General features: G+C 42.7%; 59 protein-coding genes and 1 pseudogene (2 of these 60 cut by a window edge). 27 read left to right on the plus strand and 33 right to left on the minus strand.

All coding sequences use genetic code 11. The annotated features are described in order from the left end of the window. Positions 1–158, minus strand: the 5' end (the start) of a protein-coding gene (locus ACINWC323_RS06130) for an LOG family protein (RefSeq protein ID WP_032881612.1). It extends 427 nt beyond the left edge of the window; the window shows 158 of its 585 coding nt (coding positions 1–158); the start codon lies at positions 156–158; the stop codon falls past the left edge of the window. Positions 159–330: 172 nt separating this feature from the next. Between ACINWC323_RS06130 and ACINWC323_RS06125 the strand changes: the two genes are divergently transcribed. After that, positions 331–1,347: a CorA family divalent cation transporter gene (locus ACINWC323_RS06125; protein ID WP_005227453.1), complete on the plus strand. Its 1,017-nt coding sequence runs from the start codon at positions 331–333 to the stop codon at positions 1,345–1,347. 46 nt (positions 1,348–1,393) lie between these two features. Here ACINWC323_RS06125 and ACINWC323_RS06120 read toward each other — a convergent pair whose 3' ends face one another. The 8 genes from ACINWC323_RS06120 to dxs all read right to left on the minus strand — a co-directional run bounded on the left by ACINWC323_RS06120 (position 1,394) and on the right by dxs (position 10,598). Beyond that, on the minus strand, positions 1,394–1,681 hold the full coding sequence (locus ACINWC323_RS06120; RefSeq protein WP_009513942.1) for an STAS domain-containing protein: 288 nt from the start codon (positions 1,679–1,681) through the stop codon (positions 1,394–1,396). 11 nt (positions 1,682–1,692) lie between these two features. Further along, positions 1,693–2,325 carry an MlaC/ttg2D family ABC transporter substrate-binding protein gene (locus ACINWC323_RS06115; RefSeq protein WP_009513899.1) on the minus strand — a complete coding sequence of 211 codons (633 nt, stop codon included), beginning with the start codon at positions 2,323–2,325 and terminating at the stop codon, positions 1,693–1,695. Positions 2,326–2,344: 19 nt separating this feature from the next. Continuing rightward, positions 2,345–3,019, minus strand: coding sequence for an outer membrane lipid asymmetry maintenance protein MlaD (gene mlaD / locus ACINWC323_RS06110; protein WP_009514011.1), 675 nt, complete (start codon positions 3,017–3,019; stop codon positions 2,345–2,347). Beyond that, positions 3,019–3,798 carry a lipid asymmetry maintenance ABC transporter permease subunit MlaE gene (gene mlaE / locus ACINWC323_RS06105; protein WP_005227460.1) on the minus strand — a complete coding sequence of 260 codons (780 nt, stop codon included), beginning with the start codon at positions 3,796–3,798 and terminating at the stop codon, positions 3,019–3,021. The genes mlaD and mlaE overlap by 1 nt, the downstream gene beginning before the upstream one ends. Then, a complete protein-coding gene (locus ACINWC323_RS06100) occupies positions 3,795–4,613 on the minus strand; it encodes an ABC transporter ATP-binding protein (protein ID WP_009513978.1) in 819 nt (272 codons plus the stop codon). The genes mlaE and ACINWC323_RS06100 overlap by 4 nt, the downstream gene beginning before the upstream one ends. Before the next feature lie 418 nt (positions 4,614–5,031). Continuing rightward, positions 5,032–6,891: a DEAD/DEAH box helicase gene (locus ACINWC323_RS06095; RefSeq protein WP_009513858.1), complete on the minus strand. Its 1,860-nt coding sequence runs from the start codon at positions 6,889–6,891 to the stop codon at positions 5,032–5,034. Positions 6,892–7,738: 847 nt separating this feature from the next. Continuing rightward, positions 7,739–8,569, minus strand: coding sequence for an inositol monophosphatase family protein (locus tag ACINWC323_RS06085; RefSeq protein WP_009513876.1), 831 nt, complete (start codon positions 8,567–8,569; stop codon positions 7,739–7,741). Positions 8,570–8,702: 133 nt separating this feature from the next. Further along, a complete protein-coding gene (dxs, locus tag ACINWC323_RS06080) occupies positions 8,703–10,598 on the minus strand; it encodes a 1-deoxy-D-xylulose-5-phosphate synthase (protein WP_009513963.1) in 1,896 nt (631 codons plus the stop codon). Positions 10,599–10,902: 304 nt separating this feature from the next. On the opposite strand from dxs, the gene ribA reads away from it, so the two are divergent. From ribA to aroE, 6 genes are all read left to right on the plus strand, one after another. Next, complete coding sequence (ribA, locus tag ACINWC323_RS06075; RefSeq protein WP_009513805.1) at positions 10,903–11,505, plus strand: GTP cyclohydrolase II; 603 nt, start codon at positions 10,903–10,905, stop codon at positions 11,503–11,505. 41 nt (positions 11,506–11,546) lie between these two features. Further along, the gene (locus ACINWC323_RS06070) at positions 11,547–12,032 is read left to right on the plus strand and encodes a DUF4844 domain-containing protein (protein ID WP_009513986.1); all 486 of its coding nucleotides are present in this window, start codon (positions 11,547–11,549) and stop codon (positions 12,030–12,032) included. Between the two features lie 121 nt (positions 12,033–12,153). After that, on the plus strand, positions 12,154–13,095 hold the full coding sequence (gene hemF / locus ACINWC323_RS06065) for an oxygen-dependent coproporphyrinogen oxidase (protein ID WP_009513971.1): 942 nt from the start codon (positions 12,154–12,156) through the stop codon (positions 13,093–13,095). A 109-nt stretch (positions 13,096–13,204) separates the two neighbouring features. After that, entirely contained in the window at positions 13,205–13,477 is a 273-nt protein-coding gene (locus ACINWC323_RS06060) for a type II toxin-antitoxin system Phd/YefM family antitoxin (RefSeq protein ID WP_009513934.1), read from the plus strand. Beyond that, the gene (locus ACINWC323_RS06055; protein ID WP_009513990.1) at positions 13,471–13,902 is read left to right on the plus strand and encodes a type II toxin-antitoxin system VapC family toxin; all 432 of its coding nucleotides are present in this window, start codon (positions 13,471–13,473) and stop codon (positions 13,900–13,902) included. Before ACINWC323_RS06060 ends, ACINWC323_RS06055 begins: the two co-directional genes overlap by 7 nt. Positions 13,903–13,951: 49 nt before the next feature. Further along, positions 13,952–14,740 carry a shikimate dehydrogenase gene (aroE, locus tag ACINWC323_RS06050; protein WP_009513894.1) on the plus strand — a complete coding sequence of 263 codons (789 nt, stop codon included), beginning with the start codon at positions 13,952–13,954 and terminating at the stop codon, positions 14,738–14,740. 129 nt (positions 14,741–14,869) lie between these two features. On the opposite strand, the gene ACINWC323_RS06045 is transcribed toward aroE, so the two are convergent. Continuing rightward, positions 14,870–15,463, minus strand: a complete 594-nt coding sequence (locus ACINWC323_RS06045) for a hypothetical protein (RefSeq protein WP_009513884.1) — start codon at positions 15,461–15,463, stop codon at positions 14,870–14,872. Positions 15,464–15,609: 146 nt separating this feature from the next. After that, positions 15,610–17,937 carry a hypothetical protein gene (locus ACINWC323_RS06040; RefSeq protein WP_009513973.1) on the minus strand — a complete coding sequence of 776 codons (2,328 nt, stop codon included), beginning with the start codon at positions 17,935–17,937 and terminating at the stop codon, positions 15,610–15,612. Between the two features lie 239 nt (positions 17,938–18,176). Here ACINWC323_RS06040 and ACINWC323_RS06035 point away from each other — a divergent pair, with 239 nt between their 5' ends. Beyond that, the gene (locus ACINWC323_RS06035; RefSeq protein ID WP_009513870.1) at positions 18,177–20,000 is read left to right on the plus strand and encodes an acyl-CoA dehydrogenase C-terminal domain-containing protein; all 1,824 of its coding nucleotides are present in this window, start codon (positions 18,177–18,179) and stop codon (positions 19,998–20,000) included. Between the two features lie 57 nt (positions 20,001–20,057). Here ACINWC323_RS06035 and ACINWC323_RS06030 read toward each other — a convergent pair whose 3' ends face one another. After that, positions 20,058–20,729, minus strand: coding sequence for a hypothetical protein (locus tag ACINWC323_RS06030; RefSeq protein WP_032881613.1), 672 nt, complete (start codon positions 20,727–20,729; stop codon positions 20,058–20,060). Between the two features lie 341 nt (positions 20,730–21,070). Between ACINWC323_RS06030 and ACINWC323_RS06025 the strand changes: the two genes are divergently transcribed. Then, positions 21,071–21,340, plus strand: a complete 270-nt coding sequence (locus ACINWC323_RS06025; RefSeq protein WP_005227485.1) for a PspC domain-containing protein — start codon at positions 21,071–21,073, stop codon at positions 21,338–21,340. A 62-nt stretch (positions 21,341–21,402) separates the two neighbouring features. Here the strand turns inward: ACINWC323_RS06025 and ACINWC323_RS06020 are convergent, their stop codons facing one another. From ACINWC323_RS06020 to ACINWC323_RS06000, 5 genes are all read right to left on the minus strand, one after another. Further along, the gene (locus ACINWC323_RS06020) at positions 21,403–22,506 is read right to left on the minus strand and encodes an HPP family protein (protein ID WP_032880077.1); all 1,104 of its coding nucleotides are present in this window, start codon (positions 22,504–22,506) and stop codon (positions 21,403–21,405) included. A gap of 120 nt (positions 22,507–22,626) precedes the next feature. Then, the gene (locus tag ACINWC323_RS06015) at positions 22,627–23,043 is read right to left on the minus strand and encodes a lysozyme inhibitor LprI family protein (protein WP_009513909.1); all 417 of its coding nucleotides are present in this window, start codon (positions 23,041–23,043) and stop codon (positions 22,627–22,629) included. A gap of 131 nt (positions 23,044–23,174) precedes the next feature. After that, positions 23,175–23,966 carry a TIGR03915 family putative DNA repair protein gene (locus tag ACINWC323_RS06010; RefSeq protein WP_009513864.1) on the minus strand — a complete coding sequence of 264 codons (792 nt, stop codon included), beginning with the start codon at positions 23,964–23,966 and terminating at the stop codon, positions 23,175–23,177. Positions 23,967–23,968: 2 nt separating this feature from the next. Then, the gene (locus ACINWC323_RS06005; protein ID WP_005227493.1) at positions 23,969–25,231 is read right to left on the minus strand and encodes a putative DNA modification/repair radical SAM protein; all 1,263 of its coding nucleotides are present in this window, start codon (positions 25,229–25,231) and stop codon (positions 23,969–23,971) included. Positions 25,232–25,443: 212 nt separating this feature from the next. Then, a complete protein-coding gene (locus ACINWC323_RS06000; protein ID WP_009513840.1) occupies positions 25,444–26,238 on the minus strand; it encodes a tetratricopeptide repeat protein in 795 nt (264 codons plus the stop codon). Positions 26,239–26,391: 153 nt separating this feature from the next. Here ACINWC323_RS06000 and ACINWC323_RS05995 point away from each other — a divergent pair, with 153 nt between their 5' ends. The 3 genes from ACINWC323_RS05995 (at position 26,392) to glyS (ending at position 30,014) form a co-directional block, all read left to right on the plus strand. Next, the gene (locus tag ACINWC323_RS05995) at positions 26,392–26,865 is read left to right on the plus strand and encodes a hypothetical protein (protein ID WP_009513812.1); all 474 of its coding nucleotides are present in this window, start codon (positions 26,392–26,394) and stop codon (positions 26,863–26,865) included. A gap of 90 nt (positions 26,866–26,955) precedes the next feature. Beyond that, the gene (gene glyQ, locus ACINWC323_RS05990) at positions 26,956–27,945 is read left to right on the plus strand and encodes a glycine--tRNA ligase subunit alpha (protein ID WP_009513915.1); all 990 of its coding nucleotides are present in this window, start codon (positions 26,956–26,958) and stop codon (positions 27,943–27,945) included. Further along, positions 27,945–30,014, plus strand: coding sequence for a glycine--tRNA ligase subunit beta (gene glyS, locus ACINWC323_RS05985; RefSeq protein ID WP_009513878.1), 2,070 nt, complete (start codon positions 27,945–27,947; stop codon positions 30,012–30,014). Before glyQ ends, glyS begins: the two co-directional genes overlap by 1 nt. Positions 30,015–30,223: 209 nt before the next feature. On the opposite strand, the gene ACINWC323_RS05980 is transcribed toward glyS, so the two are convergent. Beyond that, the gene (locus ACINWC323_RS05980; protein WP_009513938.1) at positions 30,224–30,571 is read right to left on the minus strand and encodes a hypothetical protein; all 348 of its coding nucleotides are present in this window, start codon (positions 30,569–30,571) and stop codon (positions 30,224–30,226) included. Between the two features lie 199 nt (positions 30,572–30,770). Further along, positions 30,771–31,253, minus strand: coding sequence for a hypothetical protein (locus ACINWC323_RS0119255; protein WP_032881617.1), 483 nt, complete (start codon positions 31,251–31,253; stop codon positions 30,771–30,773). Between the two features lie 360 nt (positions 31,254–31,613). On the opposite strand from ACINWC323_RS0119255, the gene ACINWC323_RS05975 reads away from it, so the two are divergent. After that, positions 31,614–32,036: a hypothetical protein gene (locus tag ACINWC323_RS05975; RefSeq protein WP_009513818.1), complete on the plus strand. Its 423-nt coding sequence runs from the start codon at positions 31,614–31,616 to the stop codon at positions 32,034–32,036. Between the two features lie 43 nt (positions 32,037–32,079). Here ACINWC323_RS05975 and ACINWC323_RS05970 read toward each other — a convergent pair whose 3' ends face one another. After that, entirely contained in the window at positions 32,080–33,582 is a 1,503-nt protein-coding gene (locus ACINWC323_RS05970) for a flavin-containing monooxygenase (protein WP_009513984.1), read from the minus strand. Positions 33,583–33,822: 240 nt separating this feature from the next. Between ACINWC323_RS05970 and ACINWC323_RS05965 the strand changes: the two genes are divergently transcribed. After that, positions 33,823–34,227: a hypothetical protein gene (locus ACINWC323_RS05965; RefSeq protein WP_032881618.1), complete on the plus strand. Its 405-nt coding sequence runs from the start codon at positions 33,823–33,825 to the stop codon at positions 34,225–34,227. Between the two features lie 93 nt (positions 34,228–34,320). Here ACINWC323_RS05965 and ACINWC323_RS05960 read toward each other — a convergent pair whose 3' ends face one another. Next, positions 34,321–35,676, minus strand: coding sequence for a S8 family serine peptidase (locus ACINWC323_RS05960; RefSeq protein WP_009513795.1), 1,356 nt, complete (start codon positions 35,674–35,676; stop codon positions 34,321–34,323). Positions 35,677–35,749: 73 nt separating this feature from the next. Beyond that, the gene (locus ACINWC323_RS05955; RefSeq protein ID WP_009513801.1) at positions 35,750–36,061 is read right to left on the minus strand and encodes a hypothetical protein; all 312 of its coding nucleotides are present in this window, start codon (positions 36,059–36,061) and stop codon (positions 35,750–35,752) included. Between the two features lie 617 nt (positions 36,062–36,678). Between ACINWC323_RS05955 and ACINWC323_RS05950 the strand changes: the two genes are divergently transcribed. After that, positions 36,679–37,293 carry a hypothetical protein gene (locus tag ACINWC323_RS05950; protein WP_009513866.1) on the plus strand — a complete coding sequence of 205 codons (615 nt, stop codon included), beginning with the start codon at positions 36,679–36,681 and terminating at the stop codon, positions 37,291–37,293. 63 nt (positions 37,294–37,356) lie between these two features. On the opposite strand, the gene ACINWC323_RS05945 is transcribed toward ACINWC323_RS05950, so the two are convergent. After that, positions 37,357–38,631 carry a hypothetical protein gene (locus ACINWC323_RS05945; RefSeq protein WP_032881619.1) on the minus strand — a complete coding sequence of 425 codons (1,275 nt, stop codon included), beginning with the start codon at positions 38,629–38,631 and terminating at the stop codon, positions 37,357–37,359. A gap of 121 nt (positions 38,632–38,752) precedes the next feature. Between ACINWC323_RS05945 and ACINWC323_RS05940 the strand changes: the two genes are divergently transcribed. After that, positions 38,753–39,532 carry a class I SAM-dependent methyltransferase gene (locus ACINWC323_RS05940; protein ID WP_009513845.1) on the plus strand — a complete coding sequence of 260 codons (780 nt, stop codon included), beginning with the start codon at positions 38,753–38,755 and terminating at the stop codon, positions 39,530–39,532. A 19-nt stretch (positions 39,533–39,551) separates the two neighbouring features. Then, positions 39,552–40,112 (plus strand): hypothetical protein, encoded by a 561-nt coding sequence (locus ACINWC323_RS05935; protein WP_032881620.1) that lies wholly within the window; start codon positions 39,552–39,554, stop codon positions 40,110–40,112. Positions 40,113–40,173: 61 nt separating this feature from the next. On the opposite strand, the gene ACINWC323_RS05930 is transcribed toward ACINWC323_RS05935, so the two are convergent. After that, on the minus strand, positions 40,174–40,737 hold the full coding sequence (locus ACINWC323_RS05930) for a hypothetical protein (protein WP_009513834.1): 564 nt from the start codon (positions 40,735–40,737) through the stop codon (positions 40,174–40,176). A 167-nt stretch (positions 40,738–40,904) separates the two neighbouring features. Between ACINWC323_RS05930 and ACINWC323_RS05925 the strand changes: the two genes are divergently transcribed. Beyond that, a complete protein-coding gene (locus ACINWC323_RS05925; RefSeq protein ID WP_005282845.1) occupies positions 40,905–41,540 on the plus strand; it encodes a class I SAM-dependent methyltransferase in 636 nt (211 codons plus the stop codon). On the opposite strand, the gene ACINWC323_RS05920 is transcribed toward ACINWC323_RS05925, so the two are convergent. Continuing rightward, complete coding sequence (locus tag ACINWC323_RS05920; RefSeq protein WP_032881625.1) at positions 41,537–42,004, minus strand: Holliday junction resolvase-like protein; 468 nt, start codon at positions 42,002–42,004, stop codon at positions 41,537–41,539. The two genes, ACINWC323_RS05925 and ACINWC323_RS05920, sit on opposite strands and share 4 nt — an antisense overlap. Positions 42,005–42,134: 130 nt before the next feature. Here ACINWC323_RS05920 and ACINWC323_RS05915 point away from each other — a divergent pair, with 130 nt between their 5' ends. Beyond that, positions 42,135–42,779 (plus strand): ParA family protein, encoded by a 645-nt coding sequence (locus ACINWC323_RS05915; protein WP_009513809.1) that lies wholly within the window; start codon positions 42,135–42,137, stop codon positions 42,777–42,779. An 84-nt stretch (positions 42,780–42,863) separates the two neighbouring features. Here ACINWC323_RS05915 and ACINWC323_RS05910 read toward each other — a convergent pair whose 3' ends face one another. Further along, entirely contained in the window at positions 42,864–43,214 is a 351-nt protein-coding gene (locus tag ACINWC323_RS05910) for a hypothetical protein (protein WP_009513820.1), read from the minus strand. Between the two features lie 307 nt (positions 43,215–43,521). On the opposite strand from ACINWC323_RS05910, the gene ACINWC323_RS05905 reads away from it, so the two are divergent. After that, a complete protein-coding gene (locus ACINWC323_RS05905) occupies positions 43,522–44,616 on the plus strand; it encodes an AI-2E family transporter (RefSeq protein ID WP_009513911.1) in 1,095 nt (364 codons plus the stop codon). 107 nt (positions 44,617–44,723) lie between these two features. Continuing rightward, a complete protein-coding gene (gene sodC, locus ACINWC323_RS05900; protein ID WP_009513920.1) occupies positions 44,724–45,305 on the plus strand; it encodes a superoxide dismutase family protein in 582 nt (193 codons plus the stop codon). Between the two features lie 94 nt (positions 45,306–45,399). Here the strand turns inward: sodC and craA are convergent, their stop codons facing one another. Continuing rightward, complete coding sequence (gene craA / locus ACINWC323_RS05895) at positions 45,400–46,635, minus strand: chloramphenicol efflux MFS transporter CraA (protein ID WP_502322127.1); 1,236 nt, start codon at positions 46,633–46,635, stop codon at positions 45,400–45,402. A gap of 357 nt (positions 46,636–46,992) precedes the next feature. Next, positions 46,993–47,364 carry a hypothetical protein gene (locus ACINWC323_RS05890; protein WP_009513847.1) on the minus strand — a complete coding sequence of 124 codons (372 nt, stop codon included), beginning with the start codon at positions 47,362–47,364 and terminating at the stop codon, positions 46,993–46,995. Between the two features lie 180 nt (positions 47,365–47,544). On the opposite strand from ACINWC323_RS05890, the gene ACINWC323_RS05885 reads away from it, so the two are divergent. From ACINWC323_RS05885 to ACINWC323_RS05875, 3 genes are all read left to right on the plus strand, one after another. Further along, complete coding sequence (locus ACINWC323_RS05885) at positions 47,545–48,420, plus strand: DUF4349 domain-containing protein (protein WP_009513961.1); 876 nt, start codon at positions 47,545–47,547, stop codon at positions 48,418–48,420. A gap of 110 nt (positions 48,421–48,530) precedes the next feature. Beyond that, the gene (locus ACINWC323_RS05880; RefSeq protein ID WP_009513821.1) at positions 48,531–49,118 is read left to right on the plus strand and encodes an NAD(P)H-dependent oxidoreductase; all 588 of its coding nucleotides are present in this window, start codon (positions 48,531–48,533) and stop codon (positions 49,116–49,118) included. Between the two features lie 13 nt (positions 49,119–49,131). Beyond that, positions 49,132–49,446 (plus strand): putative quinol monooxygenase, encoded by a 315-nt coding sequence (locus ACINWC323_RS05875; protein ID WP_009513975.1) that lies wholly within the window; start codon positions 49,132–49,134, stop codon positions 49,444–49,446. 194 nt (positions 49,447–49,640) lie between these two features. Here ACINWC323_RS05875 and ACINWC323_RS05870 read toward each other — a convergent pair whose 3' ends face one another. From ACINWC323_RS05870 to ACINWC323_RS05860, 4 genes and pseudogenes are all read right to left on the minus strand, one after another. After that, a complete protein-coding gene (locus tag ACINWC323_RS05870) occupies positions 49,641–50,285 on the minus strand; it encodes a hypothetical protein (protein ID WP_009513902.1) in 645 nt (214 codons plus the stop codon). An 851-nt stretch (positions 50,286–51,136) separates the two neighbouring features. Further along, a pseudogene (locus ACINWC323_RS0119260) lies at positions 51,137–51,403 on the minus strand (PAAR domain-containing protein); the annotation flags it as partial. Positions 51,404–51,420: 17 nt separating this feature from the next. Then, positions 51,421–51,843, minus strand: a complete 423-nt coding sequence (locus tag ACINWC323_RS05865) for a PAAR domain-containing protein (RefSeq protein ID WP_009513851.1) — start codon at positions 51,841–51,843, stop codon at positions 51,421–51,423. Between the two features lie 247 nt (positions 51,844–52,090). Beyond that, the gene (locus ACINWC323_RS05860) at positions 52,091–53,500 is read right to left on the minus strand and encodes a D-2-hydroxyglutarate dehydrogenase (RefSeq protein ID WP_009514013.1); all 1,410 of its coding nucleotides are present in this window, start codon (positions 53,498–53,500) and stop codon (positions 52,091–52,093) included. A 347-nt stretch (positions 53,501–53,847) separates the two neighbouring features. On the opposite strand from ACINWC323_RS05860, the gene serA reads away from it, so the two are divergent. The 3 genes from serA (at position 53,848) to ACINWC323_RS05845 (ending at position 56,972) form a co-directional block, all read left to right on the plus strand. Continuing rightward, complete coding sequence (gene serA / locus ACINWC323_RS05855) at positions 53,848–55,080, plus strand: phosphoglycerate dehydrogenase (RefSeq protein WP_005227546.1); 1,233 nt, start codon at positions 53,848–53,850, stop codon at positions 55,078–55,080. 103 nt (positions 55,081–55,183) lie between these two features. Next, positions 55,184–56,065, plus strand: coding sequence for an EamA family transporter (locus ACINWC323_RS05850; protein ID WP_009513788.1), 882 nt, complete (start codon positions 55,184–55,186; stop codon positions 56,063–56,065). 46 nt (positions 56,066–56,111) lie between these two features. Further along, complete coding sequence (locus tag ACINWC323_RS05845; RefSeq protein ID WP_009514007.1) at positions 56,112–56,972, plus strand: EamA family transporter; 861 nt, start codon at positions 56,112–56,114, stop codon at positions 56,970–56,972. 106 nt (positions 56,973–57,078) lie between these two features. Here ACINWC323_RS05845 and madM read toward each other — a convergent pair whose 3' ends face one another. Next, a protein-coding gene (gene madM, locus ACINWC323_RS05840; protein WP_009513814.1) for a malonate transporter subunit MadM crosses the window boundary here: on the minus strand, positions 57,079–57,671 show its 3' portion. 169 nt of this gene lie beyond the right edge of the window; only the last 593 of its 762 coding nucleotides appear in the window; the start codon falls outside the window, past its right edge; the stop codon is at positions 57,079–57,081.

The following is a 57,671-nucleotide window of genomic DNA, read 5'->3' on the forward strand; positions in this document are numbered from 1 at the left end:
GCACTATCAGCCACCACCCCCATCAGACCCGAACGTCCACCGCCATAGACCAGCGTTTTGCCTTGCGCGGCAATCACCTGCCCGGTTAACTGGGCCATTTGCTTGAAAACAGGATCATTCCCGAGAGAGGAACCACAGAAAACACATATAGAATTCATACAATTAAAACCGTTTTATAGAACTGTCATGCTGATAAAGTAGGCTATGTAACAAGATTTTTTAAAAAATAACGTTTAGGCAAGTGTTTTTCGTTTCATCCTTGTCTAAAATACACCCTGCTTTTCGGAAAAACACCGGAAACTTTACCTCGACTGCGCAAGGAAAAAAGACATGCTTGAAGCCTTTTATGCCACTGAGCGCGGTAGTCTAGAAGATGCAACAATCAATGGCAGTTTCGACCTTCATCCTGAACTGGTCTGGATCGATCTCATCGCCCCATCCCAAGAAGAACAACAATGGATTCTGGATGCCTATGAGCGAAACCTACCTACCTTAAAGTCACTTGAAGATATTTCCTCATCAGCACGATTCTACCGTGATGATGACGGAATTTTGCATATCAGCACCTATTTTTTAACAAAGAATAAAAATTTTCAATCGGATCGTGAACAAGAAGATCTCGAGAATACACTGGCTGCTACCGTCCACACCGTTGCGTTTCTACTGGATAAAACACAACTGATCACGCTACGTGGCGAAAAACTGGTGGCCTTCCGGGCCTTTCGCGCCCGGGCAAGACGCAATGATTACAGCATCGATTATAAAGATCCGGTGTGGATTTTATTAGGCTTGCTGGAATCTAAACTGGATGAGCTTTCAGATATTCTGGAAGATACGCATAAGTATCTGGAAGAATATTCAGCCGAGGTGTTAAACGATCACCATCGTGAACAGATCCTTGATCTGGATGACATGATCACACGGCTCGCGCATCAGGAAGACATGTTAGGGAAAGCTCAGCTCTGTCTGACCGACCTGCGCCGAGTTCTGTCTTTCCTTTCCCGACCACGTGCCTTAGGCAGCCATATTTATGACCCCGATATCCGGGAAATGAGTGAGGATGTGCGCTCTTTACTGGAGCACAATACCTTCCTGTTTCAAAAACTAAAATTCTTACTGGATATTACCACCGGTTTTGCCAATACCGAGATGAATGAGACCTTCAAACGCTTCTCTATTCTTCCAAGCATGCTGGCACCTCCAATGCTGGTGGCCAGTATTTATGGCATGAACACCGAAGTATTACCGTTTTCACATGGCAGTACCAGTTTCTGGATTGTGATCACGCTGGTATTAACCTTCCTGATTGGTCCGACCATCTACTTCCGCTGGAAGAAATGGATCTAATAAAAAAAGCACCTGACGGTGCTTTTTTTATTGCAATAAGTGATCTTTAAATTAATTTCAGATCATCCTGCAAATGACAGGCCTGGATGATTTTCAGCATTTTTTCAGTCACATTCTTGAAATGCAGCCCTTTACTGTCTGGTGTCTGACGCAACCATTGCACCAGTACCGCCAACGATAAAGTATTGCCCTGCTCAAGCTGGCCCAGATCAACAACCAGAGGAAAACTCTTATGCTGCTGAATATGCTTTAAGCCAGCTTGATAGATCTGCTCTGCATTCGCAAAATTAATCATTTTTGAAACGACCAATTGCTGATCAATATACTGAATCACCCGTCACCTACTTATTTTTTGCTAACTGCAGCATCTGCATCTGGTTTAAAGGTCGCAATCGCTTTATTAATATTGCCACCGTTACGTTGCACCGTTGCAGCGAACTGGTTACGGAACTGCAAGCCCAAATCGATACCAGACACGTTGATGTTACGTACTTTCCACTGATCTCCCTTGTCGGTTAATTGGAACGACACTGGGATTTTCTCACCATTGTGCAAGAAGTCCAAAGTCACCACAGGGGTTTTGCTGTTGGTCGATTTAAACGGACGCATGGTGTAGCTTTCATTGGTATATTTTGCGAAAGCACCGCCATAGTTCTCGATAATCACTTCACGGAAGTTCTTCTCGAACTGTGCACGTTGTGCAGCATTGGTATATTGGTTATTCGCATAAGTACCTAACACAATACGGGTAAACGCTTGAGAATCTACATACGGGTCAAGGTTTTGACGAATAATGCTTTTCACCAGTGCTGGGTTATTCTGCAACTTGGCATGATCCGCTTTTAGACGCGTAATTAAGCCATCAGCCACACGTTTAACAAAGTCAGGCGGGGTTTCTGTTGGTGCTGCAAATGCCGCACTTGCAAGCATTGTCGATAATACGCTTGCGGTTAGCGTTTGTTTCAATAATGTATTCACTTCAATCTCCTAACCTGAATTACTCAACAAAAGAAGGTTCTGCTTCAGCAGCAGGCTGTGAAGCTGGGCTTTCTGTCGCTGTTGAGCTTGATGTGGCTTTACCAGCACCACCGGTAATAAATTTACTGATCAAATCTTCTAAATCCATGGTGCCCTGGGTATTTGAAACCACGTCACCCCGTTTGAGGTAGTTCACACCACCACCCGGAACAACTTTCAAATATTTCTCACCCAATAGACCATTGGTTGCTACCATTATATAAGCATCTTCATCGAGTGTGGTGATGGAGGTCATGTTACTGGTAAGTTGCTGTTCCATTTCTTTTTGTTTCGCAGCATTCGCTTGCTCATAGTCAGAACTATAGCGTAACTCTTCCAGCGCATTGTTCTGCACTTCTTTGAGCTGCTCCGGATTAAAGCTGGTCAGCTTACCATCCAGATCAAATTTAACGGTGGCCAGACGGGAAACCGGATCAAGCGTAATTGATTCAACACGACCAATGGTTACACCACTCATGGTCACTTTGGCACGTGGCTTCAAGCCATTCACATTGTCAAACTGTGCTGTCATGCTGTAGCTGTCGCGCAGATTAGTACCCACCAAGCCACTGACCTTCATCGCCAGAAAAAATAGAGCGACACCGAAGATAATGACAAAAATACCTACGGCCAGCTCACTAGTACGTGATTTCATTAAATCCCTCCGAACATGACCGCAGTCAACACGAAATCAAAACCTAATACACAAAGTGAAGAATATACGACCGTTCTGGTCATTGAAGTCGCGATACCTTCTGGAGTTGGTTCACAGGCATAGCCCTGATACACCGCCACCCATGTACAAATCAAAGCAAAGACAATGCTTTTAATAATGGTGCCATTAAAAATGTCATGCCAGAACTGGACGCTGCTTTGCATACCACTCCAGAACGAACCTTCATCCGCACCTAAAAAATCAACACCAACCAGCTTGCCGCCAATAATACCAATGCTTGCAAAAATGACCGTGAGCATGGGTAAACTGACAATACCGGCCCATAGACGAGGAGCTACGATCTGACGCAGTGGATCAACACCGATCATTTCCATGCTGGCAAGCTGTTCACTCTGTTTCATGGAACCAATTTCAGCGGTTAAGGCCGAGCCTGCACGCCCTGCAAACAATAAGGCAGCAACGACAGAAGCAAGTTCTCGCAGCAAGGTCAGTGAAATTGCAGTACCGAGCATTGCTTCACTGCCAAAAGTGACCAGAATGCTATACATCTGCAAACCCAGCACGGCACCAATGAACAAACCGGAAACCGCAATAATCAGCAGGGACATCACCCCGACACGATACATCTGGTAAACAAAGCGCCGAAAACCACCTTTTGATGGCATGGAAAATAAAACTTGCAGGAGCATCAATGCGGCAGCACCGATGCCTTTTATTCGCTCAATAACGAGTCTACCTAGCCAGGCAATCGCATTCATGGACGAACCTCGTTATCTAAATATGCTTGATGAGTAAATTGATATTCCACAGGCCCCTCAGCCGAACCTGTTAAAAACTGACGTACAAAAGGTGAAGCATGGTTTTTTAATTGTTCTGGTGAACCTTCACCCTGAATTTTACCTTCTGCAACCACATAAATATAATCCGCAATCGATAAGGTCTCAGCCACATCATGCGATACGATAATCGTAGTTAGATCTAAAGCATCGCGCAAGGAACGAATCAGACGGGTCAATACCCCCATCACAATCGGGTCTTGACCTGCAAATGGCTCATCATACATGATCAGCTCAGGATCCAGTGCAATCGCTCGCGCCAAGGCAACACGACGGTTCATACCACCGGAAAGCTCGGTTGGCATCAACTGTTCAGCACCACGCAATCCAACCGATTCCAGTTTTAATGCCACCAGTTCTGCAATCAGATGTTCTGGCAATTTGGTATGTGCGCGGATTGGAAATGCGACATTCTCATATACCGACATGTCGGTGAATAATGCACCACTCTGGAATAGCATGCCCATACGCGCACGTGCAGCGAACAACTCATGACGTGACATCGCTGCAATATTTTTACCGTCCAGTAGTACCTCGCCATGATCAGGACTTAACTGTCCACCAATCAGACGCAACAAAGTGGTTTTACCGGTACCGGACGGTCCCATAATGGCAGTAATCTGACCACGACGAATCTTAAGACTGATATCGTCATAAATGACGCGCTCTCCCCGATTAAAGCTTAAGTTTTTAACTTCAATTAAGGCTTCACGATCAAGAGGAGATGGATTATTCATAATGGCATTCTTTCCTGCACTTTTTATGCACGCATACTATACACTGAAACACTAAACGCTTGTTTCCATTTTGATAAACCATGTATCAAGAGTATTTAATTTATGTAGTTATTCTTGGGAACAATTTGGCTGGTGGTTGGATGAGAATTAACATTGAATGATTCCGTATTAATCATATCAAACAACGCATAAGCAAAAAACAAACCGTTACACAGCATTAAAATGACGAATAGGCATGGCAGCCCTTCACTACACATGAAAGACCAAGCTTGACTCAAAAGGCTTTTATTTTGCTTCACCTTATTCATTTCTTATATAAAGTTTGAATTAGTACACATTTTTATAATTTTACATGACTAAACCGAAATAAAAAAGCCAGTTTTTCAACTGGCTTCTTCATTCTATCGGTTTTTAACGATTAAAAATCGTTTTTGCGACGACGGTCGCCACCGAAAGTTTCTTCACGTGAACCGCGTACTGGACGCTCATCGCTACCAAACTTACGCTTTGGACGGTCATCACCACCGAAGCTGCGTTTTGGACGGTCTTCACCGAAGCTACGCTTTGGACGATCACCGAAACCGCCTTCACGCTGTGGACGATCGCCAAAATCACGTTTAGGACGGTCACCGAAGCTACCTTCACGACGTGGTTTGTAATCTACACGGTTACCACGGTTGTCATCATTCGAGTCAAAACGTGGTTTATCGTTGAAACCACCTTCACGACGTGGGCGATCAGAATTGAACTCGCGACGTGGACGGTCTTCACCACCAAAGCTACGTTTTGGACGATCATCAAAACCGCCTTCACGACGTGGACGATCTGAATTAAATTCGCGACGTGGACGGTCTTCAAAACCACCTTCACGGCGTGGACGATCTGAATTGAACTCGCGACGTGGACGATCTTCGCCACCAAAAGATGGACGCTCACCACGTGGCTTGTCATCGAAGCTACGACGTGGACGATCATCACCGCCTTCACGACGTTTGAAGTTACCTTCACCTTCAAAACGACGACCACCGCCAAAACCACCGCGACCACGACCGCCGCCATCACGACCACCGCGACCACGACCACCACCGTCACGACCTGAACGTGCAGGAGGTGGAGATGGTTCTAAACCTTCGATTTCAGATACATTTAAACGTGCATCTAAATAATCTTCCAAAGCACGGATTTTGCCACGCTCACGGTAAGTTGCCAAAGTCACGGCTTGACCGGTACGACCCGCACGACCTGTACGACCAATACGGTGTACATAGTCTTCATTTTTCATCGGTAAACCGAAGTTAATGACGTGTGAAATGGTTGGTACGTCTAAACCACGCGCCGCAACATCGGTTGCAACCAGGATTTTTGCACGACCTTCACGAATGCTACGTAAACGACGGTTACGAACGGTTTGTGGCATCGCACCATGGAGTGCAACAACAGAATGACCCGCTTCAGCCAGTTCTTCAGCAAGCATATCGGTATCTTCTTGCGTGCTTGCGAATACAACCGCTTGATCTACAGACTCATCAGATAACCAGTGAGTCAATAATTTTTTCTTGTGTTCAAAGCCATCAGTCCAATGTAATGTTTGAGTTACATCAGTGTTAGTGCTGTGACCAGTTTCAATAGCAATACGTTGCGGATCATTCATCATGCGTTCAGCAAGACGGATAATACGATCAGCAAAAGTTGCAGAGAACATTAATGTTTGATTACGGTTTGCAGCCAATTCACCAATTGCTTCTAAATCTTCAGAGAAGCCAAGATCAAGCATACGGTCTGCTTCATCAACAATTAATGATTCAACTTTATCAAGTTTGATTTGACGACGGTTTACAAGGTCAAGTAAACGACCTGGAGTCGCAACGACAACTTGTGCACCTTTAAGCTGCTGGATTTGCTTACCGAAAGGCATACCACCCATAATTGCAGCAATACGAACACCTTTCATGTGACGTACAAATGCAATCGCGTCTTGGCTAACCTGTTGAGCCAATTCACGCGTAGGAGAAATAACTAAAATCGTAGGCTGAGTGACTGCTTTCATGCGCTCTTTGAATGGCACAAAAGTATCCTCACCCGCTAAAGCGTTTAATGTAGGAAGTAAAAATGCTGCTGTTTTACCAGAACCGGTCTGGCTTGAAACTAATAAATCTTTACCTTCTAATGCAGCTGGAATCGCTTGTTCTTGCACAGGAGTTGGTGTCGTAAAACCTAAACCTTCTAGGGCTTGTTGTAAGGTTTCGTGCAAAGAAAATTCGGCAAAAGTTTTGCTCATAGAGAGTTTCACCCTTGTGGGTGCTCCATTTTAATAAATACAAAAAATAGACATCGGCAACAAGCGGCAAAGCGACTCAAGCTGAAAATATATGAAATTCAGCGGCGATCCGAATAACGACGATGTGGACTAAACGCACGCTTGATTACTGCCTCAACCTGAAGAATCGCTAAGCGATTTGGGCGCAAGATGTGGTCCTCTCTATGGACAGCGTGCGCTAATATGAATAGAACTGAATGTTCAGGTAATGAACTGGAATTTAAGTGCGTGGGCGGATTATAGCAGAAACTTTAAGAAAGTCACGTTTTTTTAGAAAATACTGGGCCTAGCGATCACAAATAAGCGATACACTTCTATTAAATGTACAATTATTCTGTGTGACAACAACAGATTACTTTAAATAAAACATGGAAAATAAACTACAAAATAATTTTATGCTGATCAGATTATTACTGGGTTTATGGTTATTCGGGTGTTTGAATATTATTTATCATGGACAGCAGCAAAATCCCTACCCCTTTATTCATGATACTGGATACGTCTTTGAGTATCCGGTTAAAGGAGTCATTTTAACCTGTGTTCTTTTTTCAATTTATTTTATTGCCCGTGGCCTATCAACCTTTCTAAAACTGGATACAACCTATCCCATCCTCACCTACACAGCCTGCAGTTGCATCGTGATTGGACAATTCCTGATTGCCCTTTTCGGATCAATGCATGCTCCACCGTATTGGGCTGCCTATTTAATCAATACCGTTATTTTACTTTTATCTCAACTATTTATTATTCCCGCCCTATTACACAAAAAAAAGAGTAGCTAGATGCTACTCTTTTTTTAATCTACAAATTATTTTGCAGCATCGCCCCAAGCCGGAACAACGTTTTGCATCAATGGCTTTAACATCCTCAATGAACATGCAAGCACCTGACCATTGTCAAATGATTCATTGCCACCGCGCGCATCAACAACAACACCGCCCGCTTCTTTCACGATTAATTCGCCCGCAGCGATATCCCACGGTTTTAAGCCAAGCTCAAAGAAACCATCGAAACGACCCGCAGCAACATAGGCCAAGTCTAAAGCAGCTGAACCACCACGACGGATTTGCGCGCCAGATTTAGTCACTGCCAATAATGACGCAAAATGTTGCTCTGCATAAGAAACGATTTCACCATTACGCTTGGCACGGTACGGATGACCGACTGCAAGGAAAGTATTTTCAAGGTTTTCTTTAACATTGACACGGATACGGCGCTGGTTCATCACTGCACCACGACCGCGGCTCGCAGAAAATAGCTCATCACGGACTGGATCATAGATCACACCGTGTTGAGTCACACCTTTATGTTGTACTGCGATAGAAATACAGAAATGCGGGAAACCGTTGATAAAGTTTTGTGTGCCGTCTAAAGGATCAATCACCCAGCACCAGTCTGCATCGTGACCTTTACCTTCTTGCATACCAAACTCTTCACCAAGGAAGCTGTGGTTTTTATAGCTTTTGCGAAGTGTATCAATTGTAAGTTGTTCCAAGTAACGATCAACACGTGTTACCGGACCATCAATGCCTTTTTCTTCAACTTGTAAATCGAGTTTATGACGATTTTGATGTGCCTTTAAAAGCTCTTGACCAACTGTTTGAGCCGCACGCGCAGCCATAACCACCATAGGTTCCATTGAACACCCACTACAAATTTGAAGATTTTGACAAAGAATAATGCATAAAAGCGCGTATATTCTAGCAAATATAAGCGCTTTTAGGGGAAAAATGTTGCGAAAAATTATTTTCGCGTTTACATCAACTTATAAGTTAGAACCAGGCTTGCTCAATTGAAGCTAAAATTCCCTGAGCATCCAAACCACAATCTTGCAACATTTGCTGATGCGTGGCTTGATGTAAGAATGTATCTGGCAAACCCAGATTCAGGATCGGTTTGACAATCTTGGCATGTGCCATGAATTCATTCACCGCACTGCCTGCGCCCGCCATTACGGCATGTTCCTCAACCGTTACAAATAGTTGAGTGGTCGCTGCTAGGTCACGAATCATTTGCTCGTCCAGTGGCTTCACAAAACGCATATTCACAACACGCACGCCAATCGCATGTTTCTGTGCAAACTGTTCTGCCGCTTCAACCGATGGTACAACGCGACTACCAAAGGCCAGAATACTGATGTGCTGCTCAGCATCAACATTAAATTCAGCCACGATTTCCGACTTACCAATTGGCAAAGCCGTCATCTGTTGTTGAATTTCAACACCGGTGCCTGCGCCACGCGGATAACGGACTGCTGTCGGCCCTTCATAAAGGTAAGCGGTATGTAGCATCTGACGACATTCATTCTCGTCTTTCGGCGCCATGATCACCATGTTAGGCACAGTACGCATATAGGCGTAATCGTAAGCACCCGCATGGGTTGGACCATCTTCACCGACCAAACCTGCACGATCGATTCCAAAAGTGACATCCAGATTCTGCAAGGCAACATCGTGAATCAACTGGTCGTAACCACGTTGCAAGAAGGTTGAATAAATCGCGACCACCGGTTTTAAGCCTTCACATGCCATACCCGCAGCTAAAGTCACTGCATGTTGTTCCGCAATCGCCACATCAAAGAAACGTTCAGGATATTGCTGTGCAAATTTCACCATACCCGAGCCTTCACACATTGCCGGTGTAATGGCAAGCAGGCGCTCATCTTGAGCGGCTTCATCACATAACCATTGCCCAAATACATCGGAGTATTTAGGGGGTGATTTTTTTACTGGTGCTGCAGCGGCTGGCGCGATTTTAGTAATGGCATGATAGGTAATCGGATCGGCTTCCGCAGGTGCAAAACCTTTCCCTTTTTTAGTATAAATATGAACAAGGCGTGGGCCTTTACGCTTTTTCAGCGCATGGAACACTTGCGCCAGTTGCTCCACATCATGCCCGTCAAATGGTCCGAAATAATCAAAACCAATTGCTTTAAATAAATTATCAGCGGCATCGGTCGCTGATTGATGTAACCGTGAATTATACGTCCACTTAGGATGCGGCTGAACATAGGCTTCACCCTGTTCATTCACATTGATCAACTGCCCTGTTTCCCAGATTGCAGCCAGATGTTTGGCAAAACCACCGGTACTACACGAGATCGACATATCGTTATCATTTAATACCACGATCAAGTCGGCATCATGCGCAACGGCATCATTCATGGCTTCAAATGCCATGCCCGCGGTCATTGCCCCATCACCGACGATTGCAACAACATCACATGGAGCTTTTTGATAACGGCGCGCCAACGCCATGCCCAGACCTGCTGAAATGGCAGTCGAAGAATGGCCTACACCAAAGGTGTCAAATTCAGATTCATCACGTGCAGGGAACGCAGCCAAACCATTTTTACTACGGATGGTCGCGATACGATCACGACGACCCGTCAGCACTTTATGTGGATAAGCCTGATGGCCGACATCCCAGACCAGACGATCATCTGGGGTATTAAAGCTATAGTGCAAGGCTACGGTCAGTTCGACCACACCTAGATTTGCACCAAAGTGTCCGCCACTCTGCCCAGCTGCATACAAAATATATTGACGTAACTCATCCGCCACTTGAACGAGTTGGCTTTGCTCGAGCTGACGTAATTGTTGTGGATGATCAATTCCATCTAACAATGGCGTAACAGGGCGTTGAGTTGGAATTTCGGTATACAACATAATGTGGCAAAGCCTTTTTAAGCCTGGCAAGTCCGAAGCTGGGTTAAATGGGGGCAATCATACAATTAAATATGATCTACCTTCAATCAGCCACACGTGCGAATGATGTAGTGCTGAACATTCTTCTACAATTTTTAAAGAATGACCCGTAGATTATCCTGAATTATGTCACTGTTTATCAACCATTATTGTGTGCTTTGTATGAAAAAGAAAAACTTATATAAAAAATCAGAAATTCCGGTTCGCGCAATCTTCACACATTAAGCTATACTCAGACAGTTTTTATGATCATAGTGAGTTCTCTGTGCCGATTGAATTTATTGCAACATCAAAGCTGCCGACTGCCTTTGGTGACTTCAATATTTCCGTGTTTCAAGATCCGGAAACGGGTGAGGAACATGTGGCGCTTTCTAAAGGGCTAGAAACTGCTCCAGATAAGCCTGTGCTTGTGCGTATCCATTCTGAATGCCTAACGGGTGATGCTTTCGCTTCGCTTAAATGCGATTGCGGCCCGCAGTTACAAGCCACCCAACGCCTGATAAATGAGGCGGGCCAAGGTGTCATTTTATATTTGCGTCAGGAAGGACGTGGTATTGGCTTGACCAATAAAATCCGCGCCTATGCCTTACAGGATCAAGGTCATGATACGGTTGATGCGAACCTGTTATTAAACCTGCCGGCCGATGCGCGTCGTTATGATATGTGCAGTATCATGCTGGATCACCTTCAAGTCAAAGAAGTGAAACTGGTGACCAATAACCCCCTCAAACTCAAAGCGTTGACTGATCTGGGGATTAATGTGGTTGAACGTGTTCCGCTTACGGTGGGCCGTAATCCCTTCAATGAACAATATTTAAAGACCAAAAGTGAACGTATGGATCATCTGTATAAAAAAGATGATTTCTGACTTTAGAGTCATCTTTTGTTGAGAGAAGAGAATTTATCAAAATGAAATTATTCAGTATTTTCTTAGCCACAGCTGTTCTACTACTCTGTGGCTGTACTCAAGCAGAAGAGAATAAAGATCATCCATCAAACGCTGGAATTATCAATCAATTGAATCAGTTCCAGCAACAAGATCATTTTTTAACGGATGGCCAGCTCTATTCAGGCGTTCAAGATCCTCAATTAAAAAAGTTATTGAATAAAAAGGTCGCTGAGACTGCTGAAGCGTATATCCAACTCTATCAGCACTCTGCTCAACCAAGTAAACAGCAACGGCTAAAAATACTTTCGGACGGTATCCATCAAATTGATCCCGATTCACTCGGTACCGATGATAGAGAGCAGGTTGCTGGTACATTTGAACATTTTTTAGATATAACTGGCTTGGAAAGTTCTGAAGGTATTTTAAATACTTGGCTATACAATGAAGAAATTAATGAGCTTATTGAAAAGAACCGTTCCAAAGGTCAAAGTAAAAACCAAGATTAACAGAACATGATTTTTTCACCCTAAATCATGCATATTTCATATAGATTCAAAAATCCCTTACTTTTTTTATGGATTTATGTTTTGATATCAGTAATTCCTAGATCTTATCAAGAGGATCATCATGCAGCATCCAACTTCAGCTGATATTCAACGTGTTCGCGAGTTTTTACTCGATCTACAGGCACGCATTTGTGCAGGACTAGAGCAACAGGAACGTGCAGGCGGTGGAGCCGCTGAGTTTATCATTGATGATTGGCAACGAACCGAAGGCGGTGGCGGTCGCTCTCGTGTTTTGCAAAATGGTGAAGTCATTGAAAAAGGTGGGGTCATGTTCTCCCACATCAATATCAGTAAACTGCCCGCCTCTGCTACTGAACGTCATCCGCAAATTGCAGGCGCAAAGGCACAGGCATTGGGTGTATCGTTGGTAATTCACCCGAAAAATCCGAATATCCCAACGTCTCATGCCAATGTTCGCCTATTTGTCGCTGAGCCTGAAGGTCAGGATCCGGTATGGTGGTTTGGTGGCGGTTTTGACTTAACCCCATTCTATCCAGATGATGAGGATGTGCTGAATTGGCATCAAAAAGCCCATGACCTGTGCCGGCCTTTTGGTGAACATGTTTATGCAGAACATAAACAATGGTGTGATGATTATTTCTATTTAAAACATCGTGATGAACAGCGTGGTGTCGGTGGTTTATTCTTTGACGATTTGAACCAGTGGGATTTTGAAACCTGTTTTAGATATATGCAGGCCGTTGGTAATGGTTATTTAGACGCGATCTTGCCGATTTTTGAAAAGCATCGTGAACAGCCTTATACCGAAGCGCAACGTGAGTTCCAGTTATATCGTCGTGGCCGTTATGTCGAATATAATCTGGTCTATGACCGTGGTACCTTGTTTGGTCTACAGACCGGTGGGCGTATTGAATCAATCCTGGTGAGCTTACCTAATCTGGCGGGCTGGTCATATCGACCTGAATGGGATGCAGATTCGGCAGAGAAGCGTCTCACCGATTATTATCTAAAACCAAGAGACTGGTTGGGACTGCAAAAGTAATCCTTAACAATCCCTAATCCTGCATTAGGGATTTTTTTAATCTTAAAAAATAGACACTCTGCTTCTAAAAAATGTACAATAAAAATGTACAATAAAAAGAGGGTTTAAAATGTCAAATATCTCATTTACCCATGCCCGAGCCAATCTGGCTAAATTAATTCAGCAGAGCCAACAAGGTCAGAAAACCTTTATTGCTCAACATGGTCATACCTCAGCGGTACTTATTTCTTATTCAGAATATCAAAAATTACAAGGCGAGCCGGAAAATTTTATGCAGGCTTGGGAAAACTGGCACCAACAAGCCCTGCAAACGTTAAATACCGAACCTACTGATTTTCATCCTGAACGAGATTCAAGCCAAGGACGTGAATTTTCATGGTAAGCCAGATCAGCTATTTAATTGATACCAATATCATTTCTGAATTAGCCAAATCTCAACCAGACTCAGCTGTGTTAAAACAATTTTATCTTGCTCAACATGAAATCGCGATTTCCAGTATTGTCTGGCATGAATTACGTTTTGGCTGGCTTAAAATGCCTGATGGACAGCGCAAACAACTCATCACAAAATTTTTACATGATGTGGTGAGTTTAATTCCTATTCTGGACTATGATGCACAAGCTGCTAAAATTCATGCAGAAATTAGGATACAAACCCAAAAAAATGGAAATAATATTCCTTTTGTTGATGGGCAGATTGCAGCCATTGCAATGGCTCATGGCTTGACGCTGGTCACTCGAAATACCAAAGACTTTCAAGCCATAGAAGGATTAAGACAAATCAATTGGTTTGCCGATGCCTTATGACTAAAAAATATTAGCACTTGACCCTCTTCCTGATATTGGTGAATCACTCATGACCAAACAATTTGCTGTAATTGGAAACCCGATTGAACAATCACGCTCACCAGAGTTACATCATGCATTCGCAGCAAAAACCGGGGTCGACTTAAACTATAAAAAAATTCTTGCGCCACTGGATGGTTTTGAAGGTACTGCCAAAGACTTCTTTGCCCAGAATGGGGCGGGAATGAATGTCACAGTACCGTTTAAAGAGCAAGCCTTTGCGCTGTGTGATCAATTGACTGAACGTGCCAAGATTGCCAAAGCCGTAAATACACTTTGGATGCAGGATGGCAAACTGTATGGCGATAATACCGATGGTCAGGGTCTGGTTGCTGCGATTCAAGCACTAGGCTGGGAACTTAAAGATAGCCTTATTTTGATTTTAGGGGCTGGCGGTGCAACCCGTGGTGTGATTTATCCTCTAGTACAGGCAGGTGCAAAACAGATTGTGATTGCGAATCGTACCCTTACCCGCGCAGAACAACTGGTTGAAGATTTAAAAGATGCTGTCCCGCAAACTGAGCTAAAAGCGATCGGTCTCGAGCAACTGTCAGGTGAATTTGATTTGGTGATTAATGCAACTTCAGCAAGTTTAACGGGAGATGCCTTGCAGTTGCCTGAAAGCTTAATTTTCCATCATGCTTATGAAATGGCATATGGCAAACCCTCCAGTTTTCTCGATCAGGCCCAACAACGCCAAGTGCCTGCGACTGATGGTTTCGGCATGCTGGTGGGTCAAGCGATTGAAGCCTTCTCCATCTGGAACGGGGTGAAACCGGAACTGAAAGATTTTTTATAATAGTTTAGTGTCGAGGAGATGTATCCCGCAAAAATAACGAATCACTTAAATCATCTCATTCTATTCCAGCATAATAGGGCGATTATTATCGCTCTCTACAATAGATGGGGGAACAGGCTTAGAACCAAATCAATCAATAATCAAAATATTAGATATTTGCAATAGAAACTCACGTAGGTCTGTCAATAATAATCTATTTTTCTCTGCAATTTTCTTGGCATTCCCTGTAACTGCAACGCACTCAGGATCGACATCAGTATAAATATCAAGAAGCCTTCCAACCCCATCTGGCCAACGTTGAGATAATACATACTGACGTACTGCGCTAGGATTAATGATTGTAAAACACGGCCACTTGGGAAATTGGATAGATTCCGGATCACAACGTAAGAATCTACACCCATCAAGCAAAGCAAGTGAAAAATCGCAATTCATAATTGATGATCGTTCTTCTAAATCCCAATCACCAAAATCACAACCCGCATAATCTCCTTTAAATAAAACGTTATCAAAGTGAGCATTCTCGAAGTGAAAATTTGACAATGTTCGACTTTGTTCAAATACTCCCCCCTTCATTTTAAAACCTATAATAAGCAATGCTTTTGCCTTACAGTCAGACATTATTTGGCATCTATTCATTTCTAGGTAAGGGCCTAAAATGTTAACCTTTTCATCAGTAAGTATAATTTTCTGCTGCGTTAAATTCTGGTTTTTAAGCTCCATAACAACACTCAAATCTAATTCTTTAAAATAACTTATTTTTTACTGGTATACCATGAGGTCTCAAACTGGTTTATGAATCAATTAAAAAGAATAATATATTCAACCAGTTTGATATGATCTCATTCTATTCCAGCACAACAACGCGATTATTTAACATTCAGCATCTTCTGATAGACCTGCTTAAAGATTTCATAATCAATAAATTCATTATGTTCAATCTTTAAAGCTTTAATGGATTGTTCAGACAGTCTGTTTTTACGTGCATCGACATATACTTGTCCCAGAATATTTGCCGTTTGCGCAAGTAAGACTTTTTCCTCAGTTGAAGCGCCATTTTCTTGTTCGAACTGGATTTGGTATTGCTTGGCAAATAACTGTTGCGGCTGCTTATATTGAGCCTGTAGCTTTTTCCATGCCTGACGATCTTGTTCACCCTGCATCGCCTCACTGACAATACGGTAAACCGAACGCCCTAAACCATCATCAAACTGGTCTTCACCTTGCAGATGATGTTTGTTTTGCAAAGTTTCAATCTTTTGCAGTGCTTTGCCTTCTGGATTATAAACATCCTCATCGGCATACCAATACGCATATACAGCAGCTATTTCCTGCAACTCTTGGCTTGAGTAACGCTGCACAATTTGTGGTGCGCTTTCTGTCAATTTGGCAATGAATACAGCCTTATAGGTTGGCTCATAAGCACGTGTTGCATCGTAACGTTGCTCGGCAATAAGGTTGAGCTGATCATCTAAAGATAAGCGATACGGCTCGGCTGAACGCTCCTGAATACCCGCCTGTCCCAACTTTTCCGAGAAGCTGTTCACTGCCTGCTCAAGCATTGAACCTTTGCTGGCTTCAGCCCATGTTTTCGCCTGCTTCAACTGCGCCTGGTCAATCGGTGTGCCTTTACCATAATTGGAAATCAGCATATCGGCCTTGATATTAAATCGTGATTTCAACTCAGGCAGACCATAATTCAAATCATAGTCAATCTTTACAGCACGTCCTTTAGCATCCAGTCCAACATCCATCACAAATGGATTGCGTTTATCGGCAGGCGGTAAAGCTTTCTCAATATCCGCCTGATGTTTCAGCCAAAGTGCTTTAAATGCCTGATCATCAATAAATTGGTTTTGATCATAAACTGCGAATTCTTTTTCAACCGCTTGTAATTTCTGGATATAAGTCAAGAAACCCGGCTCTACTGGCTGATCCGAGAACACATCAATGCCATATACACTTTGACAATACTGCACATCGCCATAGGTGGTTTTAGGCGCTGTTTGCAGGGCTGTACATTGTTGCTCAGATAAACCCGCCTGCTCATCTTCAGCTGCTTCCAGATCATCAGATTCTTCCGGATATTCAGATGCTTTAGGATCGTCAGCAGCAGCTGCACGTGCCGCTGCTGCTTCCGCCGTATCTGCATTTTCATCAGCATCGGTTTCCTCAATATCCTCAACACCAAAATGCTGATTCACAAGACGGTATAGCTGTTGGCTTACCAAGCTGGCATCATCTGCCGAATCTTTTGTTTCCAGTAATGATGCTTTAGATTTTGCCTGATCGGCATTCGCCACTTCATCTGCAACCAGTTTTTCTAAATTCTGCGCGTTCAGATTTAAAACGCTTTGCATCAAATATTTTTCATTGACCTTGCTATATAAATTCGCTTGCAGGATCAGTTCTTCAACCGAGGTTTTTAAACGGATTTTTTCCACCACGCCTGCAGCCTGATCAGCCGAGGAAACGGATAAGGCCTGAATATTCTTTTGATCGGCAAGACGATAATAAACCGCACTGGATGCTTTCACATATTCAGCAAATTTCTTGTAATCCACTTGCTTGAAAGCATCCTGATATTTTGAAAAATCCAGATAGGCCAGTTTGTTCTGGTTGTCTTTATTGACCAGATAAGGCATCAAGGCAAAATAGTTGATATAGAATTTATAATGATTCAGATCAAGCACCATCGGCACTTTGGCCTGTACCAGCAAGGTGGGCTTTTCATAACGCGCAGTCAGGTTCAAGGAACCCATTTTCTGGCGATAATGCACTGAACCCTCGTATTCAAACTGCATCTCATTCAGGATATTGGTCATGACCTGGGTAAACTTGTCGGCCTTGGAATGACCAGCACTTTTTTGTTCCTGCGCCAGTGCGGTATACAAAGCCTGCTTCTGTTTATTGTTTAAATTAACCTTTTGCTCTCGTAAGTATTGATCCACTTTTTGCTTAAGCGCCGGATCTAAAGAGGCAGGTTCAGCTTTTGCAGTATTTTTACTCGGCTCCTGATCAACATGAATATTGAATTTGCCACGGTAGTCATAGCTTGGATATTCATAGATGGCATTCAGGCTATTCACTGCCTTCTGCTCAAGGTTGACCGTAGCTGGATTGGTTTTAATGACAAGCTGAGAACAGGCCGAAAGACTGAGACCCATTAAACATAAAGTTAAATATTTTAGACGCATAGCTTTACCAAACACCTTTATATCATTATATTTTCAAGTATAGAATTAAGTATTTTTCACGTTTAATATAAGTTTAAACACCCACAGAAAAGTGATTTTTCCATCTCCCTCAAATCTAGGAGATTCGCTTTTCTGACATTCTTTTCCCCAGTGATTATCAATGTATTTTTATCACCATTGTGAATAATCAAAGTATCGAAACAGATAATCCAAAATGATTCAAATACAGGATTAAGATTATGCCAGCTTATAAAGCCCCGCTCCGTGATATTCGTTTCTTAATGAACGAAATGTTAGATTATCCAGCACATTACCAAACTTTGACAAGTGGTCAAAATGCGGATGCTGATACAGTTGATATGATTCTTGAAGGTGCGGCAGATTATTGCGAAAACGTACTTTCTCCGCTTAACCAGTCAGGTGATGAAGAAGGCTGTACTTTTAATAACGGTGAAGTAACCACACCGAAAGGCTTTAAAGAAGCGTATGACCAGTTTGTGATGGGTGGCTGGCAAGGTCTTTCTTATCCGGAAGAATTTGGCGGTCAAGGCTTGCCAATGTCTTTAAACCTGATCAAATCAGAAATGATGGGAACCGCGAACTGGTCTTTCACCATGTATCCAGGTTTAAGTACAGGTTGTATGAACACCATCATGCAGTTTGGTACAGACGAGCAAAAAAATACTTATATGCCTAAACTGGTTGAAGGTACCTGGTCAGGCACCATGTGCTTAACCGAGCCTCAATGTGGTACAGACTTAGGTCAGGTCAAAACCAAAGCAGAACCAAATGCAGATGGTACCTATAAAATTTCTGGGACCAAAATCTTCATCTCTGCGGGTGAACATGATTTAACTGAAAACATCATCCATATCGTATTGGCTCGCCTTCCAGATGCGCCTGCGGGTACACGTGGTATCTCTCTATTCATCGTGCCTAAATTCATCCCGACTGCGGATGGTGGCGTAGGTGAGCGCAATTCAGTGTCTTGTGGTTCTATCGAGCACAAAATGGGGATCAAGGCCTCTGCAACTGCCGTGTTGAACTTTGACAATGCCACAGGTTACCTGATCGGTGAAATCAACAAAGGTTTACATGCAATGTTTACCTTTATGAATACAGCACGTATCGGTACCGCAGTACAAGGTATTGCACACGCCGAACTGTCTTTCCAGGGTGCTTTACCTTATGCCAAAGATCGTATGTCAATGCGTGCCCTTTCTGGCAAGAAAGAACCTGAACGTGTAGCTGATGCGATTATTCACCATGCTGATGTTCGTCGTATGTTATTGACGCAAAAAGCAATTGCTGAAGGTGGTCGTTCAATGATCTACCATGCTGCAAAACTTGCGGACAAAATGACAGATGCATTGGTTAGTGGCGATCAGGCAGCTTATGAGGCTTATGATGACAAGCTTGGTTTCTATACGCCGATCTTGAAAGGTTTCTTGACCGAAATGGGTCTAGAAGCAGCTAACCACGGTATGCAGATTTACGGCGGTCATGGCTATATCCGTGAATGGGGTATGGAACAAATCGCACGTGATGCACGTATCTCAACCTTGTATGAAGGCACAACAGGTATTCAGGCACTCGATCTGATTGGTCGTAAAGTCCTGTTAAGCTCGAAAGGTAAAGTGGTTCGTGATTACACGGCTGAAATCCTGAAATTCTGTGCTGCACACGCACGTAATAAATACCTCCGCCGTTTTGCATGGGACTTAACCAAGCTTTGTGCACAATGGAACACTTTAACTGTTCGTATCATGCTGGCTGCACGTAAGGACCGTGACATCGTGTCTTCAGCTTCAGCTGATTTCTTGATGTTCTCTGGCTACGTCATGATGGCTTATTTCTGGGCGCAACAAGCAGTGACTGCCTCTGAGAAATTGGAAGCAGGTAACGGCATTGAAACTCCTGAGTTCTATAAAGCAAAAATCAAGGTTGCTGATTTCTACTTCGACCGTTTATTACCACGTGCACAAGGCCATGCCGAGTCAATGGTGACTACGTCTCGCACCTTGACTTCACTGGCACCAGAACACTTCAGCTTCGATTACTAATCCGGGCTGTAAAAAAAGAGCGCTTATTGCGCTCTTTTTTTATGATCAAAACAATTTTTATTCTACTCTTTTAAAGACATAGGCTTGCTGCGGAAATGGATATTCTTTAAAGAACTTGCGGTTATTGCCATTGCCTTCATTCCACATCTTGTCCAGATTTAGTACCAGATCCTGCTGCTCATTGATCTGATAGTAAAGATTTAGATCTGCCGCATCACAACGTACCATGATTTCATTCAGTTCTTTATGCACATGCCAGTGCACCTGTTTACAGGTTTGTTCAATCTTGGCCACACTACGTGTTGGATCGGAACCGAGACGCCCAAAGCTGGTATTGGTCCAGTACACTGAACCGTCACTTAATAAATTCAGGATATATTCAGCTTCTTTTTCATTATTTACACAGCCTGCAAAAGGGTCTGTACATGGAATGCGGGCATGATAGCGACCGACATAGATCAGATCGGCTTCCGAGGGTTGACTATGGTTATCTTGACGCACCATAGGGTGTGGCAAGGTGGCTTGTCCAGCAACCTGATTGAGCGACATCGCTTCTGTATCAGAAGTTGCTTGCTCTTGTTCATCTGCGAGGACATAACTCGCTTCATGATCCGATTGCGTCTGCGGTTGTTGTCTTACCGGTTCCGGATGATGACTATCACACGCCATCAAACTTAGACTCAATAAGACTCCTACACTAAGCTGCTGTAAGGATAACCTGAACTGCATATCTACAAATCTCTAACATCAACATCGCTATCGCGTACTTTTCATGCTATGCCCTAGCTTTTTAACAGGACTTCATTGAGTGCTGCTACATACCTGTGATAGGTAATGTAGACCGTCGCAATAGGATGGAAATAGCAAATTAACAAAGCAGTGTGCTTTAAGTCGGTGCATTTTAGGCGATGCTGTTGTTTTTTCCAGCAAGAATTTACACAACTTAACTAATCTCTCATCTGTTTAAACTTTAAAAAAAATTCATCGCCCATATCTCTTAAATAACAGCAGCTCTTCAACTCATATTTTACTTTTTGCTGCCATTTCATGAATTTAAGGAGATACATTCGATGACCAACTCTGGTTTATATCGCTCAAACCAACAAAGCATGATCGCTGGTGTGATGGGCGGTATTGCGGAACGATTTGGTTGGAATGCAAATTTATTACGCCTGATCTTTGTTGTGATCTCGATTATGAGCGCCGCTTTCCCGGGTATTTTGGTCTACCTCATTTTATGGCTGGTCATTCCAAAACGTCAGCAAGCGCGTGTTGACCATGTTCAAGGCTATAACCAGCCTGTGAAAACTGTCTATGAAGACCAAGGCATAAAACGTTAATTTCTCACTTTCCTTTTTGGTCGCTACGGTTGAAATTACCCCTAATCCAACCGTAGCTTTTTTTAACTTAATTTTTGATTCAGCTGCTGCTGTAAGGCCGCAATCATATCGGCACGACTGATAATGCCGACCAGCCGCTGGTTTTCAACCACTGGAATATAGTTAAAAGACTTTTCTACAAAATAAGGTACCAGATCCTGAATCGGCTGTAACGGATCAACCGTTACCACTCTCCGGCTCATAATCTGTCGCACAAAATGCTGCCATGAATTTCGTGGATCGGTCGCGCCCTTAAACCATTCCACCACTTCGTATAAAGCCAGCGTCCCGACCAGTTTTTCCTCTGCATTGACCACAGGCAAGCTCATCAGGTTAACCGCCTTGAATTTATCTACGGCCTGATGGATATCATCATTTTCATGCAGTTTAATGACATCCCGACTCATAATATCCTGACAGACAAATGAATTGACCAGTCGCTCATTGGCATGCTCTTGCGCTTCTAAAATGATTTTTTCCAGATCATATTGGCTAATGTCTAACAGCTCGGTGTGATGTTCTAAAGCATATTCAATATCTTTTGGCTGGATCGAGACTTTCTGTGTCGGTGTCGGGTCTTTAGAACGTTCATTGACATGCGCAGTCAAAGGATAATGACGCCCAATCAAACGGTTAAACACCACCGCGAAAACCAGTAATAAGATCGAGTTCAGCAGCACCGGATATAATATGAAATGGAAACCCAGCCGATGAACCGCCTCCCCGCCCAACACGGCGGTAATCGCCACTGCCCCACTGGGTGGATGCAGCGAATCTGTGGTCATCATCATAAAAATTGCCAGACCAACGGCCACACTAAAAGCAGTGGTCAGATCAGGCAATAATTGAGTACAGGCAACCCCAATCAAACCCGCCAGGGTATTACCGACCACCACATTCCACGGTTGCGCCAAGGGACTATTGGGGACTGCAAACAGGAGTACTGAAGAAGCGCCCATCGGTGCAATATACCAGGCATTCATGCCCCCTAGCACATACCAGCTGATGAGTGAGGAAATCGCCAGACCGCATAAAGCCCCCACGCCTGACAGCATCCTCTCCCTCAAAGGCAGGACTTTATAATTAGGTTTAAGCAGATTTAGCCAGTCTGATTGGGTAGAGCTCACAATGCACCTTGCTGGAATAGTGTTGTTTTATTCGAGGCAGAAGTATACGCCGACTCAAGCTGAAGGTGTATTTAAATTATAGTTTTAGATTATGAGTAAAGCTGTTGAAAATAAATTTTCTCAGTTCAGATATTCTTTTAACTGCTCAATTCGCTCGCCATATTTTTGCATCGGGCAAAACTCATACATCGGCGAGCCGATATAGGCACCCGCATTACGGCATTCCTGATCCACAAAGTTTTTCCACAATTGTTGTGATTTCATAATGTCGGTATAGCGTTCAGGCTGTTGATATTCTTGACTCTGCTTCTTGATTTGGTCGAGTAATTGTACGATCTGCTTGCTATATAATGTTTTGGTTCTGCTACTACAGATTTCCACCACGGCATTATTAATATTGCCCAGTCCCAATTCCTGAATAGTTTCATCCACACAAAGGCTATAAGCATCGGTAGATTTATCCGGTGTTTCCGCCATGGCCTCCATACTTAAACAGTTCATTGCCAGTAATAGGCATTTAAAACTTAATTTGTTCATTTTCTAGCTCTTGGTTTTGTCATTTTTAAAATCGTGTTCAAGCCGTAAGGACAAGCTTATTTTTTACTCAGATTCAATTAAAACTGCAAGTGGCTCTCAAGCACACTTCTTTTCAGGTCCCTGCCCGAGCATTAAAGATATTTTTCATTCAGATAACGCCAGTATCGTTTTGGCAAATATTGCACATGGAGCTTGATATTCTGCCGTTCTTTAATATTGACGCTATTGAAGTAATCTTTCCATAACTGATCATATAACGCTTCCTGCTCATCCAGTTCTAAATGGAAGCTTTGACTAAAGCCCGTTTCGATATTACGGTCGATCTCATTCACCTCCATCGAGACTTCATGAATCTCATTCAAGTCATAATACAGCCCATATTGGCGCTGCTCATCATAAATCAGCCAGCGTTGATCCTGATAACGACGTTTAAAATGCGGCTGAATCAGAGGCAATACATTAAAATCTGGTCGTACCAAACTCAGAAATAGCCCATCCGAGGTTTTCTTAAAACGTATAAATGCCTCCATCCGGTGTTTTTCACGCCCGACCTTTTTGGTCCATTGCGCAATAGCCAGCACACTCGGATGCGAATAGTCTTTTTCAACAGAAACTTGCTGCTGGAACACATAAATACAGTAATTAAATAAATGCTGATAAGCCTCCAGTGATTCTGATAAAGACGTGAAATAGAATTGTCTCAAGGCCGATTGCGATAGTTTCTGTTGCATGCCTGCCCAGACCCGTTGTGCCTGCTGTTCATGGGTCGGCACCTCAATCAGACTGGCAAACAGGCCATGTTGGACCTGATTGTGCAGACACAGCTGCACCTCAAATTCTTTGAACTGAAAGGCACGAAAAACACAACTCAGCAGTCCCGCCATGGAGCCATCAAAGCAATACGCCACCGGATCAGTGAACACGCTTAAAAACCTAAACTCAGCTGCGGTGAAAGTTGTTGCACATATTTTGAAGAACCCTGCGTCAGGATTTGCTGACGGATATAATGAGGAGAGAGTTCCTTCTGAAAACGTGGGCTGTCTTCACAGCGAATAAAAAACTTTGCCCGCGAATAAGCCACACCGAGCTGTTTCAATAAATCGATATGGATTTTGCCAAAACGTCTTGCCTGCACAATTTTCTTGGCTGATTTCACCCCGATGCCGGGCACACGCAATACCATCTGATAATCGGCACGGTTTAAATCCACCGGGAATTGTTCAGGGTGGCGTAAGGCCCAGCTCAGTTTCGGGTCAATATCCAGATCAAGATGCGGAAAACGCTCATCTACAATTTCATTGACCTGAAAGCCATAAAAACGCATCAACCAGTCACTCTGGTATAGTCGGTTTTCACGTAATAGCGGTGGTGCTGAACCCACAGCCGGTAAATAATGATTCTCGGTATTGATCGGAATATAACCCGAGAAATAAACCCGTTTAAGTTTAAATTCCTTGTAATGTCGATCCGCCATTAACAGCACATCCTGATCAGTTTCCTGATGCGCCCCCACCACCATTTGCGTGGTTTGCCCGGCCGGTACATATTTCGGCACATGCTTGATCACCTGCCGCTCATCCTTCAACTGAATCAGGCGATCTCGAACCAGACCCAAATCCTTTTGTACTTCCTGATGCGATTTTTCAGGGGCAAAGGTTTTCAGTCCGGCTTCTGTCGGCATTTCCAGATTGATACTCATCCGGTCGGCATATAGCCCTGCTTCATGAATTAGTTCCGGGGAGGCACCTGGAATGGTCTTGAGATGAATATAACCATTGAAGTTTTCTTCAAGACGCAGCTTCTTCACCACCTGCAGCATGCGCTCCATGGTGTAATCTGCGGACTTGAAAATACCTGAACTAAGAAATAGCCCTTCAATATAGTTACGACGATAGAAATTAATGGTCAGGTCAACTACTTCCTGCACAGTAAATGCCGCACGTTTTACATCATTAGAACGGCGTGATACGCAATAAGCGCAATCAAAAATACAGACATTACTGAACAGGATTTTCAGCAAAGAAACGCAGCGTCCATCTTCGGTATAGCTATGGCAAATCCCTGAATGGCTGGCATCTCCAAGCCCCTTGCCTTTATTTTTACGGTCACTGCCACTGGAAGAACAGGACACGTCATATTTGGCAGCGTCCGCTAAAATTTGCAGCTTTTCACGAATGCGATCAGACATTTCAAACGACCTGAAGAAAACAGAGAAGACCGTTTAAAAATTAACATGTCCATGGTGTGAAATTAAGAGCATGAGAGATGCTATACGTCATGGGGTGACGCTTAAATAAAAGAGATATAAAAAGATATTTATTATCAAATAATTAAAAACCTAAAAGAATAGGTATAAATAGATAGGGATTAAAATCATATTTGTACCTTATTGCACACCCACTAAAACCTATTTTTATCCTTACAGGTATTTGGATAAGTTTCTTTTCTTTTCAGATCAAAATCAAAAACAGGCTGAATCGGTATTTCCTCAGTACGGTAATAACACATTTCTCGCCATTTCATTGCTTCTTCTTTATTTTCTGGCAAACCATTTAACCCAGAATAATAATTTTGAAACATATTCTCCTGACCATTTGCATACCCCAAATTGGCAGCTTTGATGTACCATTCTGTTGAAACCTTACCATTTTGCTCTACCCCTAACCCTTGCTGATAAAGTACTCCAAGATTATTCATTCCAGCAGGATTACCCTGCTCGGCAGCTTTGCGATACCAATACATGGCTTTTTTATAGTCTGTATCTACACCATAACCTGTATGAAAAAATGTACCTACCCTGAACTGAGCATCCGCATTACCTGCTTGCGCAGCCTCTTCAGATAGTTTGAACATCTTAGGTACAAAACGACTTAAGTCTTCTTTCCGATAATAAAGTGTAGTCAAATTCAGTTTAGCTAAAGCACTTCCTTGTTCAGCCGCTTGTTGAAAGAGCTGCTCGACCTTTAAGGCTTTTTTTGCTTTGGTCGCTTCATCATAATTTCGATCCCTGATACGATCATTCATATTCTTATAATAGACTAAGGCTGCATAATCATTTAATTCATCTGCACTTAAATCTTTAAAGTGATAATCATAAGAAGCAGAAAAATAAGTCCAATTATGTTTTAAATAATTAAAGCCAATAAATCCCAAAAACAATATAAAAATACCAAAATAATACTTTTTTAAATTCATTCCAGAACGATCTAATTCAAATTATGACATACTATCCTAACAAAATTTTATAAAAGTCTGAATAAAAGGATATATTCATCATATTTTTAAATACAGATAGACATACTCAACAGATCATCTTAAAATTTTTAAAACCCTGAAAATACACTATTTATGATGAACACAACAAAAAATATCGATTATCAACCGAAAATCGCCCTTATTATTACGCCCCTTATTCCGGTAAGCCTCCTGTTCTTATTTTGTTTGTTTACCGGAAAATTTAGTCTTGACCTTGTTTATATTACAGGTCTGTTTTCGGGTATTTACTATATTCTGTTATTCCCCGTTTTACTCCGGATCTGCCACATTCTCATTGCTAAAAATCGCTTTATCTTTCCGATCATGTGGTTCGGTGCACACGTATCATTTAGCCTGTTATATTTCTTTCTGGCCATCTATGAAAACATTTCTCATAACCAACCCCTATTCGAATACGTTTTCCCAACGGTTTGGCATACATTCGCCTCAACCTCTACGCTGACAATCAGTTTTATTCTGAGTCTGATTTTTTGGTCTTTTGCCTCGTTTCGACCTAAATTAAAAGCCAAAGAGATGAAAGAATCTGCAATAGATCATGCTGAATAATTTTTACGGGTGAAGAAACAAGCCTTTGCCACTCCTCCCCAAAATCCTTATACTTAACCACAATTTTTGTTTGATTCCAGTGGATGCACCATGAGTCGTGCTATATCGCATATTGATACCTTTCAGGGCTTGATTCTTGCCCTACAAAACTATTGGGCGGAGCAAGGCTGCGTCGTATTACAACCATATGATATGGAAATGGGCGCAGGGACATTCCACACTGCAACCTTCTTACGTGCTTTAGGGCCAGAAACCTGGAACGCGGCTTATGTTCAACCGTCACGTCGTCCGAAAGACGGTCGTTATGGCGAAAACCCGAACCGTTTACAACACTACTATCAGTTCCAGGTGGTGCTGAAGCCAAACCCGGACAATATCCAGCAGCTTTACCTTGATTCATTAAAAGCAATCGGGATTGACACGCTGACACACGACATCCGTTTCGTGGAAGATAACTGGGAATCTCCAACACTTGGCGCTTGGGGCTTGGGTTGGGAAGTCTGGTTAAATGGTATGGAAGTGACTCAGTTCACTTACTTCCAGCAAGTTGGTGGTATCGAATGTTACCCAGTCACAGGTGAGATCACTTACGGCTTAGAGCGTCTGGCGATGTACCTGCAAGGTGTGGATTCTGTTTACGATCTGGTCTGGACCAAAGGTCAATTCGGTACAGTGACCTATGGTGATGTATTCCATCAAAACGAAGTTGAGCAATCGACCTATAACTTCGAATACGCACCTGTCGATAAAATGTTTGAATTATTCGACTTCTATGAATCGGAAGCGTCTCGTTTAATCGAAGCTGAACTGCCACTTCCTGCCTACGAACAGGTGATCAAAGCATCACACTGCTTTAACTTACTCGATGCACGTGGTGCGATTTCCGTGACTGAACGTCAACGTTATATTTTACGTGTTCGTACCTTGGCGCGTTCAATTGCACAAAGTTATGTGGCTGCCCGTGCCAAACTTGGTTTCCCGATGGCAGAACCGCATTTACGTGACGAAGTATTGGCTCAGCTCAAAGCACAAGTTGAAGCCGAAGTCGCCCAAGCTGAAAAAGCGAAGGAGAATAAATAATGACCAAGCATACAGTTTTATTCGAACTTGGCTGTGAAGAACTTCCACCAAAAAGCTTAAAAACCTTACGTGATGCACTCAAAGCAGAAACTGAAAAAGGCTTAAAAGATGCGGGCTTAAACTTCGCTGCTATCGAAGCGTATGCTGCGCCACGTCGTTTAGCATTAAAAATTGTTGATATCGATGCTGCTCAGGCAGATACACAAAAACGTTTTGATGGCCCTGCAGTACAAGCGGCATATGATGCTGAAGGCAAACCAACCAAAGCGCTTGAAGGCTTTATGCGTGGTCAAGGCATTACCGTTGACCAGCTTTCGACTTTTCAGGCAGGTAAAGTTGAAAAAGTGTGCTTCCTGAAAGATGTCAAAGGTCAAAGCCTAGACGTTTTACTGCCGCAAATTTTACAGACTGCACTGGACAACTTGCCAATTGCAAAACGTATGCGTTCAGCGGCAAGCCGTACTGAATTCGTGCGTCCAGTCAAATGGGTCGTGTTACTAAAAGATGCTCAAGTGATTGATGCAACCATTCAAGATCATAAAACAGGTAATGTAACTTATGGTCACCGTTTCCATGCACCTGAAGCTGTGACTTTGGCGCATGCGAATGACTACTTGGCAACGTTAGAAAAAGCGTATGTGGTTGCTGATTTTGAAAAGCGTCAATCCACGATTCAAGCCCAAGTGAAGACCTTGGCAGATGAAGTCAATGCCACTGCAATTGTGCCAGCAGACTTGCTTGATGAAGTGACTAGCTTGGTTGAATGGCCTGTGGCTTTACGTGCGACTTTCGAAGAACGCTATTTGGCGGTCCCGCAAGAAGCCTTGATTACCACCATGCAGGATAACCAGAAATATTTCTGCTTAATCAATGCCGAAGGTAAATTACAGCCTTACTTCATTACCGTTTCAAATATTGAGTCTAAAGATCCGGCTCAAATTATTGAAGGGAATGAAAAAGTGGTTCGCCCTCGTTTGTCCGATGCGGAGTTCTTCTTCTTACAAGACCAGAAGCAACCACTTGCGTCTCGTAAAGAGAAACTGGCCAACATGGTGTTCCAGGCACAGTTGGGTACGCTTTGGAATAAATCTGAACGTATTGCCAAACTGGCGGTGGCATTGTCGCCAATTACCGGTGCAAATGCAGTCGATGCAGAAAAAGCAGCGTTATTGGCTAAATGCGACTTAACCTCTGAGCTCGTGGGTGAATTCCCGGAACTTCAAGGGATTGCAGGCACGTACTATGCGCGTCTTGAAGGTGAGAATCATGAAGTTGCTGAAGCTTTAGGTGAGCAATATTTACCTAAGTTTGCAGGCGATGTATTACCACAAACCAAGACAGGTACAACCATTGCCCTTGCGGACCGTTTAGATACATTGGTCGGTATTTTCGGGATTGGTCAGGCACCAACAGGTTCGAAAGACCCATTTGCATTACGTCGTTCTGCAATCGGTATCTTGCGTTTAATCATTGAAAATGAATTAGACATTACCATTGAAGAATTGGTGAACTTTGCCTTGCAAGGTTATGGCGACATCATCAAAGATCATGATAAGACCCGTACCGATGCAGTTGCTTTCCTTGAAGGTCGTTACCGTGCCAAGTATGAAGACCAAGGTGTTGCGGTTGATGTGATTCAAGCGGTTCAAGCACTTGCACCAAAATCGCCACTTGATTTTGACAAGCGTGTGACTGCAGTCAATCATTTCCGCACCTTGCCAGAAGCGGCTGCATTGGCTGCGGCAAATAAACGTGTTGCCAATATTCTTGCTAAAGAAGCAACGCCTGAAGGTGCTGTGGTTGAAGCGAATCTGGTAGAAGCGGCTGAAAAAGCACTTTATGCAGAACTTCAGGCATTGACACCTGTGGTTCAGCCATTGCTTGCTGCACGTAACTATACAGAAGCATTGTCTAAGCTTGCTGCCCTTCGTGCACCAATCGATGCCTTCTTTGAAGGTGTAATGGTGATGGCAGATGATGCTGAATTGAAAGCCAACCGTTTACGTTTATTGGCTCAGTTGCGTGATTTATTCACAGCGATTGCAGATGTAAGTGTATTACAGGGTTAAGTATTTATAATCCTTGAGCTTTCAAATAAACCCCACTATATATATAGTGGGGTTTATTTTATCAGGTAATCATCAGCCAAATTTTAATTCAAATTGCCATTCTGTGATTCATCTGAATTATATTACTGATACTTAGCGTTGGCATTCAGCCGCCTCTCGGCTTGAACGATTTGCTAGGTGACTGGACATTGTACTTGTTAAAGTGCGAGTTAAGATTTTTGAAGGAAGTATTTTGCCTTTTGTTGACCACCAACAATTAATTTAAAAATAAGAGAATTACCTTCAAAATTAAATGATACAGACAAGTTTTCGTCACTTTCTGTAAACAAAATCTCTTGACGGGAGCTAGCTTTTTCTAAAGCATGAGGCCAACTAAAAGTAAGAATATTCGGAAGCCCCATACTTAAATGCAGCTCTAAATTTTTACCTGCCACACCAATTAAACCATATATTTGGCTAAGACTAGAGATTCCTTTAGTATTTATAACGAAGTTATATCCATGCTTTCTAAGCTCTAGCTCAAACTCGCCCTCAACCGTTTTATAGATACCAGTCATTTTATTTAGAAAATCTATTATTGGATATCTCGTTATCATTTTCAGAAGCCTAACTAAAAAATTAACAGGCAATGGCCCACAACAAAATTATAATTTGTAAGATTGCCAAAATTATTAAAAAATTGCCCCTTAATCGGCTGGGGCGTTATCCCTCTTGAGCACGAAGTTGGGCAGGTATAGCAAACCGACAGATACCCAGTCATGTATCTGATTCGAGCATTTGTGCAAGAGCTTCAAATCGCTTTTGAAAAAGCGTGTGGGAAGATGCTCTAACTCTATGAATATAACTCGTTAGCCCTACCTTAGCCTTGGCCAGTGACAGAAAAGAAGCATCCTGAATACTAAGATCAACGAATGTCTCTTTGGTCGAATCGTTAACACCGCAGTAGAATGCAATGCTAGATACGGCTAAAAAGGCAACGTCTACGTCTTGATCTCCCGCAAGCTCAAGCATCAAATATTTAGCGAGCTCTCCATGCTGAGGACAAAGTATCGAAACCAAACAGGCACGCCACGCTGCGTTTCGACTTGAGCAGAGAGCCTCAAGTTCAGGCCATGCTAGCTCAGGAAGTGCAGCCAACATTTCTTCGGCTTTCTCTGCTCCCCCACCATCAGCCCAATCCATAGAATCAGAATCTGACCTCTGCAATAAGGCATCTAATTTCACAACTAATGTGTGCATGACACAATATCCTGTGAAGCCCAACTAAGCTTATGCGGCAGAAGCGACACATAAGATCCCAACCTCGGCTTCATAACATACCTATTGTGATTAAAAATAGAACGGGGAAATATTGATTTTGCTGAATTAAAACTATCATGGGGAAAACAAGGCGTCAACGATCATAAAATGTCAGATTAATATCCCAATCTTCTTGATTTGATGAAGTAGCAAATACGATCAAAACATATGTGCTATCAAACTAAACAGACATAATTTTTACGCACTGTATCAATTTCATATCATCCCCACTCTTTTCTTCAACTCAACGATAAGATATAAAATCTCGATTGCGATACGATCGCCGAAAGGACAGAAAAGATGATGAATAAAGTACAACTCTTATGTTTAACCACTGCACTTACGGCCTCGTCTTCTCTCTGGGCAGCGGATACCACAAATCACACCGCAACAGTATCAAATGCCGAAGCTGAAAAAGCCATGCCATATGGTGACAACCCAAGCATCGGTCGTGTATTGCTGTATAAAACAGGCAAAGGCATGCAGAACCTGGGCAACTCAATTCAGGGTGCATCTGAAAACACCTCTCAAAAAATGAGTGAAAAATGGCAAAGTACCAAACAATATAGCGCTGAACAATCCGAGATCGTGCAAGAACAAACCCAGAAAGCCAAGCAATATACCGCTAAAAAATGGCAGGACACCAAAGATGCGGTGGTCGGAACCAACGAAGGCAATGTGCCGATTGAGCGTGCCGGACTCAGTCAGCCCTCATCGAATTAATCCAAAAACCTCTAGCTTAAACTAGAGGTTTTTTTTGACTTGATCAGGCAGAAACGGGGTCAGTTTGTGGTTCGACCTGACGATCAATCAGATACTCATTTAAATTAAAATGACTGAGTTGCTGGCGCATCTTAAACGTCGTCCATGGCCATACGGTACTATTGCGTCCATTACGATCAATGAAATAGCTCTGACAGCCGCCTTTATTCCAGACCGTGGTTTTTAAGGCTGCTTGTACACGCTGATTAAACTGGGCCATGCGCACAGGATCAACTTCAATGGTTTGAATATTTTGCTGAATCGCCTGTTTGAGTGCATCGATAATATAGGCCAGCTGCGCTTCAATGATAATAAATGCCGAAGAACTCACTGCAATATTCGGCCCAAACATCAAGAAGCCATTCGGACAATCCGCCACCATGGTTCCCATATAACCTTCCGGACTCCCCTGCCAGACTTCTGACATGCTTAGACCATGACGGTTAAACACTCGTTGGGCAATCGGCGGTTCAGCCACTTCAAAACCCGTCCCGAGAATAATCACATCTGCTTCGACGCAATGACCATCACTGGTAAATAATTGATTGTCTTTAACTTCACTGAGAGCAGCAGCCACCACTTCAACATTCGGTTGTGCCAAAGCAGGATACCATTCATTAGACTGGAGAATCCGCTTGCAACCAATCACATAATTCGGCGTGACTTTACCACGTAATTTAGGATCTTTAATTCCCTGTTTAATATGAAATTCAGCAATACGCTGTACTTGTCGCATCGCTACATTACTTTGTAAGCCGCCATTTAAACTCTCAAAAATACCATATACCGAACCACGCATCAGCGATTGGGTAACAGGGAGATATTTAAAAACTGTCTGGAGCGGAGCAGGTAAAGGCATATCCGACTTCGGTAAAACCCAGTGCGGTGTGCGCTGAAATACAGTCAGTTGCTTTACCAAAGATTGAATCTGGGGAATAAACTGGATCGCTGATGCACCCGTGCCAACAACGGCTACGCGTTTCCCGGTTAAATCCAGATCATGGCGCCAACGCGAAGAATGGAAGATCTCGCCTTTAAAGTCTTTTAATCCTTTGACATCCGGTATCACAGGCTCATGCATTGGGCCACACGCCATAATCGCAAATTGTGAATGTAATTCGCCTTGATTAGTATTAATGATCCAGCACTGTTTAGCGTCTGACCAGGTTGCGTTTAAGGCTTCATGATTGAAGTGAACATGCGGCATGACCTGATATTTCAGTGCAGTATTTTGCAAATATTGTTTGATTTCAGCCTGTCCTGCGAACACCCTACTCCACGCAGGATTCGGTTCAAAAGAATAGGAATACAAGGCAGAAGGCACATCACAGGCACAACCGGGATAGGTATTTTCACGCCATACGCCACCCAGCTCATCCGCTTTCTCAAGCAAGATAAAATCATGGATGCCAGCTTCTTTCAGTTTGATTGCAGCCCCTAATCCTGCAAAACCGCCACCAATGACGATGACCCGATGAAATGCTACAGCTTTCGACTTCGTATTCATGACCTCTTGTTCCCTGTACTTAAAGCCCAAAACACTATGGCATTAAGCTCTAAAACGGTCATTATCAAGACAGGCCGTTTATAGCGTTATTTTTGACAGAATTTGCCAAATCATGCTGCTGTTGGATTCATTCAAAAAAATAAGCTTAAAATTTACAGTGTTATCTCAAAACATGCATTGAATTTCACGACCCTAGACCACACACTGAAGTGATTAATTCACAGGACCGGAATTTTGCCCATGCTGCATCGCCCCTTCAAGATCATGTTAGTCTCAGTGCTGAGCGGAATGAGTTTCACCGCCTGTTCAACCTTACAGAACCAGAGCCCAGCCACTCCCCAAGTATTAGAACAGATTAAAAATATTGCTGCTTCTCCAACAACAGAAGGCAATATTGCAAAACTGATGAAACAAGATAAAAATTGCATTATTGAATTCACCGGCTACTTTGACGGCGGACAAGCCATAGAGCACTGGACGTTCAATCACTCTGGATTAATTTCAGCGAGTTCATCGACCCAACATACCACCCGCGCCTCTGCAAACACCTCCACAGCATTTGATATTGAAGATCCTGCAGTGCAGGCAAATTTCAAGAAACTGCAAAGTAATTTTAGGGCCAGCACACTGGCGCAATGCAATTGAGGCCATAAAAAACTCGTTGCTGCTATCTCTAGCTGCAACGAGTTATGGCTTTTAAACTATTTTCTGGATCAGTCTTGAGCTTCTAAACCCAGCTTAATTCGCATTGAGACCACTGGTGGCCGCAAGTAAATCAATACGCGGGAAGATCAAACCGGTACGTTTATCACGAATCGGCTTACCTGTTGCTTTCAAGCGGTTCACGGTCTGGTCTATCGTCTCGGATGGGCTGACATCATTGGCACGTAATAAGGCAATCGCGCCTGCAACATGCGGGGCCGCCTGTGAAGTACCGCCTTGAGTTTCACCGCCTGCAGTAATCATGGCACCCGGTGCCAGCAAGGTCACCAGTGAACCGCCATTACTAAAGCAGGTCACCTGATCGGCTGCAGTAGTCGGATCTGAACACTTCACCGGATTTCCCCAGGAAACACCCCCAATATTGCTGTCATAAACAGCGCCTACCCGTACAGCGCCCGCAACACAGGCCGGTGAGGAAATACCATCGGCAAAGCCATCATTACCTGACGCGACTACAGGCACAACACCTGCAGCACGTGCATTGGCAAAGGCAGTGCTATAACTGCTGTTGCTACATTCAGAGGTATATTTCACCCCTGGCACCCCTAAACTCAGGTTAACCGCTTTAATGTTATAGGTCTGGGCATTGTTCACGGTCCAGTTTAAGGCCGCCAGAATATCACTGTCATAGGCAGTACTGCCCCACTGACCGTTGACACGAATTTTACGGAAGGTATCGATCCCTATAATTTTGGTTTGAGGTGCAACTTTGGCAATAATACCTGACACATTACTGCCATGCCCATCATCATCCAGACTGTTATCATCCGGGGCACTATCAAAGGCATATACCACCCGACAACTCGATGCCGGGGTATTTACCGCAGTACAGCCAAAATCGGCATGCTTATAATTCACGCCCGTGTCGATCACTACCACGCTGGTTCCCTCTCCGCTAAAGCCATTTGTAACCGCTTGCGGTTGGTTAATTAAAGGGAGGCTTTCCATGGTGGTGGTTACATTTTTACGGTTTGGATACACCCCTTTAACGCTCGGATCATTTAACACTTGTGCCAAGGTTTCGCGGTTTTGAATCCGGTACAAGCCCAAAGGCAGGCCATTAAACTCACGTAAGGTTTGAAAGCCTGCGGCTTTGTTGTATTTACTTTTGAACTGATTTTTACCCACTGCAATCAGGCTACGTTTTTCTCGCCCAAAAGTGGTGCTGCTTGCACTGTTATCATATTCGATCAATAAATCATTTGAATCATTATCGATCAGGGCTTCAATATTAATTTTACCCTGCTGTACTTTATTTAATGCCGCAGAACTCAGGCGTTGTTTGAGTTGGACTGCATTCAGTGTTGCAGCTGAGGTAGTGGTAGTTAGAAAAGCGGATAAGCTTAATAGTAATAAAATTTTATTGTTCACTGTGGATCTCCATCGTTCTTGGATAAAGAACTTTTGAGTTTTTGGTTTTCTTGGATAAAGAAATCCAGCGTATTTAAAGTTTTTTAATTTCATTCGCTGGGTCGGTTTCCGGATCAATCGGTTGTATCGAAGGATCACTTTTGGTGTCATAAAATTGAACATCTTTTTGTGTTGTATTTAATTGATTCAACATATCGGATGTAGTGTGTGTTGCTGTTTTGGCCTCCTCTGGTTTTAAAATGCTTGAACTGCTGCCTGAGTGCTCAGGACGCATCTGGTAAACTGCGGTATCGTCTGAGGCATTGCTCGGCGTTGCGGGTTCAAAATAGAACACCACCACGCCAAGTGCGATCAGGACAAATAAAAATGCGGCAATCTGTTTCATTTATATTCTCCAGTGCTTGAGTTACTGGTCATTACCTGGTTGTCAGTTGTTTTTCTATAAATAATGCGAATACAATTTAAAAATTCACTTTAAATTTCACATATACATTTCAAGTCAAAACGATTAAAAATTTCATGGGACCTAAAGCCCTTAAATTTTTTAACTCGATTTCATTCTTCAAAATGAAGAATGAGGTGGAATCGAAAATGGGTACTAAAACTTTAAATGACTCAAAAAAGTACAACTACGATTTCACCTATTTATACCAAGCAATAAAAATGCCATGATTTTGATTATTTTTAAACCGGTTTAATCCTATTTAAATATTCTAAATTTTCATATTTGGTTCGATAAAATATAACTCGAAATGATTAAAAACCGTTTTGCCCTAAAAATATAAAAATGTTGATTTACAGGATTTTATATTAATCAAAAAACATCACTTTTCACGTGCTTATTATGATAACCAGTCTTCATAATTTCTCACCAAAGTGTGTTTGAGCTGTAATCTGGATGTAATTTTTGATGAAAATCACACATTTTTGCTTTTTTGCTCGCTATGATGCAGTTGCGTTAATGAAGTACCGCTTTACGGTACATCGCTTAAGGAAATCGCAATGAAAAAAATGATCAAAACAGCTATCGTGACAACAACTATCCTTGCTTCTGCCTCTGTTTTTGCACAGAGCGCTGAAGTCAATGCGAATGGCTCAGCTCAAGTCAATGTAAAGTCTGGTGGCTTGCTTAAGGGTGTGACTGGCGCAGTAAAAAATACTGCTCAAGGCGTTGGTCACGTGGCACAAGGCGTAGGTCATACAGCACACAATGTCGGTCACGCTGCTGTCAATACAGGCGTAAGCGCAACTCAAAAAACCGTTGGAACAGCAACTCATATCGGTTCAACTGTCGTGAACAAAACCGGTGAAGCCGTTAAAAACACCAAAGACTATGCAGTAGAGAAAACTGTTGATGGGAAAGAGTTTGCAGCGGAGACCACTGCAAATGTCAAAAAACGTATTGAAGACAAAAAGGCATCTAACCAACCTAAATCATTAAATTTAGGTGCTCAAACCAATGCACAAGCACAGGTAAACGGTAAAACTACCGGTGTAAATGCCCAAACCGGCTTGAATGCAGATAAGAAAGGCCTGCAAACAGGTGCCAATGTCGGTGTTAAGGTGCTAGGCGTCAATGCCAATGTGAATACCAACGCTAAAATTGGTGCAAACTAATCCTTTAAGTCCGTTCTAAAAAAAAGCCCTTTGCAATGCAAAGGGCTTTTTTATGGCAAAGAATTAATTAAATAATTGCAGCTTGGTCTGCTCATCCACATTATTTTCAACAAAATGCGTGAAACCTTGTTCATCACAGCTTAAGCTCAGTTGCTTATAACTGATGCTACAAAACTCGGCATAACGTTTAAACACCAGCGGCGACTGATCCAAGGCCAAAGCCTCACCGACTTTGACCAGCTTGTGAATACCACGATCATTCATGGTCAATAAATAAGTTTCATTATTCAGCTCGAGTTGCACCAATGTGGTGTCCGCAACTTTTAACGGAACAAGATAATTCAGATTGGCTGCAAGCGTCTCAGCGCTATAACTTTCCAGTTTTAAACTTACCAGATTAAAGACCAGACAGCTCTGTTGAGCCGTTATGAGCGTTGGCTTCGAATGACCAGCCTGTTGTACGAAATGCGGCTGAATCCCCAACTTATGCAGGTTCTGCTCGCTGGCATGTTTCAGCTTAAATAACTGTTGTACCAGCTTCTGCTTGATGACCGCATCAAAATAGCGTTCATCCAGCTCAAACTCATTGTTTTCTAAAATCTTCAGTAAGGCTTGATGATGTGTTGCCAATAAGGCATCCAGCACATGACGATAATAGAATTTACTTTGCTTTTTAACTTCACGTACACGCTTGTAGAAATAAGTAATTTCAAAAGGTTTTTCGACAAAATCATTCAGCAATTGCGAGCTTGCCAGCACCGAAAGTGCTTCATGGCCAGTAAATGGTAAATGAATGACATGCATCTTCGGCAATAAAGGCTGAATTTTTAAAAAATGCTCTTTATCTTCGGCAAAATAAGGGTCGTAAACAATAATGTATTCACGCGATGCATCGACTTCATCGGCCTGAATCTGCATGTCTTGATGAATGCTGGCATCAAAAAACTCGGCATAACGGCGATCTTGAACCACATCGGGATCGATCGAATACTGTGGGACAAAAGCCACCACTTTTTGCATATTCAACAAGTTGGAATATTTAATTGCAGCATAGCCCCCCATGGAGCCGCCATAGCCGACAATCTGTTTAAACTGTTGCAAAATTGGCAGAATCTGTTGCTGCATTTGCAGCATGCTGCTTTTAGGAAACCATGATTTTTGTTTTGGCATAATGCCAAGGACGTTGTATTGATATTTTATTAATGATTTTTCAGCATTAATGGACATTCCTTTGGCGCGACTAATCAAATCGCCGAACGAAACCACTAAAGTGTCACTTGAACCTTTTAAAAAAATAACGCGAATATGTTCATCTTCAAATACGATTTGCTTATCCATGCTCACACTGAGAAATTGATCCAGGGTCTGTAGCAAAAAGTCACCAAATGATGGCTTTGCCAAACCATAATTGCGGAGTATCTTATTTTATAGAGATAAGACAGATTAAAAAGCGCAAAAGATGACACAATCCTTACACCCTGCCGCTCAAAAAGGCTTTAGTTTAGGTGCCGAACTGTACCAGCAGGTTCGCCCCAGTTACCCGCAAGATATTGCGGTTTGGCTGCAAGATCGCCTCCAGATAGGTGAAAATTCCACTGTTATTGACCTTGGTGCCGGGACTGGCAAATTCTTACCCTACCTGTTGCAAAGCAAGGCAAAAGTGATTGCGGTCGAGCCTGTCGCTGAAATGTTACAACAGCTTCAGCACAACCATCCACAGGTGAAATGTATACAGGCATCCAGTGATCATTTGCCACTGGCAGATGCATCGATTGATGCGATTCTATGTGCCCAATCGTTCCACTGGTTTGCCAATCTTGAAACCTTGAGGGAAATGCATCGGGTATTAACGCCGTCGGGACATTTAGGGCTGATCTGGAATCAACGCGATACTACGGTGGACTGGGTCAACGCATTGGCGGAGGAAATTGCTCCGCTAGAAGGAGATACTCCACGTTATCACAGTGAGCAATGGAAACAGGTATTTGAACAGCAGCAATTGTTTAACTTTGTTGAATTACAAACCTTCCAGCAGAAACATCACGGTACGGTTGAGCAAGTGGTGAGTAAGCGTTTATTGTCGACCAGTTTTATTGCCGCCATGCCGGTCGCAGAACAGCAACAGTTAAAAGCAAAGTTCGAACAAATCGTATTTGATTTTACCGGTCTAACTGCGCAAGATCAGATTGATTTCCCTTATACCACCTTTGCATATCATTTTCAGAAAATTGCAAACTAAATATTTGTCGAGTTGATCCATGCCGAGTATGAAAACCACCTTTGCCCTGAGCTGTATGCTCAGTTCAGCCCTGCTCTTGAGCGCCTGTAATAAAGATAAAGAACCGACAGCCAAACAGGAGCAGCAAAGCAGTTCGGCCCACGATGAGATTGGTCAATTAAAGCAGTTGCCGATCAAACAGTTCCCTGCAACCGCAGATGATGGCCATGATATTGCCATACTGGATGACTATGACCGCCGCTTTACCGATATGAGCGATAGCATGGAAATGGAATTGGCCAAGATGAAAGAAGCCAATACCTTAACCCCAGAATTTGAACAGCAACGCCAAAAGGACAATGTTAAATCTGCGCTGTCGATGCTGAAAGATCTGGAACTAAAAACCGAGCAAGGCCGTTATATTCAAGGCTTACTCTATGATTATTGGGAACAGCAGGCAAAAATCTTGGACCAGACGGGTACTGCTAAAACGGAGACTCGCCAGCCGGTCGATCAGCTCAATGAATATCTACATGCTCAAAGCCAGTTACATCACTGGAGAAGTACTCAGTCCGCTGAAACAAAAGCACAGGAAGAATAATTGACAAACATAAAAAAAGAGGGATTTCGCGCCCTCTTTTTTATTTAAATACAGCATCAAGTTAAATATTCTGTTTCTCAATCCACTGGATCGAGTTGACACGGAACAGTTCACAGGCCCCATCACCGACACCACCTGGAGTGAGCGATGATTTCCACACCAGATCTTTATCACGAATCTCGACCAGTTCACCTTTTAACTGCACCAGATCACCACGTTTCACTTGTTTAATCTGCTTGGCAATCTCGGGATTGGCAGGAATAATGTGCATATTCGATACCATTTTGATGGCCTGATCGGGTGGGACCGGTAAGGTTTTCATTTTCCAGTTCAGGTAACGGTCATATTGTTGAACATCAATGGTTCGTGCAATCTCGGGATTCGCAAACAGTCCCAAACTGACCGCATAATCTATCGGAGAAAATTTGGCTTGCTCATCATCATGATAGAGTTTTGAACCGAGAATCCGGAAGTTGCCATCAAACGGCTTGAGTACCGAAATCGACTGATATTTCACAACGGGCGCTAAACCATTGGCAATATTGTATTCTTCCCCACTGGTCGATGCATGTGTCTGCCCAATTGCAACAACCATGCATAAACTCATCAACAGACGTTTTTTCATGGCTCAATCATCCTCAACATAACGAAAAACTTAGAAAAGCACGTCTCTTCATAGTATGCTTAGATGGTGAAAAAAAGTGCTTTTTTTAGTAACAATCAAACTCACTTTGGTCATATTTTTGTGGTGCAGTGCCCCCCCGCTTATTTTGAATCAATGAATGGATTTGTATGATTTACCAATTTTACCAACGCCGTATATTCCCTCACTTACTGAATCAGGTCATGCAAACCGCCAGCCTGATGGATCGACGTCGTGAATTATTGCTCCCGATCGAAGGCGAGGTCCTCGAGATTGGTTTTGGTACAGGTCTGAATATTCCCTTCTATGGCAATGTCGATACGCTTTATGCCCTGGAGCCAAATCCGGACATTTATCTGCTTGCGGTTGAACGGGTTCAACAAGCGCCATTCTTTATCAAGCATATCCAATCCAGTGCAGAGAAACTGCCTTTTGCAACAGCATCTCTGGATCATGTGGTCTCAACCTGGACCTTGTGCAGTATTGCCCAGCTTGATCAGGCACTGGCAGAAATCTATCGCGTGCTCAAGCCGACAGGGACCTTTCATCTGGTCGAACATGTCAAACATCCAGACTCTGCGAAGATACAGTCCTTGCAAACTTTACTCACCCCGATCCAGAAACGTATTGCAGATGGTTGCCACCTCAATCGCGATATGGAGCGGCACCTGTTACAAGCCAAATTTAAACTGATCGAAAAACAATATTTTGATGCGGAAGGCATTCCGGCCATTGCCCAAAAGATGCTGTTCGCCCGGGCACAGAAATTACAGATCCCGCATTAATCTTCAAAATCGATTCTTAAGGTCTCAAAACGGATCCGGCCTTCGCGAACCGCTTGGGCAATGGCCTGCTGCCCTTTGCTTAAGCGTGCCCCACCGCTTTTGATGTCGAGCAAGATCACTTCGATATCTTCGGCCGTTCCATCGCCATCACGGAAATCGGTATAGCCATCAAACACTACATAATCGACCGGATCACCGAGGAATTTGGCATCACTGGGCAGATACTGGAATTCAGGCAAGATCGGTGCAAACTGTTCCGCCATTTTTCCCTTCAGCACCGCCCGGCTGGTATTGACACTGCGCTTCTGTGCATCCTGCAAGGCCTGTTTATGTTCCAGTTCCAGCTCGGCAATATACTTTTCATATTCGGCCTGTACCCGACCATTGCGGGTGCTGGACAAAATAATGGTGGTGATGACGACGCCAATACAGCCACCGATCAACATTGCGAGCCAAACCGACATAAAACCTTCCTTTTTCTGAATATCGCTATTTAACTGCAACATTAAACTTTTGTCATGTGTAACACACTCGCGCTAAAAAGATGCTAAGGTATGGTTGAATACGAGAGCCAAGTTAAATAAATCTAATTTCATGAAAACCATATTAATCGCAAATCAAAAAGGTGGCTGTGGCAAGACCATGACGGCGATCACGCTCGCTGCCGCACTCTCACAAAAAGGTTATAAAGTCGCGCTGGCCGATGCAGATAACCAGAAATCTTCTTTACAATGGTTAAAGCAGCGCCCGGCGTCGGTGACTGGCATTCAGAGTCTGGATTGGCGACATGAAAAATCGATTGGTGAAGCACCAAAAAATCTGGACTATTTAATTATTGATGCGCCTGGTGCGCTGTCAGGTGAACATGCGGAGCAACTCGTCAGCGAAGCGCATGCCATCGTGACGCCGCTGCAACCTTCGTTCTTTGACATTGATAGTACCCGCCGTTTCCTCAAGCATTTGCAGGACATTAAACGCATTCGTAAAGGCAAAGTACAAATCCTGCTGATTGCCAATCGGGTCAAACCGAACAGTTCCAGTTCTAAAGATATTCAGGACTTCTTTAACAAGATTGAACAGGAACCTGTGGCCTGGATTTCAGAGCGGAGTGCCTACGGCACATTAGCCATGCAGGGTCTCAGTATTTTTGATAAAACCCAGAAAAACTTTGTCAGTATCCAGAGCCAGTGGCAACCGATATTAAACCAGTTAGTCGACGATCCCAGTGAATGGTTTTAAAAAATGCGCTGGTTCCATCTCATAAAGATGAAACCAGTGAAAAGCTAAGTACTCGATATCGCTCGATTTAGCCGACTTTGATATTTATTCAGGCGTGATGAACGGTGCAGGATTTTCACTCGGCCCGTCTTTTTCAGCACTTTCATCTTTCAGATTATGCTTCATTTCGTCACGATCCAGATTTTCAACTGCTTTACGAATATTTTCATTACCATGACTTCCCTCAGGGTTTTGCGAAGTCGCGTTCTGGTCTAAGCTCTGTTGCAATTGCTCGGTATCTGTGAGCCCTTCAATCTCTTGATAGCTGGCTTTATCGTTATTGAATAGGTTCGCAACGTTGTCATTGGGCTGGGAAACATCGTTAGGATTCGTTTTTGCTTGATTCTGCGATTCTGCTTTTTCAGGTGATTGATTGTGATTATTTGAATAAGCCATCGAACTACTCCTTAAAATTTATTTATGGATGCGTGATGGATTTAATCTAACAATACGCTTTGTAACTCGTTGCCGACTCCTGTATTAAACTCGATAGTAAATGTTGCCAGCGTGAGTTCATGTATTTTGTGCTGAATATTATTTCCTGTTTTTTACATATTTCATCATCGAACGCGCTGACCTTTTAAATTTTATGCTGTTGCTGGCGCAAAATATTTAAAGCTGAAATTACCGAATGAAATTTTACTGTGCAGATTTTTCAGTTAATATGATTTTATTCGCATTTTACTTTTAGAGACGGACGCTTGTGCAACAATACGCTCCCATATTACAACGCGTTTTGCTATTTGGACTGTTCTTTGTCCTGCTCTTTTTGGGATTCAGTATTCTCAAATACTTTATTGTCCCTGTGCTTTGGGCGGCCATTATTGCGTATATGACCTGGCCTGTTTATTTATGGGTACAGCGTCGTTTCTTTGGTGAAAACCGTCCTACCCTAAATGCCACGCTGATGATTACGCTGGTGATTTTAGTGATCGGAATTCCTTTCATTTTTGCAATCTTCATGTTGCAACTGGAAGGACGCAATTTATATTTTAATTTACAACGTCAACTATTCTCGGGTCATATCCAGATTCCGGACTTTATCAGGAACCTGCCCATCATTGGTAAGGATATCAGCCGTACCGTAAATGAACTCAGCAATGATCCGAACAGCATTACCAAGAATATTGCGGAATGGATTCAAAGCCACTTGAGTTATGGACGTTTTGTCCTGAGTGAAATTAGCCGTAATCTGGTCAAACTGACCTTTGCCATCATGACCCTGTTCTTCTTTTATCGTGACGGGCAAATGATTCTGGCTCAGGTGAGTCGTGCTCTGGAAATGGTAATTGGCCCACGTGTGCATCATTATCTGGATACTATTTCGGAAACCACCCGCGCGGTAGTCTATGGCGTTGGCTTAACCGCAGTGGCACAAGCCCTGCTGGCAGGTCTGAGCTATTTTGTCGCGGGTGTACCGAATCCAATGCTACTCACCATGGTGACTTTTATCCTCGCGCTGATTCCTTTTGGCACACCGGTTTCCTATCTGGGTGTTGGCCTATGGCTCTTTGCGCAAGGCCAAACCATGGAAGCGATTGGGGTGGTGCTGTGGGGCGTGCTGATTGTCAGCAGTTCGGATAATGTGATTCGACCGTTGGTAATTTCAGGTGCAACCCGGATTCCGTTTATTCTGATCATGTTTGGGGTACTGGGTGGTATTGCCAGCTTTGGTTTGGTCGGTCTATTCATTGGTCCTGTGATTCTGGCGATTCTATTGGCGATCTGGCGTGAATGGCTGCATGAAAATGTGGATGAACCGGTTGCAACACTGGATGCTCCATCTAAAACCAAATAGGTTTATTTTGTTTAATTTTTTGTCACCAATTGATTAACTTGCTTGCGGGATATCCCAGACTTTGTTTGAATCGTCAAATAAAGATAATTTATAAGGATATCTTCGCAATGACTTTAACGATTCAAAAACTCTCTTTACTGGGCTGTCTGGGCCTGAGTATTGCTGCCTGTTCTTCTGCTGATTTAGATCACAATGCTTCAAAAATCCAGACCCAATCAACCACGCAAGAACAAAAACAACTGGTACAGGTCTATCAGGTCGATGCCAAAGGTGTAGGATCTTCTATTGGTACAGTGGCTTTTCAGGAAACGCCAAAAGGCTTGCTCATCACCCCTGCGCTCGGCAAGCTTTCGCCGGGTGAACATGGTTTCCATATTCATGAAAATGGCTCATGTGAAGCTGCAATGAAAGATGGCAAAATGGGTGCAGCGCTTGCAGCAGGCAGTCATTTGAATCCGAATCAGGCCCCTCATCACGGTACCCCGGAAAATGGTCATTTGGGTGATTTACCGGTTCTGGTTGTAGATGCAAAAGGCTTTGCCACCCAACCTGTGATTGCACCACGTTTAAAACTGGCTGACATTCAGGGTCGGGCCATCATGGTGCATGTCGGTGGCGATAATTATTCTGACTCACCAAAACCTTTAGGCGGTGGCGGAGACCGTATTGCCTGTGGCGTGATTAAATAGTTTAGATACTGTGGGTATCTAAAAAGATATCCACAGTTTTGCTGCTGTTTTGAGCAGCATAAAAAAAGCTGAGACATTGATCTCAGCTTTTTGATTAGTTGAGGCCTTCTGCTTTTCGCTCCAGCATCACCTGTTTTAACACCTTGCGCGGTTGTGCAAACCAGAACCCAATCAGCACCACACTCGCCAGTGCAAAAGCCCAGATATGCACATGGGTATACAGTACCCGCACCAGTTCAATGATGACAAAATAACTCACCATCATCAGCATTGAGACCGACGCAGCGACCGTCCCTTTTGATACTTCAGAAGACATCAAGGCAAAACGGTACATCACTGAGAAACTGATCCCCTCGCCTAAACTGACCAAGGTCATACCAATCAATAAGCATGGCACCAGATAAATGGGCCAGATCACCCCCAGCACCAAGAATAGCGTTCCCAGTAACATGATCGGCAAGCCCATTAAAATGGTTTTACCTAAAGGGAAACGGTCAATAATCTTGATCAGAATCACATTACCGATAATCAGGCCAAAGAACACCGGGAACTGGGCCAGGCCATATTGCACACTGCTGAGCTTTAACTCATCTACCAGAATGATCGGTGACAAGGCGATCCACAGCATTAACGGCATACCAACCAGAGGTAAAGCAATGCTTAAACCAAGAAAACGGCGATTGCTAAACACTTTTTTAAAGTCATCAAAGATATAGCTAAATGGCTGTTTCGGCTGTTTGCGACTTTCCTGTGTGGCAGGCATAAATTTCTTTAAACCAAACCAGCTCATGAAAGACACCGCCGCGATGGCGACAAAGCCCCAATGCCATGACACATAATCAATCAGGAAAGCACCCAGTACCGGCCCGAGTAAAGGAGCAAGCAAAGAGATATTGGCCATGAGTGCCATGACCTTGATGGCATCACGCTCTGCAAAGCTTTCCTGAATCGCAGCATAACCCACTGCTGAAATCACCGATAAACCCATGCCTTGCAGGAAACGTAGCGTTAAAAACTGCTCGATATTATGCGTCAGCAAAATCAGTAAACAGCAGATCGTAAAAAAAGCTACACCTGCCAGTAATACTTTTTTTCGTCCCAGCCGGTCTGAAAGCGGGCCAAGTAACCATGCCACACTGGCCCCACCCAACAGGTAGAACGACATGGATGAAGGCGCCCAGGTTGCACTTACGGCAAACTGTTCGGTAATGGCCAGCATGGCTGGCTGAATCAGGTCATTACCGATATAAACCGAAAATTCAAATAGCACTAAAGCTAAAGGAAACATGAGCGTTATACGGTTTAACGTCATGTTCTGATTATTCGTCATCATGTTTTATTCACAAAAATAACCAACTAGCGCCCGTCCCATTTTCAAAAAAAGAAAACAGGATCACGACCACGAGATTTTATGGTTTAGAATTAAATTTTGATTTCATGCCCTAAAAAAGCATGTGATAAATGTGAAAACACCGTATTCACTAGGTGTATATAAGAAAAACAATCTATTTACGTGAGACTGGTAAATGTTTTACCTTTTGGCACAATCGCCAGGCGCAACTTTAGCACTTTTTTAAAATGACAGCAATTTGAATCCATCTTCCACAGCGATTGTGACAATGTGAATAACCTGAAAGTTATCCACATTTTTGAATAGATTTTAGGCTGGACAATAGAGTCCCGATCATTATGGGCATAACTCAAACTGGAAAGTTTCGGTATTTTCGCCTCTGGCACATTGGTAACTTTGCTTCTTATTCACAATTTTCCAGACGTCCTGATCGCGCTTTAACTGATATTCGGTACGCACCGCCACCACAGAATCATCTAGTTGCGCCTGTTCCACCGTAATCTGTGCATCGCTTGGATTCTCTGCCCTATTAAACTGCTGATCTATCTTGAGATTATTATCATCGTGAAATAAATTCGGCTGTTCCAGTAATACCGCATGCATGGCCGTACTTTTTTGAACTGCCGCCTGCTGTTGCGATTCGGTAATCGGTTGATTACATGCGCTGAGGAATAAAGCACATCCCAATATCATTGCAGTTTTATACATTTTGCCCTCTGCACTTCATGTTGCTCATTTATGCTACTATACAAAACTGCATGGTCAGGCAACAAAATGTTATAACGTGCTAGAGATTTGTTGGATTCAACAATCTGCTTATAAATAAACAAATAAATCGAAGATACTGTTTTTACGACCTTCATATCACAACAATTTAGGCATGCAGAGATGTCAGATTTTACTAAAAAATTAACGATTATTTTAATCCTAGGGAGTACGGCCTTCGGTTGCTCGAAAAAAGAAGAAGGCCCTGCCAGTGATGCAGCTGTCGCGACGGAAAGTGTTGCACTCGATAGCAAAGCGGTACAACAAAATGCCGCGAAAAATCCAGAACAACTGGTGAGTCAGCAACAAAATGCCTTGGAGCAGAACCGTCAACTGGTTAAAAGTGCCCAACTTCAGTTTGAAGTCAAAGACGTATTAAAAACCACATCGGCACTGGAACAGCAGTTATCGCAATACCAAGGTTATATCGAAGAGAAACAGATTAATTATCAAGTCAGTGACCGATCTGAACGGGATCGTATCGATGGCAGTGTCGATATTTATGAAAAAATCACCCCCACGGTACAACTCACGGTCCGTATCCCCAATCAACAGGTTACGCCTTTCCTGAATCAGTTATTACCCTTGATGTTGAACTTTAATAGCCAAAGCTATGAAGCCAAACGTTATGAATTAAAACTGCTTGAAGAAAAACTGAATACCGCCAACCAAAGTAACAGTGCATCAAATGCGGTCAACAACCAGTTGCAGCAACTGACCAATCTGGAAGTCAAAGACCGTTTGGCCTATAGCACCATCCGACTGGAGTTTTTCCAGCAAGCGCAAGTCCGCAAGACCCGTGATCTCAATATCAATCGCATTGCAACCTTAGACAGCGATCCTTTACTCAGCCGAATCTGGGAAGCGATTAAAGTCGGGCTCTATGGCTTAAGAGAGACGATCATCTGGCTCGTGATGTTATGGCCCTTGTATCTCGCGATTGCAATTTTATGGGGTATTCGCCGTTGCTATAAGGCAAAAAAGTCAAAAGCTGAATAGTTTAATTATTGACTTTTGATCAATAGTATTTTGCTCATTTATGCATTTTTACTCATGAATAGATTTTCTAAAATACGCTCAGTTTTTAGTATCTATTTTTGAGTAATCCCATGAGCAATATTTTAATTATTAACGGCGCGAAAAAGTTCGAACACTCCAATGGTGAATTGAATGACACCCTGACCGAGATGTCTCAAGCACATTTAGCCAGCTTAGGTCATCAGGTACAGGTGACGCGTACCGACAGTGACTATGACATTCAGGCCGAAATTGCCAAATATTTATGGGCAGATGTGGTGATTTACCAAATGCCAGGCTGGTGGATGGGTGCACCGTGGACCATGAAAAAATATATTGATGATATTTTTACTATTGGTCATGGCTCACTCTATGCCAGTGACGGTCGCAGCCGTTCAGATGCCTCTAAAAAATATGGTTCAGGTGGCTTAATCCAAGGTAAAAAATACATGTTGTCTTTAACTTGGAATGCACCGATGGAAGCCTTCACCGATCCAGACCAATTCTTCCACGGTGTAGGTGTGGATGGTGTTTATCTACCGTTCCACAAAGCCAATCAATTCCTGGGTATGGAAGCACTGCCAACATTTATTGTCAATGATGTGATCAAGGCACCGAATGTACCAAGCTATATCGAAGCGTACAAAGCACATTTAGATCAATTATTTGCAGCACATTAAGCGAGAACAGATCATGCTAATTATTATTGCTGAAATCCGTACCCATGCAGGCGCAGAGCATCGTCAAGCGGTATTAGATGCATTTAAAAAAGTGACGCCAACCGTACTGGCAGAAGATGGCTGTCATGGTTATGAAGCCTTGATTGATCACTTGCCTGCGATTGAGATGCAGGCCACTGATGAGAATACCATTGTCATGTTAGAGAAATGGCAAAGTACTGCTCATCTGGAAGCTCACATGCAAACTACCCATATGCAGCAACATTTTGAAGCAACCAAAGACCATGTGGCTGATGTGAATATTCGTATTCTGGAAAGCGGTATCTAGATTACAAGCGATCAGTAAGGTAGGCTTACTGATCGAGCCCTTAGCAGCATAGACATAGAGAACACTCTTAGACAATAGTTTCCATAGTAACGCTTACTCAAAACTTCAAATATCTTGAAAAAACTATCGTCCCAGATGAAGGAGACCGAAGGAATTAAAAAAGATAAGCAGTATGAGCTTTAGAATATAAAAGGCTAATTTAAAACAATATTTTTACTTTTTATATTATAGATAAAAGTAGTAGTAAATTTATTGGAGTCGATACCTACTCCTATATCACTATTATCCTTAATAAAAAAACTAGATATATCTGAATAGGCAACCCTTTTTTTATTCTCAATTAGACTTTGCAGTGTCATATCTGCACAGTAGTCAGGGAGAGGTTTTTTGACAGAAAGACAAGGTAAAATAAAACTATTTATCTTCTTCAATACATCATACTGAGAAATTTTTTTATCTTTAAGATATTCTGAAAGATTCAGCTCCTTTTTATTGGAGAGGCTCAATGTGTAATACTTGTTAAAGTATCTTTCTGTTGAATTACTGATATTATAGTTAATTGAAAAACTTAATATTTCCTCATTCTGAAATAAATTTTCAAAACTAATTTCTGTAGGGTATCCCTCATCTTCTCTATCAAAATTAGTTGTAATAAATTTAAAAATAGAATTGTTAATCTCTTTAAATTGACTTCCTTTTATTGATGGATACGAACCAGTTAATTGAGGATTATGGTTTGGAATAATATCATTACTCATTAAGTAGTTATTTGTTTTTGCATATCCTATAGTTATGTATGAAAAACACATAAATATCAAACTGAATACTTTAAATTTCATGTTGCTTTCCAAAAAATAGTATGACCTGCTGTTACTTTAGCAGTTAGTGATTTTCTAACGTTGCTACCCGTATTGTATTCAAAATTACCAGTCTTCCAGTTTATATTATCCTTAAAAACTTTTGCAGGAATTTCATAAAAAGTACTACTATATTTAACTCGGCCTTTAGGATATTCCTTCAATGAGCCAGCTAAGAATTCATCATATATTACTTTAGGGATTGTGATTTTATTATATTCTCTAAATTTAGCATGCGGCTTATTTGTATTATCTTTATATTTATATGGACTTTCTAATCCCCATGCTAAGAAATCTGTTCCATCCCAATGCGTTGCACCATCTGTAGGATCCTCCTCTCCTAAACAAACTTTTAAAACACCCTTACGAGCAAGTCCATATTTAGGGTCTTCTGCTTTTCCATTGTTTGGTTTATCTGGTAAAGGAGTCTTTGTTCCTGTTGGCATAGTGGAATAGCCCGACATCAATAATGAATGTAAATCCTTTTTTATTTGTTTTGCATAATTGTTCGCAGTGAAAGCAATATATATACATTCTATGGTTGCTGTTCCTGATTCATGTGAAACAACCCTTGAGCATTCTTGGAATTTTTTATGAGTAATATTTGCATATTGAGGAGAGATAAAATCACTATCTGATTTCTTTCCATTACAGCCATATACATTTTCAGGATTACCTATCCCATTGGAAATTCTTCCTTCATATAATCCAGTATCTATATTGTAGTAATAACCATTCAAAAGCTCATTTTTGCTATCCGTTAAATTGTTATTGAAATTTTTTTGAGAGCTAATAGGTTGAAAAAGAGAGAAAGATGAACCTAGACTAGAACTGTGACTATCTCCAATAACATGAGATTGTTTCGGCAGAATTTTAGCACCACAAGTAAGCTGATCACCAACATAAGCAACAGCTTTTCCATCAAGAATAATATGATCATGACTTTTAATAATCTTTGACCAACTTTTACATTTAGGGCAGAAATGACTATCACCAGCCACTAAAAATAAATTTCCCATTTGGGATGTTCTTGATTGAGTTGCAGGGATAATACCACCATGATTTGTCATCGAGTTATGAATTGCAAATCCTACAGCCATGATTGTCTCCTAAGAAATTAGTCATGACTAAGAAAACCTTGAGGGATTTCTCGATCAGCATACAAACGATACTCGAAAACAGATTGTAGGCTTTCAATGATTTCATCACCATTTTCTAAACGACTACCAACAAGTGCAATATCATATCCTTCAATCGAACCTGCTTCCCCGGCACCCGATATAATTTTAGAGGTTGTCCCATCCTCATAAATGGCTTCATCACCAACAACAGCAATTAGATGTCCTTGTGCTTTAATGTTTTGGTTAATCGTCGCTCTGACTAACCCACCATTTTTTGTTTTAGAACCATGTGTCGCAGCAAAAAATTTCTTATGCTTTTGCTTATTCATAAACTCTTGTTCAGCAGCAATACGTTCTTGGATTTCCTCTACGGACAAATTGAATGCCTCATTTTGAGATAAATATTTTTTAGGATTCACTTATATATCCTCATTCTTATTTAATTGAACAATTAATATTAAATACATTGTTTTTCTTTATTTATTCAACAAAAACCCTATACAACACTTGTAATTGGCATTTAATGTCAACAAATAATAATAATTAAGTTTATATATTTACATTTTATATTATGAGAAAAGTACAGCATTAATTTTTAATATAAAGAAAATAAAAAGCGCATCTTCCGATACGCTTTTAGCAGAACTTCTTTTATCTAATCAAGCATTAAAGATCAAATAATTTCCCCGGGTTCATAATCCCGTTCGGGTCAAACGCCAACTTCAATGCTTTCATATATTCAATTTCTTCAGGCGAACGTGAATATTCCAAATATGGCTTTTTGGTCATACCCACACCATGCTCGGCAGAGATCGAACCATCATATTTTTTCACGGTATCAAATACATATTTATTCACTACCTGACACTTGGCAAAGAACTCATCTTTGGTCAGGTTTTCAGGTTTTAGAATATTTAAGTGCAAGTTACCGTCACCAATATGACCAAACCAGCAGATTTCAAAGTCAGGATAGTTATCTTGAACAATTGCATCAATCTCACGAATAAATGCAGGTACGTGGGTAATTAATACTGAAATATCATTTTTGTATGGAATAAACGGCGCGATCGATTCTGAAATATCTTCACGTAAACGCCATAAGCTTTCAACCTGATCAAGGCTCTGGCTCATCACGCCATCCAGCACCCAACCCTGCTCCATACAATGCTCAAAGATTTCCATGGCCTTGTCGACAATTGGCTCATACGGCGCTTCAAACTCAAGCAATACGTAGAATGGGCATTGTGTTTCAAATGGACGTTGTACATGTCCACGATCGAGCACCTTTTGCATCGCAAGTTCACCAAAGAACTCAAATGCGGTTAAGTCAATATCTTTCTGGAATGCATGGAGTACCGGCATCACGGCATCAAAATCAGGTACACCGAGTACCAGTACTTGTAAGTTCTGTGGCTGACGCTCAAGCTTGATTTCAGCTTCAGTGACTAGGCCCAATGTGCCTTCGCCACCAATAAATAAATGCTGAAGCGAATAACCCGTTGCATTCTTAATCATGCCTTTGTTTAAACGCAGGATATCGCCTTTACCTGTTACCACGGTCAAGCCAAGGACCCAGTTACGGGTCATGCCGTATTTAATGACTTTAATACCACCCGCATTGGTACCGATATTACCGCCAATCTGGCTTGAACCCGCTGAGGCAAAGTCTACTGGATAGTACATGCCTTGTTCTTCGGCATAATTCTGTAATTGCTCGGTCACTACGCCTGCTTGTACGCGTACCATACGATCCGCTGGGTAGAACTCAAGAATCTGGTTCATCTTGTCAAAGCTAATCACGATCTCGCCATTGCTTGCGACCGCGCCCGCAGAAAGGCCGGTACGACCGCCCGATGGGGTAATTGCAACATTAAACTGGTTGGCAAGTTTGACAATGGCCTGCACTTGTTCAGTGCTTGAAGGGAAAACGATGACTGATGGGTTCGGATCAAAATGTTTGGTATGATCACGTCCCCAATTTTCCAAACTGTCGGCATCGGTTTTAATACGGTTTTCACCCACAATTGCCGTTAATTGGGTCAATAACTCAGGTGTTAAAGCGACTGAAGCATTCATCGTTTACAGGCCTAGCAAGAAGTAAAGATAGAGCGTCTGGATAACAATACAATATTTTTCAATATTTTAAATTGTAATATCCAACATATGGAAACTCGGCAGAACAGCGCAAACCTGATGGTTTCAGGTTTGACTATCAGATACCTGCATTTTACATAGAAGCTGGCATAGGATAAAGCGCAGGATAAAGATACTGTAATAACAAAATGTGTTTAACCCAGAAAATTCAGCTGCAACTGAAAAATTATCAGCAATTCTGCTGTGCTAATTTTAAACCAAATATTTATATCTCAAAGCTGTATGCTATAGTACTGCAACTAAATTTTGGCCTTTGTAGCGGAGCCGTAATGAGCCAACATCTATCACTACCTAAAGACAAAATCCGTTTCCTTCTGTTAGAAGGTGTGCATCAAAATGCCATCGATACCTTAAACGCAGCGGGTTATACCAACATCGATTACCACAAAACTGCGCTTGAAGGCGAAGCTTTGAAAGAAGCGGTTAAAGACGCTCACTTCATTGGTATCCGTTCCCGTACTCAATTGACTGAAGAAATCTTTGCAGCTGCGAACAAACTGATCGCGGTTGGCTGTTTCTGTATTGGTACCAACCAAGTTGATTTAAAAGCGGCAATGTCTCGTGGTATCCCTGTTTTCAACGCACCGTATTCAAATACACGTTCGGTTGCAGAACTGGTTCTTGCTGAAACCATTTTGTTACTTCGTCGTGTACCTGAAAAATCGAAAGATACACATGCGGGTGGCTGGAATAAATCTGCGGTGGGTTCGTTTGAAACTCGTGGTAAGACTTTAGGTATCGTCGGTTACGGCTCGATCGGTTCACAACTTTCTGTTTTGGCAGAAAGCCTGGGTATGAAAGTGATCTACTTTGATGCTGTGACTAAATTGCCATTAGGTAATGCACGTCAAGTTGGCTCTTTAGATGAACTTTTAGAAACTGCGGATGTGGTGACTTTACACGTTCCAGATGTGCCATCTACGCGTAACTTCTTCAAGAAAGAACAGTTCGCGAAAATGAAAAAAGGCTCAATCTTCTTGAACGCTGCACGTGGAACCTGTGTGGTGATTGAAGACTTGGCGGATGCGATCAAAGCGGGCCACATTGCAGGCGCAGCGGTTGACGTATTCCCGAAAGAACCAAAAGCCAATGGCGAAGAATTCCAGTCTCCACTTCGTGGCTTAGACAACGTGATCTTAACCCCGCACGTGGGTGGTTCGACCATGGAAGCACAAGCCAACATCGGTCTGGAAGTTGCTGAAAAATTCGTTGCATACTCAGATAAAGGTATGACGCTTTCTGCGGTGAACTTCCCAGAAATCGCATTGCCACTTTCTGATGGTCAGCACCGTTTACTGCACATCCACAAAAACATGCCGGGTGTGTTATCGAAGATCAATACCCTATTCGCTGAACAAGGCATCAACATCTCTGGTCAGTCGTTAATGACCAAAGGTGATATCGGTTACCTGGTGATGGATGTTGACGCATCTGCATCTCAAGAAGCGCTAGATACCTTGAACCATGTTGAAGGCACCATCCGCGTTCGCGTATTGTTCTAATTTATAGTTAGAACTATGCTGAAAAAGCCACAGCTGATGCTGTGGCTTTTTTATGGGCATTTGAATTATTATGTGAATATTATACCGAATGTAAAAAAATAAGATGTCTAACCCTGTACTGAAAACACCTCTGCATGCTTTATTGCTGTTGATGATTGCCATGTTATGTGTACAAGGCAGTGGTTCTTTAGCCAAAATCCTGTTTCAAAGCTTTCCTGTATTGACTGTCTCTGCCATGCGCCTGTTTTTTGGTGCGATGATTCTGGCTGTGATTTTTAAAATCTGGACCATTAATTTTAAAGTGGTGCGCTGGAAAGCCATTCTGACCTATGGTGTCGCACTGGCAGGCATGAATGCCCTGTTCTATTTATCACTTGAACGCTTACCTCTGGGTTTGGCAGTTGCCTTTGAGTTTATTGGTCCCTTAAGTGTTGCTTTATATCATGCCCGGCAGAAATACGATTTCATCTGGGTTGGTTGTGCCATTCTCGGTCTGGTTTTGCTGTTCCCTTTGCAACAGGCCCAGCAAGGTCTCGACCTGATCGGGGTATTGTTTGCTGTCAGTGCAGGTGCCTGTTGGGCACTATATATTATTGCCGGACAAAAGCCTTCCGGTATCTCAGGCAATCATACCGTCTGCTTAGGCATGTCGATTGGCATGCTGTGTCTACTGCCTTTCGCGCTCTTCTCAGGCGCAGTCGACCGGGTGTTTGAACTGCCGAATTTATATTATTTTATTGGCCTTGCAATTTTAGCCAGCGCCCTACCTTTTACCTTGGAAATGATTGCTCTACGGAGTTTAACCCCGCTGAGCTTTGGCACCTTAATGAGTCTGGAACCTGCGGTGGCTGCCCTCTCAGGTTTTATTTTCCTCGGTGAAGTATTACTCTGGAATCAATGGCTTGCTTTGGGTACGATTATCATTGCTTCGATTGGCTGTACCTTTACCACGCAACATGCCCGCCAGCAAAAACAGGCCAAATAAAAATGCTGCCCGCTTATCCCCTTTTCTATTATTTTTTAGGCCAGTCATGAAAAATATCCAGTTGGTTGCTGTGCTGTATATGGTTCTTTCCATGGTGGCGTATCAGATCAGTGCTTCATTCGCCAAGCAATTGATTGCCACACTTGACCCGCTCACTGTGACGATTTTAAGACTCTGTTTTGCCACCATTCTGGTTGCAGTGATGTTTCGTTCCTGGAAGATCATTTCCAAATTAAAGGAACTTAAATGGCGAGATTTACTGTGTTATAGCGCTGCCTTGTGCTGTATGAATATTCTGTTTTACACCTCTTTGGGCAAACTGCCTCAAGGGATTGCGGTCGGTCTGGAATTTATTGGTCCACTCGGTTTAGCCCTACTCTCGATTAAACAGCGCAGTGACTATATTTGGGTGGCATTTGCGATTTTAGGTATTGCTTTAATGGTGCCGTGGCACGATGCCAATGCCCAAAATTTTTCCTATATCGGTGCAGCGTGTGCTCTGAGTGCCGGTTTGTTCTGGGCGCTGTATATTTATTTTGGGCATCGTGTGGTCCAGCAAAACATCGGCATGCATGCCCTGACCATTGCCATCAGTTTATCTGCACTGACCCTGCTGCCTTTTGGGCTCTGGAATAATGCACCTGCGCTGATGGATACCCAATATTGGGGCAAAGCACTGGTGATTGCGCTGCTGGCCACAGCAATTCCTTATGCACTGGATTTAATGGCACTGAAACGGCTGACCAAGCTCAGTTATGGGACCCTTTCCAGCCTTGCGCCTGCATTAGCAGCCTTAGCAGGTCTAGTCCTGCTGCATGAACGAATCAGCCTGATTCAGTGGGTGGCTTTAGCCTGTATTATGGTGGCTTCGATTGGGGTTACCTTACGTGGCAGTCAGACAAGCTAGAAGCTCATTATAGAATTTTAGCTTTCTTCTACCCTGTTTTAAGATCGGCTTAAAACGGGCAACTTACTCCATTGTAAATAAGTTGCCTGCACTGACTCTGGACTAATTATCCAAAAATGGCATTAACCGTCAGGAAAAATACAGAGGGGCCCAGTAAACAACCCAAGCCGGTATAAAAAGTTGCGACCAGTGCGCCGTAAGGCACCAGACGAACATCGGTACCGGCCAATCCTGCTGCTGTACCGCTGGTGGTGCCGGCCAAGCCACCAAAAACCATGGCTGAACAGGGACTTTTTAAATACATAAACTTTGCCAGCAAGGGTGTACCCACCATAAAGAACACTGATTTGATCAACCCAATTGCAATCGATAATGCAATCACATCTGAACTTGCACCAATTGCGGTACCCGTAATCGGACCGACAATATAGGTCATCGCGCCCGCGCCAATCGTGGTCATCGAAATCGGGTCTCGATAGCCCATGACCCAGGCCACCATTACACCAATCACAAAAGGCACAATACAGCCCAGCATCAGTGCAATAAGACCAATTCTACCAGCCTTTTTGACTTCTTTTACATCGACTTCAAATGCAGTCGAGGCAATGGCCAGATCACGGATCATGGCACCGCCCAATAATGCAAAACCTGAGAAGATGGCAATATCGGAAATACCTTTGGTGCCTTGCGTATAAACGC

This window comes from Acinetobacter sp. WC-323, assembly GCF_000314615.1.
GTDB lineage: Bacteria > Pseudomonadota > Gammaproteobacteria > Pseudomonadales > Moraxellaceae > Acinetobacter > Acinetobacter courvalinii.

What these genes read in the sequence shown, in the direction of transcription:
- ACINWC323_RS06125 (WP_005227453.1), top strand. Translation starts at nt 331, where the DNA reads ATGCTTGAAGCCTTTTATGCCACTGAGCGCGGTAGTCTAGAAGATGCA.
- mlaD (WP_009514011.1), bottom strand. Translation starts at nt 3,019, where the DNA reads ATGAAATCACGTACTAGTGAGCTGGCCGTAGGTATTTTTGTCATTATC.
- mlaE (WP_005227460.1), bottom strand. Translation starts at nt 3,798, where the DNA reads ATGAATGCGATTGCCTGGCTAGGTAGACTCGTTATTGAGCGAATAAAA.
- ACINWC323_RS06100 (WP_009513978.1), bottom strand. Translation starts at nt 4,613, where the DNA reads ATGAATAATCCATCTCCTCTTGATCGTGAAGCCTTAATTGAAGTTAAA.
- ACINWC323_RS06095 (WP_009513858.1), bottom strand. Translation starts at nt 6,891, where the DNA reads ATGAGCAAAACTTTTGCCGAATTTTCTTTGCACGAAACCTTACAACAA.
- ACINWC323_RS06085 (WP_009513876.1), bottom strand. Translation starts at nt 8,569, where the DNA reads ATGGAACCTATGGTGGTTATGGCTGCGCGTGCGGCTCAAACAGTTGGT.
- dxs (WP_009513963.1), bottom strand. Translation starts at nt 10,598, where the DNA reads ATGTTGTATACCGAAATTCCAACTCAACGCCCTGTTACGCCATTGTTA.
- ACINWC323_RS06070 (WP_009513986.1), top strand. Translation starts at nt 11,547, where the DNA reads ATGAAATTATTCAGTATTTTCTTAGCCACAGCTGTTCTACTACTCTGT.
- hemF (WP_009513971.1), top strand. Translation starts at nt 12,154, where the DNA reads ATGCAGCATCCAACTTCAGCTGATATTCAACGTGTTCGCGAGTTTTTA.
- ACINWC323_RS06060 (WP_009513934.1), top strand. Translation starts at nt 13,205, where the DNA reads ATGTCAAATATCTCATTTACCCATGCCCGAGCCAATCTGGCTAAATTA.
- ACINWC323_RS06055 (WP_009513990.1), top strand. Translation starts at nt 13,471, where the DNA reads ATGGTAAGCCAGATCAGCTATTTAATTGATACCAATATCATTTCTGAA.
- aroE (WP_009513894.1), top strand. Translation starts at nt 13,952, where the DNA reads ATGACCAAACAATTTGCTGTAATTGGAAACCCGATTGAACAATCACGC.
- ACINWC323_RS06045 (WP_009513884.1), bottom strand. Translation starts at nt 15,463, where the DNA reads ATGGAGCTTAAAAACCAGAATTTAACGCAGCAGAAAATTATACTTACT.
- ACINWC323_RS06040 (WP_009513973.1), bottom strand. Translation starts at nt 17,937, where the DNA reads ATGCGTCTAAAATATTTAACTTTATGTTTAATGGGTCTCAGTCTTTCG.
- ACINWC323_RS06035 (WP_009513870.1), top strand. Translation starts at nt 18,177, where the DNA reads ATGCCAGCTTATAAAGCCCCGCTCCGTGATATTCGTTTCTTAATGAAC.
- ACINWC323_RS06030 (WP_032881613.1), bottom strand. Translation starts at nt 20,729, where the DNA reads ATGCAGTTCAGGTTATCCTTACAGCAGCTTAGTGTAGGAGTCTTATTG.
- ACINWC323_RS06025 (WP_005227485.1), top strand. Translation starts at nt 21,071, where the DNA reads ATGACCAACTCTGGTTTATATCGCTCAAACCAACAAAGCATGATCGCT.
- ACINWC323_RS06015 (WP_009513909.1), bottom strand. Translation starts at nt 23,043, where the DNA reads ATGAACAAATTAAGTTTTAAATGCCTATTACTGGCAATGAACTGTTTA.
- ACINWC323_RS06005 (WP_005227493.1), bottom strand. Translation starts at nt 25,231, where the DNA reads ATGTCTGATCGCATTCGTGAAAAGCTGCAAATTTTAGCGGACGCTGCC.
- ACINWC323_RS06000 (WP_009513840.1), bottom strand. Translation starts at nt 26,238, where the DNA reads ATGAATTTAAAAAAGTATTATTTTGGTATTTTTATATTGTTTTTGGGA.
- ACINWC323_RS05995 (WP_009513812.1), top strand. Translation starts at nt 26,392, where the DNA reads ATGATGAACACAACAAAAAATATCGATTATCAACCGAAAATCGCCCTT.
- glyQ (WP_009513915.1), top strand. Translation starts at nt 26,956, where the DNA reads ATGAGTCGTGCTATATCGCATATTGATACCTTTCAGGGCTTGATTCTT.
- glyS (WP_009513878.1), top strand. Translation starts at nt 27,945, where the DNA reads ATGACCAAGCATACAGTTTTATTCGAACTTGGCTGTGAAGAACTTCCA.
- ACINWC323_RS05980 (WP_009513938.1), bottom strand. Translation starts at nt 30,571, where the DNA reads ATGACTGGTATCTATAAAACGGTTGAGGGCGAGTTTGAGCTAGAGCTT.
- ACINWC323_RS0119255 (WP_032881617.1), bottom strand. Translation starts at nt 31,253, where the DNA reads ATGCACACATTAGTTGTGAAATTAGATGCCTTATTGCAGAGGTCAGAT.
- ACINWC323_RS05975 (WP_009513818.1), top strand. Translation starts at nt 31,614, where the DNA reads ATGATGAATAAAGTACAACTCTTATGTTTAACCACTGCACTTACGGCC.
- ACINWC323_RS05970 (WP_009513984.1), bottom strand. Translation starts at nt 33,582, where the DNA reads ATGAATACGAAGTCGAAAGCTGTAGCATTTCATCGGGTCATCGTCATT.
- ACINWC323_RS05965 (WP_032881618.1), top strand. Translation starts at nt 33,823, where the DNA reads ATGCTGCATCGCCCCTTCAAGATCATGTTAGTCTCAGTGCTGAGCGGA.
- ACINWC323_RS05955 (WP_009513801.1), bottom strand. Translation starts at nt 36,061, where the DNA reads ATGAAACAGATTGCCGCATTTTTATTTGTCCTGATCGCACTTGGCGTG.
- ACINWC323_RS05950 (WP_009513866.1), top strand. Translation starts at nt 36,679, where the DNA reads ATGAAAAAAATGATCAAAACAGCTATCGTGACAACAACTATCCTTGCT.
- ACINWC323_RS05945 (WP_032881619.1), bottom strand. Translation starts at nt 38,631, where the DNA reads ATGGATAAGCAAATCGTATTTGAAGATGAACATATTCGCGTTATTTTT.
- ACINWC323_RS05940 (WP_009513845.1), top strand. Translation starts at nt 38,753, where the DNA reads ATGACACAATCCTTACACCCTGCCGCTCAAAAAGGCTTTAGTTTAGGT.
- ACINWC323_RS05935 (WP_032881620.1), top strand. Translation starts at nt 39,552, where the DNA reads ATGCCGAGTATGAAAACCACCTTTGCCCTGAGCTGTATGCTCAGTTCA.
- ACINWC323_RS05930 (WP_009513834.1), bottom strand. Translation starts at nt 40,737, where the DNA reads ATGAAAAAACGTCTGTTGATGAGTTTATGCATGGTTGTTGCAATTGGG.
- ACINWC323_RS05925 (WP_005282845.1), top strand. Translation starts at nt 40,905, where the DNA reads ATGATTTACCAATTTTACCAACGCCGTATATTCCCTCACTTACTGAAT.
- ACINWC323_RS05920 (WP_032881625.1), bottom strand. Translation starts at nt 42,004, where the DNA reads ATGTCGGTTTGGCTCGCAATGTTGATCGGTGGCTGTATTGGCGTCGTC.
- ACINWC323_RS05915 (WP_009513809.1), top strand. Translation starts at nt 42,135, where the DNA reads ATGAAAACCATATTAATCGCAAATCAAAAAGGTGGCTGTGGCAAGACC.
- ACINWC323_RS05910 (WP_009513820.1), bottom strand. Translation starts at nt 43,214, where the DNA reads ATGGCTTATTCAAATAATCACAATCAATCACCTGAAAAAGCAGAATCG.
- sodC (WP_009513920.1), top strand. Translation starts at nt 44,724, where the DNA reads ATGACTTTAACGATTCAAAAACTCTCTTTACTGGGCTGTCTGGGCCTG.
- craA (WP_502322127.1), bottom strand. Translation starts at nt 46,635, where the DNA reads ATGACGAATAATCAGAACATGACGTTAAACCGTATAACGCTCATGTTT.
- ACINWC323_RS05890 (WP_009513847.1), bottom strand. Translation starts at nt 47,364, where the DNA reads ATGTATAAAACTGCAATGATATTGGGATGTGCTTTATTCCTCAGCGCA.
- ACINWC323_RS05885 (WP_009513961.1), top strand. Translation starts at nt 47,545, where the DNA reads ATGTCAGATTTTACTAAAAAATTAACGATTATTTTAATCCTAGGGAGT.
- ACINWC323_RS05880 (WP_009513821.1), top strand. Translation starts at nt 48,531, where the DNA reads ATGAGCAATATTTTAATTATTAACGGCGCGAAAAAGTTCGAACACTCC.
- ACINWC323_RS05875 (WP_009513975.1), top strand. Translation starts at nt 49,132, where the DNA reads ATGCTAATTATTATTGCTGAAATCCGTACCCATGCAGGCGCAGAGCAT.
- ACINWC323_RS05870 (WP_009513902.1), bottom strand. Translation starts at nt 50,285, where the DNA reads ATGAAATTTAAAGTATTCAGTTTGATATTTATGTGTTTTTCATACATA.
- ACINWC323_RS05860 (WP_009514013.1), bottom strand. Translation starts at nt 53,500, where the DNA reads ATGAATGCTTCAGTCGCTTTAACACCTGAGTTATTGACCCAATTAACG.
- serA (WP_005227546.1), top strand. Translation starts at nt 53,848, where the DNA reads ATGAGCCAACATCTATCACTACCTAAAGACAAAATCCGTTTCCTTCTG.
- ACINWC323_RS05850 (WP_009513788.1), top strand. Translation starts at nt 55,184, where the DNA reads ATGTCTAACCCTGTACTGAAAACACCTCTGCATGCTTTATTGCTGTTG.
- ACINWC323_RS05845 (WP_009514007.1), top strand. Translation starts at nt 56,112, where the DNA reads ATGAAAAATATCCAGTTGGTTGCTGTGCTGTATATGGTTCTTTCCATG.